The sequence below is a fragment of the Burkholderia sp. BCC1640 genome (genome assembly GCF_902833125.1).
Taxonomy (GTDB): Bacteria; Pseudomonadota; Gammaproteobacteria; order Burkholderiales; family Burkholderiaceae; genus Burkholderia; species Burkholderia diffusa.
In genome coordinates this window covers 170,220-218,569 of record NZ_CADFEF010000009.1, presented here as the reverse complement: position 1 = coordinate 218,569, position 48,350 = coordinate 170,220, and the positions used below count along the sequence as shown (strand labels likewise).

Sequence of the window (48,350 nt, the reverse complement as noted above, 5' to 3'; positions counted from 1 at the left end):
AGCCTGCGCATCATCGGCACGGTCGGCGAACCGATCAATCCGGAAGCGTGGATGTGGTACCACAAGCACGTCGGCCAGGAACGCTGCCCGATCGTCGACACGTGGTGGCAGACCGAAACCGGCGGGCACATGATCACGCCGCTGCCGGGCGCGACGCCAACGGTGCCGGGTTCGTGCACGCTGCCGCTGCCGGGCATCATGGCCGCGGTGGTCGACGAGACGGGGCAGGACGTACCGAACGGGCAAGGCGGCATTCTCGTCGTCAAGCGTCCGTGGCCGGCGATGATCCGCACGATCTGGGGCGACCCGGAGCGTTTCAAGAAGAGTTACTACCCGGAAGAACTCGGCGGCACGCTCTACCTCGCCGGCGACGGCACGGTGCGCGACAAGGACACCGGGTACTTCACGATCATGGGCCGCATCGACGACGTGCTGAACGTGTCGGGTCACCGGCTCGGCACGATGGAGATCGAGTCGGCGCTGGTTTCGCACGAGCTGGTTGCGGAAGCGGCGGTGGTCGGCCGCCCGGACGACACGACGGGCGAGGCGGTGGTCGCGTTCGTGGTGCTGAAGCGTTCGCGTCCGGAGGGCGAGGAAGCGGCGGCGCTCGCGAAGACGCTGCGCGACTGGGTCGGCAAGCAGATCGGACCGATCGCGAAGCCGAAGGACATCCGCTTCGGCGACAACCTGCCGAAGACGCGCTCGGGCAAGATCATGCGGCGCCTGTTGCGCTCGCTCGCCAAGGGCGAGGCGATCACGCAGGACACGTCCACGCTCGAGAATCCGGCGATCCTCGAGCAGCTCGCCGAAGTGCGCTGACCGCGCCTGTTGCGCGCACGAGCCCCTGCGCGGCAATCCCGATTGCCCGCGCAGGGGCTTTTTGCTAAATAACGGCATGACCGTTCCGTCCCGTCCGGCGCCCGCCGCGCCGCCGCCCGTTCCCGAGCCGCTCGCGCGTGCCCATGCGCGCTATTGGCGTTTCAACGTCGTGCTGATCGTGGTGCTGATGGCGATCGGCTTCACGGTGTCGTTCGTCGTGCCGTTCTTCGCGCCCGCGCTCGCGGGCATCCGCTTCGCCGGTTTCAGCCTGCCGTTCTATGTCGGCGCGCAGGGCGCGATTCTCGTGTATCTCGTGCTGATCGTCGTCTACATCGGCCTGATGCAGCGCGCGGACCGCGTGCTGCGGCGCGCGTACGACGAACATGCGGCGCAGGCGGGCAATGCGCACCATGCCGCTGATCCATGCTGACGCATCGACTGATTCGCGCGTACGCGCTTTACACGCTCGGCTTTCTCGGGTTCGTGCTGCTGCTGTGGCGGATCGAGCGCGCGACCGGTTCCGGCGTGTGGATCGGCTACGTGTTCCTGTTCGTGCCGATTGCCGTGTATGCGGTGATCGGGCTGCTGTCGCGCACGTCCGATCTCGTCGAATACTACGTGGCCGGGCGGCGCGTGCCGTCCGCGTTCAACGGGATGGCGACGGCGGCCGACTGGCTGTCGGCGGCGTCGTTCATCGGTCTCGCCGGCTCGCTCTACGCAACCGGCTACGATGCGCTCGCGTACGTGATGGGATGGACCGGCGGGTTCTGCCTCGTCGCGTTCCTGCTCGCGCCGTATGTTCGCAAGCTCGCGCGCTACACGATTCCCGATTTTCTCGGCACGCGCTTTTCGAGCACCGCCGTGCGCGCGCTCGCGGCCGGCGCCGCGATCCTGTGCTCGTTCGTCTACCTGGTCGCGCAGATTCAGGGGATCGGGCTGATCGCGACGCGCTTCATCGGCGTCGACTTCGCGATCGGGATCTTCTGCGGGCTCGCGGGCATTCTCGTGTGCTCGTTTCTCGGCGGGATGCGCGCGGTCACGTGGACGCAGGTCGCGCAGTACATCATCCTGATCAGCGCGATCCTGATTCCCGTGTCGCTGATCGCGATGAAGAACGGCCTCGGACCTGTGCCGCAGTTCAATTACGGCAAGCTGATGGAACGCGTGGCGGCGCGCGAGGCGCAACTGCGCGACGCGGCCGAGGAGCAGCAGGTGCGCGATGCGTATCGCCGGCAGGCCGCGGTCGTGCAGGCGCAGCTCGATTGCTTGCCCGCATCGTATGCGGACGCTCGCCGGCAACTCGTCGATCAGCTTGCGGACCTGCGGCGCCACAACGGGCCGCTGCGCGAGATCAATCAGCGCGAGCGCGAGCTGGCCGACTTCCCGCGCGACCCGACGGCGGCGCGCGTGACCTGGACCCAGGCGCGCGACGATCTGCTGGCACGTGCCGAGCCACCCGTGCCGATGCACGAGCCGTTTCCCGCAGCGAACGACGACGACCGCAAGCCGCGCGAGCGGAATTTCCTCGCGCTGCTGCTGTGCCTGTCGCTTGGCACTGCGAGCCTGCCGCATATCCTCACGCGCTACAACACGACGACGTCGGTCGCATCGGCCCGGCGTTCGGTCGGCTGGACGCTGTTCTTCATCGCGTTGTTTTACCTGAGCGTGCCGGTGCTCGCGGTGATGATCAAGTACGAGATTCTCACCAGCCTCGTCGGGCGGCCGATCGCCGAGCTGCCCGCGTGGGTCACGCAGTGGCACCACTTCGAACCGGACCTGATCAGCGTCGTCGAGGTGATTCGCGACGGCATCGTGCATTGGTCGGAGATCCAGATGCAGCCGGACATGGTCGTGCTGGCCGCGCCGGAGATCGCGGGGCTGCCGTATGTCGTATCGGGGCTGATCGCGGCCGGAGCGCTGGCCGCGGCGCTGTCGACCGCGGACGGGTTGCTGCTGACGATCGCGAATGCGTTGTCGCACGACGTCTATTACTGCATGGTCGCGCCGAATGCGTCGAGCCAGCGGCGCGTGACGATCTCGAAGGTCTTGCTGCTTGGTGTCGCGCTGTTCGCGTCGTATGTCGCGTCGCTCAATACGGGGAAGATTCTGTTTCTGGTCGGGGCGGCGTTTTCGCTTGCGGCGTCCAGTTTCTTTCCGGTGCTCGTGCTTGGGGTGTTCTGGAAGCGCACGACGACGCGCGGGGCGATCGCCGGGATGGTGACGGGGTTGGCGGTGTGCGTGTACTACATCGTGTCGACGTATCCGTACTTCACGCAGCTGACGGGGTTCGTTGGGCGGACGTGGTTCGGGATCGAGCCGATCAGTTCAGGCGTGTTCGGCGTGCCGGCGGGGTTCGCGGTGGCGATCGCGGTGAGTTTGCTTGATCGACAGCCGGATGAGTATACGAGGGCGTTGGTGGATTACATTCGGCATCCATGAGTGGCGGTGAGTGCGGTGGTGGCACCCTACGTCGGTGCGACATTCCCCGCGAGTGGGGCGTCCGGTACGTCGTCTATTTTGGGTCGTAACCCACCGCGGCGGCGTTTATCAAGGGAGTGGCGGGACGTCGCGGAAGTTTGCTATACTCTCGGTCTTCCCGGAGAGATGGATGAGTGGTTTAAGTCGCACGCCTGGAAAGCGTGTATAGGTTAATCGCCTATCGGGGGTTCGAATCCCCCTCTCTCCGCCAGAATTCAAATGCCCGCGCAAGCGGGCATTTTTGTTTCCGTGGCGGGTTTGTTACCGCACGGAATGCTTAGGCGGTCAGCGCCGAATCGATGATGGCATCTGCCGGCGGCGTGACGAGCAAGGCGGCTTGCGACAGCGGGTCGGCCAGCGTTACGACGAAGGCCGGTTGTGACGCCTTCAGGCAGTGCTGGGCGGCCACGGCGACCGCCGCTAGCGTGAGAACTGCCCCGCTGTGCCCGTTGGCCAGCCCGAGATGCAGATCATGTCCGCTCCTGTCTGCGGCGGGCCATGTCGCGCTAATTGCGCTGGCGATTTCATTGCGCTGGCGAGCGCTTTGGCTGACGTCGCTGACCAGCGCACAGTTTTTCATTTTTACATTCGCATCGTCAGCGAGTCTCCGCGCGTCGTCGAGGAGCCGCTCGATAGGCCGGTCGTTGTGCTTCGTGGCGAATGCGATGCGATGTATGCCCGGTGCGGGAGCCGATTCCCCATTTCCCGGCGGAGCGACCAGCAATGCACACGCGCCTTCGCCAGGGACGATTCCATCGACGTGGTCTCGGCCATACAGATTGCCCAGACGATCGAGGACATTCACGGCGCTTTCACTCAACCATGAATCGCAAGCCAGTACGATGTGCCGGTTCGGAAGCAGGTTGTGGTTGAGCGACCGGTTCAACTCATCGAGCACGGCCAGCGCCTCTGCCGGGTGCGTGACGATGTGCGTCCGTGCGACGGCCACCGTTGAATGCCAGCTTGCGCGGGCGGCATGGCCGTCGAGCCACGAGACGAGTATCGGCGCGACCTCTCGCCAGCGCGCGGGCAACAGCACGTGCAGTTCGACGGGCGGCACGGTATCCGCGGCGCTTCGCATTGCGCCACCGGCCGTGGCGTGGCGAGACAACAAATCGTCGAGCGCGTTGCCGGCCAACATCAGCGCGCGCCAGTGTTCGTCGTCCAGTTTTCCGGCAGATCCTGGGGGAAGCAGACTTTCGTCAAATTCGTCGAGCGAAATCGTGCTGTCCTCCCGCGCAAAGATGCGGCTTCCATCGGCTCGCTTCAATCGATCATGGAGATCGACCAGTGTGCCTCGGCGTGCGGCTGTCGCGACGTCGTCGATCGTGTGTCCGGCCGGGACGCGCAGGCTGCTGTCGAGCACGAAAAGGGTGGTGGCCGATTCGCCATCGTCGGCGAGGGGCGAGTTTGCCGCCGAGGCTGGCGGCTCGGACGCGCTCGACACAGGTGCACGCATGGTGCCGGTACGCAGGCCGACAAATGCGGTGATCACGAGCAACGGCAGGGCGATGCCGACCAGTACAAGATCGCGCGTACTGGGCGTCCTTCCGGCAAGCCGCCAGTAAAGCAGTGCGATGGCCCATACCGACAGGAATAGAACAACGACGCCGAATGCATAACGCACGGTAGGGCGCTGACTCATGCTTGAACCCCGTGTTTTGAACCCTTCCCTCCGCCGCGGGTTCGCGATCCATTCGCACGCTGGCCGCGGGGCCTGCTAAGCAACTGAACGATCGCGCCGGGCGACGTTGCCCGGAGCATATGACCCGGGTTGTCCGCAACCCACCATCCTGGGATCCAATCGTTCTGCGAATGGCAGACCATTTAAAATTAATTGCCGGGATTGAGGCGGGTGTGATTTATTTGGTAAAAATTACTGAACAAAAGATAACTGTACCTGATTTGGCTACATGATCCTTGTATTGTTGTAACATCGCAAGCAAACAAATCACGTTCCGGGAAAGTGGTGAGGGCCGCATGGACGTATTGAAGTCAATCACGACATTATTCAGCGCCAATCGCCTTTATTCTCTTGAAGGTCCAGGCGCGATCGCGTCGCTTCAAGTCGAGCGCTGGACCGGGCGGGAGCGGTTGTCCGCAAATTTCGTCTGGGATGTCTACGCGTTGGCAAGCGATCCCGCGCTCGACCTGGAAACGATGCTCGGGCAACGCGCCGCGGTACATACGGCGTTGACCGACGGCAGTATCGCGACCCGCAGTGGCCTCGTCGCGGAGGCTGAATGCATCGGTTTCGACGCGGGTTTGGCCCGCTACCGCCTGCAGTTGGTACCTTGGCTTGCCGCGCTCGAGCATGGGCGTGATCAGCGTACGTTCGTCAATCAATCGGTAGCCGATATTCTGGACCGGATATTCCGGGAATATGGCGAAATCGCGCGCTGGCGATATACCGCCGACGCAAACCAGCGAATTCAGGCGGTGGGGACTCGCGATTACGTCGTTCAATATCGCGCGCACAGCAATCTCGATTTTGTCCTGCACGTTCTGGCCGAGGCCGGGTTGGGTTTTTGCTTCGTCGAGGACGATGACGCGCCCGCCGGCCACACGATGATGGTTTTCGACGACAGCGCGCAATTGCCGGAAGACGATACGTCGACGCGTCGCGGTGGCGTGCCGCAGCGCATGAGCGGCGCGACCGTTGAACCGGATGATGCCATTCTCGGCATGGGGCAATCGCTCACGCTGATGGCCGATCGCGTGACACTGCTCAGCAGCGATTACCGCGGAAATCAATCGGTCACGAGTTCGGCGAGTCTAGGTAACGCCGATGGCGCACGGGAACTGTATGACGACGTCGGCCCCGAGGCGTTTGACGGCTTTCGCCAGGCCGACGATGCCGCGCGGCGGCAGGCGGATGCAATTTTTTCGCAGGCGCGATTCTGGACAGGCTACAGCACCGTTCGCACCGCGCGATGCGGTCGGAACGTACGCGTGGCCGGCGCGGCATGGCGTCAGCATTTGCGCGATGAAGGCGCGATACAGGATACGTTCCTGCTGACCGACGTCGCGCATGTCGGTGTCAACAATCTGCCCGAAACCGTGCTCGAGGCGCTCGAGCACCGGCTGGGGCCGCTGCGGTTACCTGACGTCGATGCGCGTACGCTGAAGCAGGCAGAAGCCGGGGGGTATGCGAATCGCTTCGAAGCCGTTCCGCGTGAACAGGTTTGGCGCCCTACGCTGGACGACGGGACCGGCCAGCGGTGGAATCCGGCACCGACAGCCATCGGGGCGCAGACCGCAATCGTCGTCGGTGCGCGGGGGGAAGCCGAGCCCGGTGCGAACGTTCCGGTCCATACGGACGGGCAGGGACGTATCCGGTTGCGGTTTCACTGGCAGGCCGAAGGCGACAAGGGTACGTACCCGACGCGCGCGATGCAGCGTCTTGCCAGTGACGGACATGGCTTGCAGCAGACTCCCCGCATCGGACAGGAAGTGCTCGTGCAGTTTCATCATGGGCTGATTCATCGCCCGATCGTCCTCGGCGGCCTGTTCAACGGGCAGGGAGAAGGCGGCGATAAGCCCACGCCGGGCGGCGCCGTTGCGCAGCCGGCCGACGCTTCCGTTTATGCGCAGGCGACCGATCTCGCGGCCAGCGGGCAAGGCAACGTGGCCGGCGGCAATAGTCCAATGTGGCATGGCGTGGGTGGCGGGGCGGACCGCCATGCGCATGCCGGCGCGCTGTCGGGCTTCAAGAGCCAGGGTTTCGACGGCCAGGGTGCAAACCAGCTCGTCACGGACGACAGCGATGGCATGGGCCGCTTGCAGATGAGCACCACGCATGCGGCAACGCAACTCAATCTTGGCCATTTGCGTTATCAGGCGGACAACTATCTCGGCAGCTTCCGTGGGCAAGGCTTTGAAGTGCGCACGGATGCGTATGGCGCGTTGCGCGCGACGCGAGGCGCATTGCTGACGAGCTATGCACTGCGCTCCGGTCAGCCGGCGGGGGAGGCGTCGGCGTTGCAGGCGCTTTTTTCGCAGCAGGCCGTGCTGGCGGAATCCCTCGACCGTGCGGCCGGGGAGCACGGCACCGTGCCACTCGCCGTGCAACGCGGTACGCGGCAGTCTGCCCGGTCGCGGCTCGACGCCGGGACTGCGCCGCTCAAGTCGCTGGAGCGAAGCCTGAAAACGACCGTCGGTCAGGACGGTTTTTCGCAGGCGCTCGGCGATGCGAAGGAACGGGCAGTCGGCAAACCGCTTCCGCATACGGGTGATGCCCTGGTGGGCGTCGCTGCGCAGGGCGGCCAGGGCATGCTGGCCGGACAGGGACTGCAATGGGCCGCGGGCGAAACGCTGACGCTCGGCAGCGGTGCCGACACGAACTTCGCGGTCAATCAGACGCTGCGGATTCACAGCGGACAGGGCGTCGGCTGGCTGGCCGGTGCGCGTGCCGCGAACGGCGCCGGCCTTACCGTGGTTTCAGGCCAGGACAACCTCGATCTGCAGGCGCAGCACGATGCGCTGGCGGTACGGGCGAAAGACGCCCTGAAGGTGGTATCGGCCAACGCGAATGTCGAACTGACGGGCAAGACGACCGTGAATCTGGCAGTCAGCGGCGGCGCGCACATTACGATCGAAGGTGGCAACGTCACGTTCGGGTGTCCCGGCAAGCTGGTCATTCACGCCGCACAGCATCAGTTCGCCGGAGCGACCGATTTTCCCCGGGAGCAAGGGAAGTGGGGCGATCTCGGGCAGTACAACGAGTACTATCATCTGCACGACGCCGCGACGGGCGAACCGTTGAAGAACCTGCCGTACCGCATGGTGGGAGAAGGCGGCGAAAAACTGGAGGGCATCAGTCGCGCGGGGGATGGACGGACGGCCACGTTTTCCACGCACTCGTCGTCGAAGCCGGTACGAGTCGAATACACGGGTAACGAGGACATCGACCATGGCTGGTGATCCCGTCGTCACGAAACCCGGCCCCAAGGTGCTGACGCAGACCAACAGCACGCAGAAGGAAATGCAGGACGGCCGTCCCACGCCGGTGGAGTTGGTGAAACTGGTGAAATACGACATCAACGTTCGCTCGTTTCATCCCAACAAAAAGTTCGAGCCACTGGGTTTCCGGTTTCACGGCGACAATCGCGGCTTTTCCCTGGAAGAGAGTTTTCATGCGATTTATCCGGCTCGCCGGGCCGGGCGCGTGACTTCTCGGGTATGGCAGGTCTTCAGCCTGGATTTCGCGCAGGGTTCGCTCGCCGCCTTCAAGCAGCGACTGACGGACTCGGTATTCACGGCGTCGAACACGTCGTCCGGTCCGACCGTGTTTTCGGATGGTCCGGAGCCTTACGTCGACCCGCTTTATCGGCCGGAAGGAAAAGCAACGGCGAATGCGTTTTCCCAGGAGCACGCCGGGGAGCAGGTCGCCGACATGAATTTCGTGTACGACGGGAAGAATTTCGCGTTCAGGGGTTCCCGTTTCTCGCTGCGCGAAGCAGGGCGCACGGTCGTTCCGTCGCTTGACGTGCACGGCCACCTCAATATCAAGATCGAGCGGGTGCGTAAATGGATGGATATCGTCATCCTGATCGATGGCGACGGATTTCCGAACTGCGAAGCCTTCATCGAGGACCCTGCAGGGAACAAGCTGTTTCTCGGTACCCATGTCCGGATCGGCACGCCGGCCACTCATCTGTTCGGCGACAATCGCCGGATCATGTTTGCTAACGTGATGCGGGTGGAATTGACGACCGAAGGCAATTTCGGCTCGCGGATGTGGCTTTTCGCCCAGGTACTCGGCGGCACACCCGATCGTCGGGACGACTACCCGGCGGAGCCGGACATCAAGGCGCCTGCCGGATCGCCGACCGTGCGGATGAGTGATGGCACCCAGTATCCGATGGGCGACATGCCGCCGCCAATCATCCTGCCCGGGATGGACCAGGTTGCATGGGCCGCGGATCCGATCACGAAGATCGGCGACGGCGTGAGCGGCGGCTTCGAGGTGCCGATGCATATTTCCGCCTATGAAGACGTCGGTCAGGTATGGCAGCGACTGCGAGACAGCGTGAAGAGCCCGCCCGTCACGCGTCATCTGACGGTGTCCGCGTGGAACGACTATCACCTGCATCGCGATCCGAACGAGGGCCGGTCGAAAGACGGCGAGGATCTGGATCCATCGTTATGGAAGAGGAAATAGTGTCGTCGAACAAGCCCGGACGCTTTTCGCGTGCCCGCTACGTATTGCTGGCCTTGTGTATCGCGGTTGCCGTTGCCGCCGCGTGGCCTGGATTTGGAAGAGGTTCCCGTATGCCGCTCATTTTTCTGATTCCGTCCGATTACGTCGGTCCCGTCGTCGCATTGTTCGACCAGAAGGACGGTATCGACCTGGTTCATGCCAGTGATGGTTATGAAGTCAGCGTGCCCGCGAACGGCATTGTCAAGGTGAAGGGGCACCCGACTTTCGAGCGGGGCGGCGGCTATCCGTACAGCAGCATCGTGTTCCTGCTGGTGGACCGGGACGGGCGCCGGCACCCGTTGCGGGAGGCGATCAATCCGTGGCAGGAGTACGACAAGGACGACAACGCGCACTGGCTGGTGGGGATACGTGATGCACAGGGCAATCTGCGCAAGATCCCGCTTTCGAACGCGGGCGGCTTCGTATTCGACGATTTTTCGGAAGCTGAGAAGAGCGAGAAGATGGTTTTGTGGCACGACACGTGCCAGGACCGCGTGTTCAGCCCCGACTACCCGGCTTATCAGGCCGGCGAAAAGACGGCACGGGAACTGAACATTCCACCGTGTGGGGAGTTCGTCGTCGGCTCGGTCAATCATGTCCGTGCGTGGCCGGAGTGGATGTTTTTACGCGGGAAGGGGAAGCAGGAGAAGCTGGGCATCCGGAATCCCGCGTATCGGTCCGTTCAGCAGTTGGTGGACGAGGCCAACGAACGCAACGCGAAGAAAAAGGCACTTGGCATCGAGTAGATCGGCGCCGGTCAATGCATTGACGCTCGGTCGGCAACCACGGCGAGCGAACGATTCGAACAAGCGGAATCCGCATGAGGGCAGGGGATTGAAATGGACGTCGTTGCGGCATTGAAGGGCTATTCACAAGCCACTCGCCACATCCAGATCGATACGGTCATGGCCGGAGCGTTCGCGGTCGAACGCTTCCACGGCCGCGAGGCAGTGAACGAATCGTTTCGCTTCGAAATCGATGTGCTATCGAGCGAACCCTTTCTCGATCTCGGTCCGCTGATCGGCAGTGCCGCGCGCCTGCGCCTTGCGACGGGGGCGGGCGAACGCAGTTGGAACGGCTACGTCACGCACGCGGCCTATGCCGATACAGACGGCGAGATCACGCGTTACCGGCTGACCTTGGAGTCGTGGCTCGCATTGCTGCATCTGCGTCGCAATTGCCTGTATTTCACTGATCTCGACCCGATGGGCATTTGCGATCGCGTGTTCGGCGACTATCCTGAAGCGCACTGGCGATACGACGTCAGCGATGCGCAGCGTACCTACGCGCTGCGTGGACAGTATCGCGAGACGGACTTTGCGTTCGTCCTGCGGCTGCTGTCGGAAGCCGGCCTTTCGTTTCACATCGAGCATGCTCAGGAAGCCAGTGGTTCGAAGCCGTCCGGCAATCATACGGTCGTGATCGCGGACCACCGCGCCGAACGGAAGAACGGCACGTCGATCGGCTATCAAATTCAGGACGTCGGCGATCCCGACGGCGTCATCACGCAATTCACGGAACGCCACCAGTGGGTGCCCGACAAGGTCGTCGCGACGAGCTGGAAGGCAAGCGAAGTGCAGGCGCTGGCGGGTCACGCCGCGGCTGCAGCGGATGCGGATGCCCCGGTTCTTCCGGTGCGCGAAGTGTTCGACGGCCAGCGGGCCGGCCGTTTCGATACGTCGGCGCAAGCGCAGCGCTATGCCGAACAGCGGCTCGACGCGCTGCGCCTGCCCAAGACGATTCACTACGGCGCAGGTACGGCGCGCATGCTGGAAGTCGGCAAGACCCACACGCTGACCGGCTATCTGAACCGCTCGCACACGTTCGTGCCGCTGTCGATCGAACATGAGGCGGTCAACAATCTCGGGGCCGAGATCGGCGAACTGCTGAAGCGCGGGGAACTGACGGCCGGGCACTATCGCAACCGCTTCGTCGCCGTGCCTGATGGCGTGCCGATCATTCCGCCGCTCGTCGAGCGTCCGCTCGTGCACGGCGTGCAGACCGCGATCGTGGTGGGTGAGCCGAGCGCAAGCGTCAGTAGCACACGCGATCATCAGGTGCGTATCCAGTTTCCCTGGATGCGCGGTACGACACCGCTGCCAGGCGGGCTGACCGATACCGCGAGCCGGTCGAATCCGGCCGGGCATGCGCCCGGCGATCACCGGTCTGGGGTGCTGGCGCGAATTGCCGAGCAGGCGGCCGGTCCGAATTTCGGGCATGTCTTTACGCCGCGTGTTGGCGCGGAAGTTGTCGTGGGTTTCGATTCGGGCAACATCGACCAACCGGTCGTGCTCGGACAGGTCTACGGCGGGCGCGTGAAGCCGCCTTTTGCGGCCGGCGATGGCAGTGGTGCCAATCATCCCGGCACGCTGACCGGTCTGCAGACTCAGACGCTGGACGGACAGCCGGGCAGCCGCTGGGTGATGGACGATGCGAGCGGCCAGTTGCGCCACGAACTCGGTAATTCGGTGGCCGATAGCCGCCTCGCGCAGGGCTATCTGATCGACCAGCAGGCATCGACACGTGGTGCGTATCGGGGAGAAGGCTTCGTGCTGTCCACGCAAGGCTGGGCGGTCGCGCGGGCCGGCGAAGGGATGCTGGTGTCCAGTACGGCCCGATCCAACGCCAGTTCCACGCAAATGGATCTGGCGGAAGGCGTCGGCCAGCTTGCGCGGGCCGTCGAGACGGCAAAGGGGCTCGACGCCGCAGCGACCGAGGCAAAGGCGGACGGCCTCGGTGGCAACCCGGCGCAGGCGGATTTCCTCAAGGCGATCGATCCGGCCCAGGACGGCAAATACACGGGGGCAGTAAATGGTCAGGCCGCGACCAAGCCCGTGGGCAAGCAGCGCAGCGGCGGCGATCCGGTCGAGCGGTTCGCCACCGCCGCCGTCGTATTCGATTCGCCGGCGAATCTCGTCCTGTCCACGCCGAATAGTGCGGTGGCCTATGCGGCGGAACACGTACACCTGACCGCGCAAGGCGATGCGCACGTCGCCGCCGATGCAACGGTGGCGGGCATTTCCGGCGACGCTGCGAGTTTCTACGCGGCGACGGGGGGCGTGAAGATCATTGCGAACCACGGCCCGGTGACAATGGAGGCACATACGTCCACGATGGAGATAGTGGCCGACCAGTCGGTCCAGGTTTCATCGGCCGAGGACCGCGTCGACGTACTGGCGAAGGACACCATCGTGCTGCAGCAAGGTCCGAACAGGATCACGCTCAGCGGCGCGGATATCACGGTCGAAACACCGGGGCAGTTTCAGGTGAAGTCCGGATCGCACGTATTCGTCGGCCCGCAAAGTGCGCCGCCGAACCTTTCGCCATTGCCGGATTCCCGCGAACGTGCGTTCGACGAAGGTTTCATCCTGAAGGATCGCGACAGTGGCAAGCCGGCCGCGTTTCGGCCGTACCGGATCACGTTGGCGAACGGCGATGTTCAGCATGGCGTGACGGATGAACTGGGACACACGCATGTGGTGAAGACCCTGGCTTCCGAAATTCTCAAGATCGACGTCGAGGGCTGACAGCGTGGCGGACGATTTCAAGACGGCGGGGCGTTCACCGACGACGCCCGTCGATAATAAAAAACGCAAGGAATTGCTGGTCGAAAGCGATCTGCTCGAGATCCAGATCAACAACACGCCGGGCGTCGACGACGACTACGTACAGGTGAAGTGCGACTCTCCGGGCTGTCGCCATCGTGTGCGGTGCCGGATCCGCACGCGCAAGGCTGGCTCGGGGAACGTGCAGGTCGTGCTGACGAATCCGGACGGGCGCCTACGTTTCGCGGACGAGACTGACAAGACGAAATCACTCGAGGTGCCCGGCGACGGCTCCTGGGCTGACTTCGAGATTTCCGGCGAACAGGGCAGCAAGGCGCTGAACGACGCTGTCATCGAGGCGCACGAGGCGACTGAAGACGGAAAGGTGCTGGCGAAGAAGAAGCTGACGGTGTTCTGGTTTGACGAGGCGAAGATCGACCTGACGGTCGGCGGGCCCTATGGGCTTGACGGGAAGACGATAACGGTGCCCGACGGATATGCGATCAAGCACTCGGCCCAGGCCCGGATTCGACCGGAGGGCGTGAATTGTGCTGCACCGCAAATTTCGGTTCTCAAGATCGGGGTCATGCAGAACGATCGTACGGTCGGACCCGGCGTCGAGACGATATGGGGCTCGCCGGAGATTTCGTGGGATCCGTGGATTGCGCCTGGCACTACCGTAATTGCGTCTGCCCAGTCGCGTGTTTCCAACATGTTGCCGGTCGTCGCCAACGACACTTCGCCGGCCAGCGCACCGCTGTATGACCAGCCGAAGGACCCGACGGCAAACCCCGACTCACTCAAACCGCCAATCGGTTGCAAAGGCGGTGCGCCAACGACGAGCTCCGACGCTCCTGCAGTCGATCTTAACGAGATCCATGATATTGCTGCAAAAACGGCTTCCGGCGCGGTCGTCGGGAGGATCACATATTCGCAATGGCGCAGGACGCTGATCCACGGAAAATTCCTCTGTTGGGTCGTTGTCTTCAATACGTCGACGAATGAGTTTTGCACGCTCCGACAGAGGGCCTGGACCGTGGAAATCGATACCGACAAGGGCGCCGGACAGCGAGCGACGGCGGAGGCAAGCGACTCGCCGGTCAGCATCCTGCCGGTGTTGTGGCCGATCGCCAACGAGATTGTCGGTGCGCCCGCCAATCGACACGTGGAACCCTTCGGCACCGAGACGGTGACGTTTCGGAAATAGCATGGCAGCGGTCCGGCACGGCGTCATATACGTGCCGGCACGTCGTACGGATTGACACGATATCGAGGTAAGGAAGATGGTGGCCAATGATCGGTTGTGGTTGTCTCCGGGGTCGGAAATGACTGATGTTTCATCCAGATCTGCCTGGAGGGCGCAATGATGCCAGTTGATGCAAACCCCTTCGACTTCAAGGCGGACTTCGCGCTGATCGCGCAGGCGCGTACGGTGCACGATACGGCGACGCTGAATCTGTCCGATTACTACACGGCGAACCGGGCGCCAAGCTGGGCCGTGGCGGAGTTGAGTCCGAAGAAAGGCAGCGGCGGTCTCGTATCGCCTGGCGTGATGGTTCAGGTCGGCGACAAAACCTTCGTACAGCCCGAAGAGGCGGGGGCGGTGGTTCAGATGAAAGGCGTGTGGCGGGCTGTTGCCAAGGCGGACGCGTCGGTGCCCGCCGGGCGCGACTACGCGTGGATTCAGCCGCAACGCGTACGCATGCGCAGTCTGTCGCCGGACGATTTTTACTCGCCATTCATTTCCGGCGGCACGGTCGTTTTCCAATGGGACGCGTCGGCGCCGGATGACGCGCGATTCGTCGCCACGCGGATGATCTTTCCCGCATGGCAGCAGGACGTTGCGGATGCAATCAAGTCGGCGCCGCAACTCGAAATGGAACTCGCGAAGATCGGCGGCGGCCGGGCGGCGCTCGATACGGTCGACCGGCTGCTGGCGTCCGGCAACGATGTGTCGTCGATTCTGGCATATCGGGCGCTGCTGCGCGTGTCCGACCCGGACTTCGTCGCCAAGCACGCTGAAACGGCGCTGAAGACGACCGACGTCAATAAGCTGTCGATCATTGCATATCTGACCCTTGCGGCGTCGCAAGAGAAGGACCGTGCACGGCTCCTCGAAGTATTGAAGTCGACGATCGACGAGACGACGGACGTGAACCGGCTGTTGGCCGTTGCCTACGGTGCGTTCGCCGTGTCGGTGTTCGATCGTCGCGATCGCGAGGCGGTGAGCGGGGCGCGGAATACCGTACGCCTGCTGCGGCAGCGTACGTCGGCACTGCACGTCGCGATGCAAGACAAGGCGCCGTGGTCGCAGATTTTCATGAAGATGGGACTGGATGACCAGTAACGGACACTTGGACTACGGCGTCGCGGCCTGCCGTGTGGCTGCGGCTTACGGACTGCACGTCGACAACGCTTTTGACGCGACGGCCAACCTCAAGGTGTAGAAACGATGGCAACGAGCAAGGACATCCTGCAGGCGCTGCTTGGCGGCTGGACACAGCATGAACGGTTCCTGCAACTGACGACGCCGCTCGGCAAGGATGTGCTGGTGGCCGAGTGTCTGGACGGTTGGGAGGCAATCGACGGCGGCGGTTTCCGCTTCCAGATCACGGCACTCTCCGACAACCCTGCATTGCCGATCGCCCGGCTGGTCGGCGGCCCGGTACTCGTCGAATGGCCGACCACGGACGGTGGCGGCCAGCGGCGCCCGTTCCATGCACACGTCGCCGCGGCCGAACTGATGGGCTACAACGCCGGCCTGGCGCGCATTCGTCTCGTGCTCGAGCCCTGGCTCGCGATGCTGCGGCAGCGCGTCGACAGCTACAACTTCAACGATGCCAGCGTCATCGACATCAGCGAGCAGATTTTCGGCTATTACACGCGCGGCGCGGTCGTGCCAGCGTGGCGATGGGCGTTGGCCGATAGCGAGCGCTACCTGCGGCGCAGCTTGACCGTGCAGGCCGGCGAGTCCGATTTCGAGTTCCTGTCGCGGCTATGGGCCGAAGAAGGGCTTTACTACTGGTTCGAACACGCCGGCGATGCGCAGGCAAAGACGCTCGGCGGCCATACGCTCGTACTGGCGGACTCCAACGAATGCTTCCTGCCACGCGAACCGGAGCGTGTGCCGTTTCATCAGACGGGCGAGAGCGACCCAGCCGGCGGCATTCGCCATTTTGCGCCGGCACGGCGCTGGCGTATCGGCCGCGTTTCGCGTGCAAGCTGGGATTACCGGCGTCTGTCGGCACGTCCTGTGGCGGCATATGCGAGCGGGGCCGTGGTGCCTGGTGAGGATCGCGATGTTGCCGGCCCCTACGCGTACCAGACTGCCGCAGTTGGCGAGCAGCGCAGTCAGCAGCACCTCGACGCGCAGCGAGTCGATGCGGCGACGGGCACGGGTACGGGGACACGGCGGGATTTGCGGCCGGGACTCCGGTTCACGGTCGGAGACCATCCGACCGTGAACGCTTCCGACGCGTTCATATGTCTGCGCGTGCAGCATCATGCTCGGGCCAATGTGGCCGCCGACATCCGCAGCGCGATCGAACAGCATTTGGGCTCCGTTCCCGCGATGTCCGACACGGGGAATGGCAGCCTTGGCCTCGATTTGGCGTGGGACGGGGATGGATCTGAAGAGGATTTGGCGGTGGAGGATGACGGGGTGTACCGGAACCGCTTTTTGGCCATTCCGGCCGATCGGACCTACCGGCCACTACTGGGACATGGTCATGGCAGCAGCTTGCATGCGGTCGCGATCGCACACGGCGCACAAAGTGCGATCGTGGTCGGCAGCGGCGACCCGGTCCATACGGAGCGGGACCACCGCATCCGCATCCAGCACCACGCGCAGCGTGGTGAGAATGCCGCGAGTCGCGAGCCGCATCCGCACGCAGCGAATGCGCCGGCGAATCGGAACGCCGGCACGTGGACCCGTATGTTGACGCCGGTGGCCGGAGCGAACTGGGGCGGCGTGACGATTCCGCGCGTTGGCCAGGAAGTATGGACGGAGCTTCTGGAAGGGCAGCCCGATCGCCCCGTTGCAGTTGCCGCGCTCTATAACGGACAGGGCAAAGTCGACGCGCAGCACAACGCATTGGTCGGCGGCCCGAGCCGAAGCACGAGCAATGCCGCGGCATGGTTCGCAGGCAACGATCATCCTGCGGTACTGACGGGTTTCAAGACGCAGGACCTCGGACAGAGCCAGACTGGCACTGGCGGCTATCGACAGTTCCTGCTCGATGACTCGGCGGGCCAGTCGCGTGCGCAGTTGTACACGACCGACCGGAACAGCGGGCTGACGCTCGGCCACATCAAGCACCAGCAGGACAACCGGCGTCTCGCTGATCGCGGTTATGGAATCGAGCTTGCTACCGACGCCTCGGGTGCGCTGCGTGGCGGCGCGGGTCTGTTGATCACGACGGCGACCGGCACGAATCAGATGGATGCACGCGCGCCGGGCCTGGACCTTGCCGAAGGAATGCAGCGCGTGCGGGATCTCGCCGAAGCGGCACAAAGCCAGGGGGCCGGCGTCGGTGCGTCGGGACGGGAGCCGCAGCCGGACCAGTTGGAGGCTGTCGCCGGGCTGAAGCAGAGCCGCGACGCGCTCGAGGCGACCCGCAGCGGCGGCGCGGCGACCGATGGCATCGGAGGCGGCGGCGGGAGTGCCGTCGCATGGAGTCACCCGCACCTCGTCGTGCACGGTGCCGACGGTATCGCGGCCGTTTCCGCGCGCAGCCATATCTGGGTGTCCGGCAAGGAGACGGTGCTGAGTGCGGGTCAGGACGTGCAGGTGACGGCCGAAGGCAAGACCAGCGTGATCGCGAATCATGGCATGTCGATTTATACCCAGGGCCATGCGGCGGTCGGTCGCTCGGTCGAGAACTCGGGCATTGCGCTGCATGCGGCGTCGGGCTCGGCGAGTCTGCAGGCGCAGAACGGCGGGACGTTGGCCGCCGCCGCACAGCGCGCGGTCACGCTTGCCAGCGTCGACGCCGACGCGATGGTGCAGGCGAAACAACGCCTGCTGCTGACGGCAGCCGATGCGTTTCTCAAGATGGAGGGCGGCAATATCGTGGTCGGCGGACCAGGGAAAGTCGAATTCAAGGCGAGCAGCCATGTCATGACCGGTCCGCAGAGCGCGTCGGGAGATGCGACGCTGGCCGGAAGCCGCGCGAAGGATTGTCCGCAGACGATGGGCGATATGATCGCGTCGAGCGCGGCCTGTGCGGATTTGTGATGCGGATCGATAGCGAATACCACGCGGTGCACGAACCAGCCGGATCGGAGCAAGCGCAACCGCAACCGCGACCATCGGTCGAGCAGTTGCACGAGCAATGCGCGGCGCTCGGGTTGTCGCATTGCCTGTTGCTGACCGGGCCGGCGATATTGCATCCGTTCAGCCACGAAGAAATCGATGTGCTGAAGACGCTCGGTGAGTCGGTCGTCGAGGTGCCGATATGTCCGGAGCGTTTGTCGCCCGACTACTGGCCGTCGGTGGTCGAACTCGATCTCGACCATCCGACTGCCGCCGAGATGTGCCGCCGCGTGCTCGAGCGGACGGTGGACGACTGGTCGCCGAACGCGCTGGCGGAAGGGCGTGGCCATCGCATTGGTGCTTTCCTGTTTACTGCCGAGCGCACGGATTCAGTCGTGCGGCATTTGTCGAACATCTTCGTACAGCAGCGTGCCGATGGTCAGGGGCAGCGATTGCTCGCGCTTGCCGACCCGGCCGCATTCGAAGGGATATGGCGAGTCTGCGACGCGGCGCAGCGGCGGGTTCTGCTGGGTCCGGTTGTGCTGTGGCGCACGCTGGGGCGCTGGGGCGAGTGGATTGACTGCCGTGCACCGGACGGAGATCGCACCGATGGCGAACGCGAACCGTTCCCGCATTTCGACGACGGCCAATGGACGAAGTTGTTCGATGTGCGCCCGATCAATCGAGCCTGGGCGCACTGGCGCGCGGGTGGGCAGGCGGTACAGCCGGACGATTTCGCGAAATTGCCCGAGATGCTGACGCGGGCACGCGCGTACGGATTGAGCGATCCGGAGGATCTCGAACTGTTTGCGATCCATACGATGGAATTCGGCGTGGATTTCGATCTGCATCCGCTTGTCCAGCGCGCGTTGCGCAATCGGCCTGCAGACGCGTATTACAGCCTGGCCGTCTCGGATCTGACCGAAGCCGACTGGGCGGCGATTCGTGAAACGCGGCCGACCGGGCGAGCAAGTCAATAAGAAGGAAAGAACATGTCGGAAACCGCCGATCGTTGTGCGGTCTGCCAGCTGCAGGGGCTGGCGGTGTATTTGCCGCGATACGCTGTCGTGCCGAAGGCATTTGCCGCGCCGGCTTTGGGCCCGTTCAGCGGCGCCGGTATCAAGGAGGTGTCGCTGACCGAGAGCAAGTATGCGCTTCGCCAGTTGCGTGAAGGATTCGTCTACTTCCTCTACGAGCGCGGCCCGCGCGGCAAATTCCATTGGGAGGTCTACGCCAGCGCGGCTGACGGCACGCTGACGAAACTGCTCGACCCGGCCGTCGCGAGAAGTGCAGAGGCGCCGAAAGCCTGCTCGCGCACCGGGCACAATGCACTGCGTGTGCAATACGTGGTCATCGAGAAGCCCAAGGAGTGCGGCAAGGTATGGGTCGCGTTCAGCGAGCGGCCGTGGAGCGACGCCACCATCAAGCGCTACGGCGCCGACAGCCCGGAGGCGGCGGAAGTGCGTCGGAATCGCATGCAGGCTATCGACCCGGCAGCGTGGGTAGCCGCCCCGAAACCTGGACCACACGTCGCGCCGCTCACTGCGGCGAACTTGCAGCACGTGATCGAATACGCGGGAGATGTCGCGGAAACACCGCTCGAAGTCAGCAGCCTGCCGTACGATTTTCGTCCGGAAATCAGTCGCGGCGCGACCGGCGCCTGTCGCGACAACGTGCTGAACCTATGCACGACCCGTTACCCATGGGCGGTGCGTCAGGGCATCTGGAACAAGGTCGCATCGGCACAGCTCGTCGAGGTTGCACAGGCGAGTTCGGTGTCGGATGGTGCGCCCTGTCAGCCGATGATGCTGGCGCTGTGGGACGCAGTGGGGATCGCGCACGAACTCAACGGATTTCGCAACGACGCGGTGTCGTGGCTCGATCGGTACGTTGTCGAACGTGCGCTTCAGATCACGGCACTGCGCGACATCGATACGGCGAAGGAGGCGCTCGAGAAGGGGGCGGTCGACAGCGAGTCACGTTTCCAGTCCGAGACCGGACAGGCGACGACCGCCGGACTGAAGGACAGTGCGGCGGCGCTGCGCAAACGTGCCGCCACGTTGCCCGAAGGCCCCGAACGCACGCGCTCGCTGCAGACGGCGGACGACTACGACTATCTCGCGAAGAACGGACTGGGCGGCCCGTACGTGGCACAGGTGCAGTCGTTCCGCTCCGACGCCGAGCGTCTGGCGTGGCGTCAGAAGACCGACGCGACGATTGCCGACATCAACCGAACGAAGCAGAAACGCCTGAAGGACGCGCATGACGACGCGTGGCCGCGTTATGAGGCCAAGCTCAAGCGCGCGGACATTGAGGCATTTCGCAAGAAGTACGCGGAAATACAGGACAAGGTGCAGGCGTTGCAGGAGGCGCGCACGGACGACATCGGTCACTGGCTGAAGGCGGGGCTTTGGCTGGCGACGCTCGGCGACTGTCACGACTCGGATTTTTTCGACGGCATTGCGTACGAGGTTGCGGTGGGCACGGCGATCTTCGGTCTGAATTCCTCGCCCAAGGGACGGCACCTCGTCGATTCGCTTGTCGCACTGCTGGACGCAACGAAGATCGAGAGCATCGTGTGGCGCGCGATTGCGATGAACCAGAAGGACGGGCGCGTGCAATTGACGCAGGCGTTGCAGAGCGCGCAAAGCGCCAAGGAGACGCCGCTGCAGGGCAACGTGGACAAGATCGCGTCGGTTGCCGCGAGCATCAAGACGGTCGTCGGCTATTACAAGAAGCTCGCCAGTCTTGCAGTGGAAAAGGACCAGAAGAACATCACGCCGGTCGGCAAGTTGATCAGGGCACTCGAGATCGATCAAATCGCAATGACCGCGGGCGATTCGATTTTCAGAAAATTCCGTGTCAACCAGGGCGCGGACTTTGTCGGGGAAAAGATCATCCAGACCATTTTCCTGCAGCGCGCGGGCATCAGCGATGTCGATACGCTGAATCTCGTCAGGAAGCAGGCCGAGCTGGAGGGATTGAGCCGCAAGGAGGTCTTGAACACGATGCGCGTCGCGCACGGGTTTATCCAGGGCGAAGAAGCGTTGGGCGGCATGGGCAAGGCGTCGCGGTCCCGCGCGCTTTCCGAGGCATGGAACCAGCTCAAGCTGACCGAGGAGGGTAATGCCCAACTACGCTCGGCGCGCGTGACCGTCGTCACCAGCCTTCTCGAGGCGGTGAATTTCTACAAGCTGATGGTGATGCCGCACGACGAAAACACCACGCTCAATCTGATCAGCTCGGGGGCCTCGCTATGCTCGGGTCTTGTTGATATCAGCATGGCGCCCTTCTACGCGACGCTACAGAAATCAACGAGATCGCAGGCGTGGAAACTGGTCGGCGGCGGGTTAGGCTCCGCAGGCGCCTTCATCGGTGCGTGGATGGACGGCAAGTCGGCTGCCGAAAGCCTGACGAAGAAGCAGAATACGGTGTTCTTCCTGACGACAATCAAGGTCGTGGCCGGCGCCGCGACGGGCACGGCGGTGTTCATCAGCGCCGTCGGCAAGTCAGGTCCGCTGTTGAAGCGGGTGGCCAGTCGCTACGGTACCCAGGTCATTGTCGGCGTGGTCGAGGGGCTGGCCGAACGCGCCGCGGCGTTTGCCGCCTTCCGTGCGGTGGGTATGCTGCTTGGTTGGGAGGCGACGGTTGTATTGCTCGTTGTGCAAGGGTTGATCTGGTATTTCACCCCCAACGTGCTGGAGGCTTGGTGTACCCGATGCGCATTTGGAACCGGGTTGGAGAAAGATTTCTTCATCGAGCGTGAAGTCCCGCGCTATACCGACCGGGATGTGAAGAAGCAGACCGAGGAATTCGGCAAGGCCCTGGCGGGCGTGCGATGACGAATTCTCCGTTCGATGGGAGGTGGGACATCGAGTGGGGACGCCAAGAGGACTCCACTGCCGGGTGTTTCGCGTGGCGCGATGTGTCGAGAAAACACTTGGACGAACACGGACGACAGGTATTTCAATATGCAGAATCAAATCGGACGGGCCACGCTTGTGCGCGGTCGGATGCAGAACCTGCGGCGTACGAAAACCACTCGCGACTTCATGCGTACCGAGGCCGATAAAGTGGCGACCGGCGTGGGGGCTGTGGGAATCGGCCTTTCGGGAATGACGGGTCTTGCAACCGGCATTGCCATTTCGGCGGGGAGCAGCAACGAAGAGGTGGATAAGGTGTCGTTCGATGTGGGCGACACGCATGTCGAAGGCTGGCTGTGGCGGTGTCCGTTCCGGGAGAACGACGAAGTCGAGGTCGTGGCCGAGCCGGCAGCGACCGGCGCGACATGTTTCGCGGTGCGCCGGGTCGATGACGGGCTGATCGCGGTCTACCCTCACTGTACGAGCGGAAAGCGAGCGTATATCCGCAAGTCGACCAAGATCTGTTTGACGATCTTGGCGTTCTGGGCGGCAGGCATGGCCTACGCGTTTTTTGTTGCGGCGCCCGAACAATCGATGTTCGACAAGTTTTTCTACACCGGCATATCTGTTCTCTTCGTTGCGTTGCTGCTGTCGTTTTTTGCGATTTCGGCCTACCGCAAGGACCGACCGTTCATCGCGATTTCGGAGCGCATGTTCGAGACGTTCGGGTGGGCTGACCCGGCCGTGATCGACCTGAAACGGACGTCGAAGGGGAAGAAGCGTGACGGCGACGGCCCCAGTTATGGACTACGGATCTTTCGCTACTGACGGGCGCAACGCGGTTCCAGTGCCCGCGTGGAGGAATGCGCGACGTATCGCCCACCGGCAACCGAGCGGTGCGGCAATCGTGCGGTCATTGATCGTCCGTCTGGTCCCACACTCCAAATCATGACGATCTCCGTGCTGCTTGCATTTGCCCTGATCCTGTCCGTCGGCGGCGTGCATTCGGTCCGCATGTGGAAAGCGCAAGGCCGTCGGCGCGGCTACAACCGCGGCCTCGTCGATTTCGTGCGCCCGTACGGCGGCGCGGTCTGACTGGCGGCAGCCCGGTGTGCGGAACACCGCGGGGCCGGGCCGGAAGCAGCGATGACGAATCCGTCCGACGAGCCGAAGCGGCTCGAGTTCGATACGGCGCCCGAGCGCACGCCCGGGCGTCTTGCGTTCGATGCGCCGCCCGGTGCGCCGGCCGCGCGCGTGCCCGAGCCGCAGGCGCTCGACTTCGGGCCGGCACCCGCGGCCAACAAAGGCGTGCGCGTGCCGCCCGCCGAAGCGGTCGGCCGCGCGCTGTTCGGCGAAGCGAACCACCCGCAGCTCGACGCGTGCTTCCGCGCCGCGCAGGCCAGCTTCCCGAATCTCTATCCCGACTACGCGCCGCGCATCGAGCGGCACATTCGCCGCACGGCCGCAGCGCTGAGCGAACGGCACGGTATGGCCACGTGCGTTGCGCCGCATGCGGCCGCTGCCGGGGCCATGCTGCGTTTCGCCGTTTCACGCACGGCACCGCGAGTCTGCTATCTTCCCGGGCATTCCATCGCTTTCCCGTCCCTCCATGACCGACCGCATCGTCGCCGCATTCGATTTCGACGGCACTATCACGACTACCGACAGCTTTCGCCATTTCGTCCGCTACGCGGTCGGCACGCCGCGATTCGCATGGGCCGGGCTGCGCGCGCTGCCGTGGATCGTCGCGATGAAGGCGGGCCTGTTGTCGCGCGGCGATGCGAAGGCGAAGTTCGCGTGGTTTGCGCTCGGGCCGATCCGCGAGGATTCGCTCGACGAATTGGCGCGCAACTTCGTCGACGGCTACCTGCCGAACCTCGTGCGCCCGGACATGCTGGAACGGGTGCGCGAGCATCAGGCGCGCGGGCATGAAGTCGTGCTGGTCAGCGCATCGCCGTCGCTGTATCTGGAGAAATGGGCGAAGACGGCCGGCATCGACACGGTGCTCGCGACGCGCCTCGCATTCGAGCGCGGCACGTTCACCGGACGGCTGAACGGCGAGAACTGCTGGGGCCCGCAGAAGGTCGTGCGCTTGCGCGGCTGGTGGGGCAACCGGCTGCCCGCGAAGCTCTTCGCCTACGGCGACAGCCGCGGCGACAAGGAAATGGCCGAACTCGCGAACTGGTCGTGGATCCGCGGGCAGGGCCCGATGCCGCCGATCGGCGATTGATGGCGCGCCGCCGGCGTTATGCGTCTGCCGGTGCCTGACGCACACCGCGCGCCGGACGATACGCGCCCCACCGATTCGCACGCCTGAACGTGCCGACGTCGTTGAAGCGCACGCCGACTTCACGCAGTGCCTGATGCGCGGTGCGCGCGGTGAGCTGCCGGATGTAGAACGGATCGCGCACCACGAAGTGATGGATCGCGTGCGTGCTGCCGAAGTTGAAGCAGAACAGCTGGAACGGCAGCATCCACCACGGATTCAGCACCTGCGTCTGCTGGATCACGTTGCGCGAATCGATGTCGCCGAAGTAATGCATGTTCGAGCTGACGAAATTGATGCAGAAGCTGCGCACGAAGTTCGGCCCGAGCCACACGACCGCGAGGAAATCGACGACGTCCATCACGCGCTCGACGACGGCCGGCACGGTCACCGCATAGCCGAGCGCATGCAGCGCGAACAGGCCGGCGTGATAGACGATGAACGCGTGCCACAGCGCGTAGTACAGGTGACCGATCGGCATGTAGGACGACACCTGCTCGATGCGCAGTTGCGCGCGTTCGGCCGCATCCTGCACCGGCTGCGCGGCCACGTACTGCTTGACCTTGCGGCGCATCGCATGCGGCCGCAGCACGACCGCGAGCATCCCGTCCGCAATCATCAGCAGCCGCTTCACGCCCCAGCGTTCGCCGTTGGTGATGCCGAATTCCTCGAGATCCGATTCGCCGCCCGACACCTTATGGTGATGCAGGTGCATGCGCCGGCGCGTCCACGGGTTGATCGTGCCCGGCCGCGTGAGCCAGCACAGCGCCATCATCAGGTGATAGGCCCACGGCGTCTTCTTGAAGTACATCAGGTGGATCAGGTCGTGCTCGAGCTCGTGGATCAGCGACGTGACGAACGCGGCGAGCGGCAGCGCGACGTACCACGCGATCGCACCGCGCGCATACAGCCAGGCGATCGCGAGCATCGCGCTCACCGACACGGCCATCACGGTCGCGCCGACGAGGTTCTGGTTGTCGAGCAGCGGAAAGCGCGCGCGGATCGCGTCGCTCGCGGCGTTGACCTCGCGGCGGACGTACGCGACCTTGTCGGCGTCGTGGCGAAAGACGGTTCGTGCAAATTGGCTCATCGACCGGAATCCGTGCGGAAAGAGGGGGGCGCAATGCCGATGTGACAAGCATAGGTGCGCGTCGTGGCGCATGCGAGGGCCGCCGGTGCCAATGATGGTGTCATTTCGGGCCACATGGACCCGCCCGCCGGCCCGCGATGCGGCGTCATGCGGCTAGAGTGCCGCCGTGGTGTCATTGCGGGCCAGCGACGCTACAATCCGCCGAAACCGCTCCGGAGTCCGCCGCATGGCCCTGTCCGTCCCGGATGCCGCGCGCCAGCTGAACAAGGCGACGGTATCGTCCGCGTATGCGCTGTTCATGCTGATGCTCGCCGAGGAGCGCGGCATCGACGGCGGCCGGATTCTCGCCGGGTCGGGCGTCGAGCGCGACCGGCTTGCCCGGCCCGACGCGCGCATCACGCCGCTGCAGCAGGCGGCGATCGTGTTCAACCTGCTAGAGGCGACGGACGATCCGTCGATCGCGATCGAGATCGGCCTGCGCAGCAGTCTCACGAAATCCGGGCTGATCGGCTTCGGGCTGATGAGCTGCGCGACGCTCGGCGAGGCGATCGCGCTCGGGATCCGCTATCTGCCGACGCGTGTGCCGTTTTTTTCGGTGCGACTCGCGCAGCTCGACGGGATCGTCGATATCGACGTGCTCGAGGCGTTTCCGCTCGGCCGGCTGCGCCAGTTCGCGGCGGAAAATTTCCTGGTCGAGACGGCGATCCTGTTCAACTCGCTGCTCGATCCCGCGCCGGGTCGCACGCTGCAGTCGCGCGCGGAGCTGCATTTCGAATGGCCCGAACCACCGTGGTTCGAGCGCTATCGCGCGCGGCTGCCGCGCTGTCATTTCGACGCGAGCGCGAACCGTATCCGCTGCCACGCCGCGCTGCTCGACGAGCCGATCGGCACCGCGAACGCGCAGACCGCGCAGATGATCGTCCAGCAATGCGAGGCCGAGCTCGCGCGGCTCGGCTATGCGGAAAGCATCGTCGAGCGCGTGCGCAACCTGCTGATCTGCGGCGACGCCGGTTATCCGTCGGTGGACGAAGTCGCGCGCGAGCTGCACGTGTCGGCGCGCACGCTGAAACGCAAGCTCGCGGAATTCGGCGCGACCTATTCGGCGCTGCTCGACGAGATCCGGCTGCGCGATGCGCTCCGGTTGCTCGAGGGCACGCGTCTGCCGGTCGACGAGATCGCGGCGCGGGTCGGCTATACCGACCGCGCCAATTTCACGCGTGCGTTCAAGCGCTGGACCGGCGTCGCGCCGAGCGAGCGGCGCTGACGGCGCGCAGGGCGGCGCGGGCCGGTGTCGGTCGTGCGCCCTGCATCGATCCATCGATCATTCGACCCGTCAGACGATCGCAACCCAGTTCGCGCCGCGACCGCCCGGCACGCGCGCATGCAACGACAGCGTGCCGTCGCCTGGCGCGATCGCGTAGACCGACACGTATTCCGACTGCTCGCCGCATGCGACGAGCCAGCGTCCCGACGGATCGATCGCGAAGCCGCGCGGCTGCGTTTCGGTGGCCGTCGCGTGCGCGGGTTCGAAGGTGCCGTCCGCATGGCGGCGATAGCAGAGCAACTGGCTCGACGTGCGTTCGCTGACATACGCGAAGCGCTCGTCGGGCGTCAGGTGGAGATCGGCGGCCCACACGGCGGGTTCGGTCGGCGCGGGCGGGCGCGCATGGCCTTGCGCGAGGTCGGCGACGGCCGGGTGACGCGCGCTGACCTGTGCGTCGCCGAGGCGGCCGCTGTCGACGTCGCGCGGGAAGGCCGCGAGCGTGGCCTGGAATTCGCTGACCGCGACGAGCGTGCGGCCGTCGCGCGCGAAGCGCAGGTGACGCGGGCCGAAGCCGCCCGGCACGCGCGTTTCGCCGTGCTCGACCGCGCGCAGGCCGCCGGCATTCTCGACCAGCGCGAACGTGAAGATCCGGTCCGAGCCGAGCGAGCTCACGTATGCGAACCGATTGTCCGGCGATACGACGACGGCATGCGCGTTCGCGATGCCGTCCGCGACCTGCAGCGGCTCGCCGTCGCCGTCGCGCACGCGCGCGGCGTCGTAGAGGCTCAGCGCGTTGCCGCCGTACGACGCGCCGAGCAGCCAGCGGCCGCTGCGATCGAGCGACAGGTACGCGAGGCTTGCGTCGATCGCGGTCGCGCCGATGCGGGCGAGCGCACCGGTGCCCGCCGCGACGCGGAACGCGACGATCGTCGGTTCTGCGCCGCGCGTCGCGACGTACAGCCGCGCGCGATCGGGCTGCACGGCGACCGGCATCGCGACGTCGCCGGCCGGGTAGCGGGCGAGCGGCGCGAGCGCGCCGTCGGATGTGAGCGAGAACGTGGCGAGGTCGCCGTCGACGGCATTCGAGACGACGACGGTCAGGCGGTCAGTGTTCGGCATGACGGAGCATGGTGGTGTTCGTGAAGGACTCGTCGGCCGGCAGGCCGCGCGGCGGATCGCTGCGCCGGTGCGTGCGGGCGAACAGCGCGGCGACCGCGGCGACGAGGGAGGCGATCGCAAGCGCATACAGGCCGCCCGTGATCGAACCCGTATGTTGCTTCAGATAGCCGAAGGCCGTTGGCGCGACGAAGCCGCCGAGGTTGCCGACAGAGTTGATCAGCGCGATCACGGCCGCGGCCACGCGTGTGTCGAGGTAGCCCTGCGGGATCGGCCAGAACAGCGACGCCGCGGCCTTGAAGCCAAGCGCGGCGAAGCAGATCGACGCGAACGACCAGACGGGATCGTGCGACGTCGACGCGAACAGCCCGCACGCTGCGAGCACGAGCGCGAACGACAGCCAGCGCTGCGGATGCTTCCACTTCGCGGACAGCACCGCGAAGCCGTACATCGCGCCGATCGCGATCATCCACGGAATCGTGTTGTAGAGGCCGACCTGGAAATCGGTGAGGCCGCCCATCTTGCGGATGATGGTCGGCAGCCAGAAGGTGGCCGCGTAGATCGTCAGCTGGATCGCGAAATACAGGAAGCAGAACAGCATGATCTGCGGGTCGCGCAGCAGCGTGGCGGCGGATACGTGCACTTTCGAGCGCACATCGCGGGTCGCGCGTTCTTCATCGAGCGCGTTCTGGAGCGCCGCGCGTTCGTCGGCGGTGAGCCACGTCGCGTCGCGGATGTGCGACTTCAGCAGCAGCCAGCTCGCGCCGCACAGCGCGACCGAGAACATCCCTTCGATCAGGAACATCCACTGCCAGCCTTGCAGGCCGAAGCCGTGGATCGACAGCAGCGCGCCGGTGACGGGCCCGGACAGCACCGACGCGAACGCGGAGCCGCCGAGGAAGATCGCCATCGCCTTGCCGCGCTCCTGCGGCGGCAGCCATTGCGACAGGTACAGCACGACGCCGGGGAAGAAGCCGGCCTCGGCCGCGCCGAGCAGGAAGCGCAGCACGTAGAACGACGTGTCGTTCCACACGAACGCCATCGCGGCGGCGACGATGCCCCACGTCGCCATGATCCGCGCGAGCCAGATGCGCGCGCCGTAGCGCTGCATCAGCAGGTTGGACGGCACTTCGAACAGCGCGTAGCCGACGAAGAACAGCCCGGCACCGAGCCCGTACGCGGCCGCGCCGATACCGATCGACGCTTCCAGGTGGCGATCGACGAAGCCGACGTTCACGCGGTCGATGTAGTTCGCGATGAACATGATTAGCACGAGCGGCAGCACGTGCCATTTCACTTTCGAGACGGCGGACGCGAGCGGGTCGCGGCCGGGCAGGGCAGGTGTGGTCAAGGGAGTCTCCGGTCGGGCGGCGGACGAGGGCGGCGGCCCGCGTCGGCGTCGGGTGGTGATCTAAGTAGTATGTCGTCGTATGACATGGTACGCCTGAGATTCTGCGATGGCGTCGCGGGTTTACCCGGAAAATGCGCAAATATTGGGCGATATCATGAGGATCTCATCAGCCCTCATCACATCCGATGACGTATGACATGGGTGGCGGCTAGACGAACGGCAACCGGCGCCGCTACGCCATCGACACGACGCTGTTCAGCAGCATTTTCACGAGCACGGCCTGGCGCGTGGCGCCCGTCTTCGCGAAGATGCCGCGCAGATGCGCGCGGGCGGTGTTCTTCGTGATGCCGGTGGCGGCGGCCGCTTCGTCGAGCGTCAGGCCGTCGACGAGCAGCAGCGCGATCTCGGTTTCCATTGGCGTTAGGCGAAACAGCCGGTGCAGCATGTCGCGCGAGGTCTGCGGCGACGACGCCGGATCGCGGACGAACACCGCGACGGCCGGCCGATGCTGGCGGTCCTCCGCGCCGCGATAGGGCGCGAGCGGGCGCAGCAGCACGTTCAACGGCATCGCGCCGCCGGGGCGCGACAGCGTGGTGGCCTCGATGCGCCCGAGCGCGCCCGTGCGGAAATGCTCGAGCGCGGCCTGCAGCGCCTTCTGCAGCCGGCGCTCGTCGAGCGGGCACGACGCGTGGAGCCGCTCTTGGCGCAGGCACAGTCCGTCCTGCTGCGCGATCAGCCGTTCGGCGATGCGGTTGTGCTTGATCACGCGGCCGTCCTCGTCGAGGATCGCGGTGCCGACGTCGAGCCGGTCGACGGTGCCCGCGTACAGCGCGCGCTCGGCGTCGAGCACGTCGAGCGCCGCATGCAGCTCGACCGCGCGCTGCAGGTGAGGCAGCAGCGTCGCGACCTGCGCGCGTTCGGCCGCGTCGAAATCGCGGGCGTGATGCGGGCGGCTCACGAAGAACGCGCACTCGACGCCGCGCTCGCCGCGCAGGTTCGCGCCGAGAATGAAGCGCAGGTCGAGCGGCTGCAGGTACTGCCGGTAGAAATCGTGCGCGCGCCAGCGGGCGGCGCCGAACAGCCCGTCGGCCGTGAACACCTGGCCGGGCGGCTGGTCGAGAAACGGGCACAGCGCATAGAACTGCTCGCTGTACGACGGTTCGCCGGGCAGCAGCGGGCCGTCGGCCGATGCGTTGATGATGAGCCCGCGCCGCGAGCCGCCGGGGTTGCGCAGCACGAGCGTCGTGAAGCGCGCGTCGAGCCGCACGCGGATCGCTTCGAGAAAGCCCGCCCACGGCGTCGCTTCGGACAGGCCCTGATAGACGAGCCCGAGCCACGCGCTGAGTTCGCGGGCCGTCCATGCCGCGTCGTCGAAACCGTCGTGCGCGGCCGTGTCGTCGGGCGCCAGCGCGATCCGCATGCTCGAGTTCTCCTGGGGCGGGGTGAATGCTTCCGACCCAGCATACCGGCCGGCCGGCGGCCCGCGTCATCCGAACGGAGTAGACGACGCGGGCCGTGCCCGTGCGACGCGGCCGGCGAGGGTCAAGCGACGCGCTCGCGCAGCAGGTACGCGACGATGCGGTCCGCCGCCGCTTGCGGCGACTCGGCCACCGTGTCGATGCGCAGTTCCGGCTGCGCGGGCGGCTCGTACGGCGAGTCGATGCCCGTGAAGTGTTTCAGTTCGCCCTTGCGCGCCTTCTTGTACAGCCCCTTCGGATCGCGTTCCTCGGCGACCGCGAGCGGCGTGTCGACGAACACTTCGACGAACTCGTCGGCACCGACCAGCGCGCGCGCCATGTCGCGTTCCGCGCGGAACGGCGAGATGAACGACACGAGCGTGATGAGCCCGGCGTCGAGCATCAGCCGCGCGACTTCGGCCACGCGCCGGATGTTCTCCACGCGATCGGCCTCGGTGAAGCCGAGATCGCGGTTGAGCCCGTGCCGCACGTTGTCGCCGTCGAGCAGGTACGTGTGCTTGCCGAGCGCATGCAGCCGCTGCTCGACGAGGTTCGCGATCGTCGACTTGCCCGCGCCGGACAGCCCGGTCAGCCATACGATGCGCGGTGTCTGCGACTTCTGCGTCGCGCGCGCGTCGCGGTCCACGTCGACGGCCTGCCAGTGCACGTTGTGCGCGCGGCGCAGCGCGAAGTGCAGCATCCCGGCGCCGACCGTGTCGTTGGTGAAGCGGTCGATCACGATGAAGCCGCCCGTGTGACGGTTCCGGTCGTACGGATCGAACGCGACGGGCCGGTCGAAGCTCAGGTTGCACACGCCGATCTCGTTCAGCGCGAGCGTGCGCGCGGCGAGATGCTCGCGCGTGCTCACGTCGATCTTGTACTTCGGCGTCGCGCAGGTCGCACCGACCGTCTGCGTGCCGAGCTTCACGAGATACGGCCGGCCGGGCAGCAGCGGTTCGTCGTGCATCCACACGAGCGTCGCCTCGAACTGATCGGCCACCTCCGGCGGCGCGTCGGCGCGCGCGATCATGTCGCCGCGGCTGACGTCGATTTCGTCGGCGAGCGTGAGCGTCACCGCTTCGCCGGCACGCGCGACGTCGGCTTCGCCCGCCGGCGTGATCACCGACGCGACGCGGCTTTCCCGGCCGGACGGCAGCACGCGCACGCGCTCGCCGACACGCACTTCGCCGGACGCGATGCTGCCGGCATAGCCGCGGAAGTTCAGATGCGGACGGTTGACCCATTGCACGGGCAGGCGGAACGGTTCGTCGCGCGTCACGCGCTCGACGAGCAGCAGCGTGTCGAGATGCTGCATCAGCGGCGGGCCCGCGTACCACGGCATCCGCGTGCTCGACGCGATCACGTTGTCGCCGCGCAGCGCGGACATCGGAATGCTGACGATCTCGTCGAGACCGAGTTCGGCCGCGAACGCGCGATAGTCGGCGTCGATGCGCTCGAACACCGCGCGGTCGTAGTCGACCAGATCCATCTTGTTGATCGCGAGCACCACGCGCCTGATGCCGATCAGCGCGACGAGATGGCTGTGGCGGCGCGTCTGCGTGAGCACGCCTTTGCGCGCGTCGATCAGGATCACCGCGAGGTCGGCGGTCGACGCGCCGGTGATCATGTTGCGCGTGTATTGCTCGTGGCCGGGCGTATCGGCGACGATGAACTTGCGTCGCGCGGTCGCGAAGAAGCGGTACGCGACGTCGATCGTGATGCCCTGTTCGCGCTCGGCCGACAGGCCGTCGACGAGCAGCGCGAAATCGAGGTCGCCGCCTTGCGTGCCGACTTTCTTCGAATCGGCTTCGAGCTGGGTCAGCTGGTCGTCGAACAGCATGTTCGATTCGTAGAGCAGGCGGCCGATCAGCGTGCTCTTGCCGTCGTCGACGCTGCCGCACGTGATGAAGCGCAGCAGGTCTTTCGTCCGGGCATCGTCGGCGTGCGGGACGGGAATCGGGTGCGCGAGCGCCTCGGGCGCGGTGAGAGCGTGTGCCATCAGAAATATCCCTCCTGTTTCTTCTTTTCCATCGAGCCGACCGAATCGCTGTCGATCAGGCGTCCCTGGCGCTCGGACGTGCGCGTGTCGCGCATCTCCTGCAGGATCTCGTCGAGCGAGCTCGCGTCGCTGTCGATCGCGCCCGTGAGCGGATAGCAGCCGAGTGTGCGAAAGCGCACCTTGCGCAACTGCGGCACTTCGCCATCGCGCAGCGGCAGGCGTTCGTCGTCGACCATGATCAGCGCGCCGTCGCGCTCGACCACCGGCCGCTCCTTCGCGTAGTAGAGCGGCACGATCGGAATGTCGTGCAGCCGGATGTATTGCCAGACGTCGAGCTCGGTCCAGTTGGAAATCGGAAACACGCGCAGGCTTTCGCCGCGGCGCTTGCGCGCGTTGTACAGCGACCAGAGTTCGGGCCGCTGGCGCTTCGGGTCCCAGCGGTGCTGCGCCGAGCGCAGCGACACGATGCGCTCCTTCGCGCGCGATTTCTCCTCGTCGCGGCGCGCGCCGCCGAACGCGGCGTCGAAGCCGTAGTGGTCGAGCGCCTGCTTGAGCCCTTGCGTCTTCCATACGTCGGTGTGCACGGCCGAGCCGTGCGTGAACGGATTGATGTCGTTCGCCACGCCGTCGGGGTTCACGTGCACGCGCAGGTCGAGGCCGAGACGCTCGGCGGTCGCGTCGCGAAACGCGATCATCTCGCGGAACTTCCACGTCGTATCGACGTGCAGCAGCGGAAAGGGCGGCTTCGCCGGGTAGAACGCCTTCATCGCGAGATGCAGCATGACCGAGCTGTCCTTGCCGATCGAATAGAGCATCACCGGGTTTTCGCTTTCCGCGACCACCTCGCGCATGATGTGGATGCTTTCGGCCTCCAGTCGCTCCAAGTGGGTCAACATCGTTCGTCTCCTTGTTGCATGCCGGCGCCGCGCGACATGTGCGGCGTTTCGTGCATGACGCCAACGGTATCGAGCGGCGGCGGTGCCGCTCTTCGTCCGGGTGGACTAAACCGCGGCACGGCGGCGCAGCGGATCTTTCCTTAGTCCACCCGGACGAAGTGGCGCGTGGAGCGCTCGCTTAAGGTGAGCGCTCGACCACCGGCGGAGACGACACATGACGGACGACACACGTGCCACGCAACTGCTTTCGGGCCAGACCTGGGCCGATTTCTGCGACACCCTGAAACGCAGCGGACAGCAGATCCTGCGCGCCGAGGCGCCGGGCGATCCGCTCACGCGCGCGGAAGGGTTCCGCTACCTGAGCCGGCTGTTGCGCATCGCGCTCGAAATGCACGTCGAGTTCGCGGACGGCGCATGGCCCGGCTTCTTCTCGCCGTCGCACGAGACCGCGAAGATCGGCGCCGACAATCCCGACAACCTGTACCAGTACGCGCGCCTCGACGGCCGCTGCGACTATCGCGTGACGGGGCGGCGCGGCACGGTCGCGTACCTGAGCTTCGGCACGCAGAAGGGCGGCTACGAGACGGACGGCAAGATGCTGCAGACCGGGTTTCTCGATGCGAAGCAGCTCGAGATCGCGCCGGACGGCAGCTTCGAGATCGTGCTGAGCGCGACGCCGCGCGCAGGCAACTGGGTACGCATGGAGCCGGATACGAACGCGCTGCTGGTGCGCCAGACCTTCCTCGACCGGCGCGCGGAGACGCCCGCGCAACTGAAGATCGAGCGCATCGGCGCGCACGAGCGCCCGGCGCCGCTCGACCCGCTCGTGCTGCAGGGCGGCCTCATGCGCGCCGCGCGGTTCGTCGAGCAGACGTCGAAGCTGTTCGCCGACTGGGCCGCGAGCTACGGGGCGCACGTGAACGCGCTGCCGCCCGCGGACCAGGCGCTGTGCCAGTCGGTCGGCGGCGATCCGAACATCTACTACTACCACTCGTGCTGGTCGCTGGCCGACGACGAGGCGCTCGTGATCGACGTCGACACGGTGCCCGACTGCGACTTCTGGAACGTGCAGCTCAACAACTACTGGATGGAGTCGCTCGACTACCGGCACTTCGACATCTGCGTGAACAAGCACGGCGCGCGCCTGAATGCCGACGGCGGCGTGACGGTGGTGGTCGCCGCGTCGCGGCCGGGCGACGCGAACTGGCTCGATACGGCCGGGCATCGCACCGGCACGATCTGCTGGCGCTGGGTCGGCGCCGCACGGCCGGTGCATCCGCGCACGCGCGTCGTCAAGCTCGCCGCGCTGAAGGAGGCCGCATGAACGCGCCGCTCGACCGGACCCGCACGCTGCTCGATGCCGACGGGCTGATCGCCGAGGCCGTGTCGCGCACGGGCGGCCTCGCCGCGTTCGGCGACGGCCCGTATCGCGAGGCGCTCGACGTGATGTGCGCATCGCTGATCGACGAGGCGCAGCTCTCCGCGCGCGGCGCGGAGATGATGCGCGAGAAGCTCGTCGGCCAGCTCGCGAACCGGCTCGTCGTCGAGGATTACTGCCGTCGTCATCCGGAGATCGCCGACATCGAGATCGACGATCCGCTCGTGATCGTCGGGCTGCCGCGCACCGGCACGACGCTGCTGCAGCGGCTGCTCGCGGTCGACCCGCGCTTTCATTCGGCCGCGTGGTGGGAAACGCGTTATCCGGCGCCGCTCGCTGGCGAGACGCTCGACGCGCCGACCGTGCGCGTCGCGCGCGCGCAGGCCGAGGTCGCGACGATGATCGACTGCATTCCGCAGATCCTGACGATCCATCCGCTCGACGCGATGCTCGCCGACGAGGAGTTCATGCTGATGGAGCATTCGTTCGTATGCGCGATGGATTCGTACGCGAACGTGCCGGGCTATACGGCGTGGCTCGCGAAGCAGGACCTGACGCCCGTCTATACGTATCTGAAGCGGATGCTGCAGTTCCTGCAGTGGCAGAAGGCGCGGCGCGGCGTCGCGCCGGCCGAGCGCTGGCTGCTGAAGACGCCGCAGCACCTGCATGCGCTCGACGTGCTGTGCCGCGTGTTTCCGCGCGCGCAGGTGGTGCTCACGCATCGCGATCCGGCGCAGACGATTCCGTCGATGGCGAGCATGGCACACACGCTGTGGCAGATGTACGCGGACGACCCCGATCCGCGCACGGTCGGCGCGCAGTGGAACGCGGGGATGGCGCGCGCGATCGGCGCGGCGATGGCGGCGCGCGACGCGCTGCCGCCCGAGCGGTTTCTCGACGTGCGTTTCGAGGACACCGTGTCGAATCCGCTCGGCGTCGCGCAAGCCGTGTACCGATTCGCCGGCATGCCGCTCGATGCACGGCAGCGCGCGGCGATGACGGACTGGATCGCGCGCAACGGCCGCGACAAGCGCGCCGCGCACGATTACTCGATCGCGCGCTTCGGCTTCACCGATGCGCAACTGGCGCACGACTTCGCCGCGTATCGCGCGCGGCACCTGCGGGCCGCCGGCTGACGGCGCACCCGCGAGACCAACGATAACCAGGAGACAACTCATGTTGCTGAAGGACAAGATCGTCGTGATTTCCGGAATCGGGCCGGGGCTCGGCGTGAAGCTCGCCATCGAGGCGGCACGCGAGGGTGCGCGCGGCGTGGTCGTCGCGGCACGCACGATGGAAAAGCTCGATGACGCGGAGGCGCGGATCCGCGCACTCGGCGCCGCGTGCGACGTGCTGAAGGTGCGAACCGACATCGCCGAGCGTGCGCAGTGCCGGCAGCTCGCGACGCAGGCGGTCGAGCGCTTCGGCCGGATCGACGCGCTGGTGAACAGCGCGTTCGTGCACGGCACGTTTCCGGAGGCGGTCGAGGAAGCCGATCTCGATGGCTGGCGCGCGGTTTTCGACACCAACGTGTTCGGCACGATGACGCTCACGCAGGAAATCGTCCCGCACATGAAGCGGCAGAAACGCGGCGCGATCGTGATGATCAACACGCAGGCAACCCGCAAGCCGTTTGCAGGGGAATCGGGCTACGCTATGTCGAAGGGCGCGCTCGCGGTTGCGGCAAAATACCTGGCACGCGAGCTCGGCGTGCACGGGATCCGCGCGAACAGCATCCACATGGGCTGGATGTGGGGCGTGCCGACGCAGACGTATTTCCGGCAGGCGGCAGCCGAGTACGGGATGACGGAGGAGGAGATCATCGCGCCGATCGCATCGAACATCGCGCTCGCGAAGTTGCCGACCGACGACGACTGCGCGCGCGCGGCGCTGTTCCTCGCGTCGGATTACGCGAATGCGGTGACCGGCGCGACGCTGGACGCGAACGGCGGCGACTTCATGCCCTGAGGACGGAGCGACGGATGATGCAGGAACGGCAACCCCGGCGGGGACGACATTTCTTCGCGTTCAACGGCGACGCGGACGGCCTGTGCGCGCTGCAGCAACTGCGGCTCGCGGAGGGCGAACGCGGCACGCTCGTGACCGGCGTGAAGCGCGACATCAGGCTGCTCGAGCGAATCGACGCGCGAGCCGGCGACCGCGTGACCGTGCTCGACGTGTCGCACGACCAGAACCGCGACGCCTGCGCGCGGCTGCTGCGCGACGGCGCGGCGGTCCGCTACTTCGACCATCACTTCGCGGGCGAGCTGCCGGGCGATCCGCGCTTCGACGCGTATATCGACACGGCCGCCGACGTCTGCACGAGCGCGCTCGTGAATCGCCATCTCGGCGGCCGCCATGTGCGCTGGGCGATCGTCGCGGCGTTCGGCGACGAACTGCCGGCGCTCGGCGACGCGCTTGCGCGCGAATACGCGCTCGACGAGGCCGAGCGCGGCACGCTCGCCGAACTCGGGCTCTACCTGAACTACAACGCATACGGCGACTGCGTCGACGATCTGCATTTCGATCCGGCCGTGCTGGCCGATGCGATGCTGCCGTGCGCGGATCCGCTCGACTTCGTGCGCGGCACGCCGGTGTTCGCCGCGCTGCGCGATGGCTATCGCGACGACATGGCGCGTGCATGCGCGCTCGCGCCGCTGCGCGACGTGCCGGGCGCGACGCTGATCAGGATGCCGGATCATCCGTGGGCGCGGCGCGCGACGGGGATGCTCGCGAACGAGCGGATGCGCAATGCACCGCATGCGGCGCTCGCGGTGCTGTCGCCGCGTGCGCGGGGCGGGCTCGTCGTCAGCGTGCGCGTGCCCGACGGCCGGCCGCTCGGCGCCGACGAATTCTGCCGCGGTTTCCCGACCGGCGGCGGACGCAAGCGCGCGGGCGGCATCAACCATCTGCCGGAAAGCGAGTTCGACGCGTTCGCCGAGCGTTTCGAGGCGGCCTTCCGTCTCGACTGAACGCGGGGGCCTGGACGCGCGCGCCGTGCAGCGATGCCACGGCGCGCGCGGACATCGGCCGTTCTCCGTCACGCGCTTTTGCGCCGACGTGACGCGTACAGCGCTTCCGCGCGCCGCTTCACGTCGCGCGCGCACTGGTCGAACCCCTGTTTCACCCAGCCGCCGTGCTCGCGCATGATCGTTTCCGCGTTGATGCCGAGAAACTGATCGGTCGTGAAGTAGCGGCAGCGTTCGGCGCCGTCGGCTGCGACGTACTGGTCGCGGCGCGCGGCGTCCTTGTTGTCGTCGGTCGGGCGCTGCTCCCACGACAGCAGACGCTCGGGCTCGCACGCGACGAGGATTTCGTTGACGGGAATCACCGTCTCCGTGCCCGGGATGCGCACCTGCATGTACACGAAGTCGCCGATCCGGCCGGTCGTTTCAAGGCCGACGCAGAAGGTGTTCCATTCGCCGTAGCGCGGGAAGTCGGTCAGCACTTCCCAGACGACGGCAGCAGGGGCGTCGATCGCGACGGTGATCGAGGTGACGAGATTGGCGGGTTTGGTCATGGCGGGTATCGGGTGAGATTGACGGTGAGGACGGGACCGCGGGCGCGCCCGGGCGGGCGCCGTGCCGCGCCGGCCCGGGCGGATGCGCCGCGCGATGCGCGTGGCCGACCGGCGGCTGGCGCGTGCCGCGCATCGCGGCGAACCCGACATCGAGCGTAGGCCGGCGCGTGCGGCGAAGAATCGTCGGAATGGACTAAGGCGTTTCACCGGGCTCGCGATCCGGCGGGGCGGCGTCGTCGGATCGCGACGCGTTTGCGCGCGCCGTCTGCGCGTCGGACATCGACATCGCGCGAGCGTGCCGCGACAATACCGGTCACTTTTCCGTTTCCTGCCCCGAGGTGCCCGTGCCAGTGAAGTCGTCCGTTGCTCCTGCCGTCGTGTGGTTCCGCGACGATCTGCGCGTGACCGACCAGCCCGCGCTGACGCGCGCGGTCGCGTCGGGCCGGCCGCTCGTGTGCGTGTACGTCGACGACACCGGCGAAAGCGCGGGGCGCGCGCTCGGCGGCGCGGCGCGCTGGTGGCTGCACGGGGCGCTCGCCGGACTCGACGCGGCGCTCGCGCGTCATGGCGGCCGCCTGCTGCTGCTGCGCGGCGATGCGCCGCGCGAGATCGAACGCGTCGTGCACGACACGGGCGCGGCGGCGGTGTACTGGAACCGCCGCTATGCGCTGCCGCAGCGCGATGCCGATGCGGCGTTGAAGGCGTCGCTGAAGGCGCGCGGCCTTGAGGTCGAGAGCAGCAACGGCAGCCTGCTGAACGAGCCGTGGGACGTGCTGACGGGCGCCGGCACGCCGTTCCAGGTGTTCACCGCATACTGGCGCGCGGTGCGGCGCGATCGCACGGTGGCGGCGCCGTTGCCGGAGCCCGAAAGGATCGCCTTTCACCCGTGGCCGGCCGGTGTGCGCGAACGTGCGCTGGCGCTCGACGCGCTCGCGATGCGTCCGGACGCGCCGGACTGGGCGAGCGGCCTGCGCGACGCATGGCCGGCACCCGACGAGGCCGGCGCGCATGCGCGGCTCGACGCGTTTTCGGTCGAGTCGCTGGCCGGCTATGCCGATACGCGCGACCGGCCCGACCGGCCGGCGACGAGCCGGCTGTCGCCGTTCCTGCGCTTCGGCAACGTGTCGCCGCGCCAGGTGTGGCATGCGGTGCAGGGGGCCGCGCAGGCGGGCGGCGCGGCCTGCGCGGCCGGCGCCGAGAAATTCCTGAGCGAGCTCGGCTGGCGCGAATTCAGCCACGTGCTGCTGTATCACTTCCCGGCGCTCGCGACCGACAACTTCCGCGCGCAGTTCGACGCGATGCCGTGGCGCGACGATCCCGCCGCGCTGCGCGCCTGGCAGCGCGGGCTGACCGGCTATCCGCTCGTCGACGCGGGGATGCGCGAGCTGTGGACGACCGGCTGGATGCACAACCGGGTGCGGATGGTCGTCGCATCGTTTCTCGTCAAGCATCTGCTGATCGACTGGCGGGCCGGCGAGCGCTGGTTTTACGACACGCTCGTCGACGCGGACGTCGCGAACAACCCGGCGAACTGGCAATGGGTCGCCGGCTGCGGCGCCGACGCCGCGCCGTATTTCCGCATCTTCAATCCGGTGACGCAGGGGCGGAAGTTCGATCCGCAGGGCGCCTACGTGCGCCGCTGGGTGCCGGAACTCGCGGGCCTCGACGCGGCGACGATCCATGCGCCGTGGGAGGCGTCGCCGGTGGAACTCGCGGCGGCCGGCGTGCGGCTCGGCGTCGATTATCCGGCGCCGATCGTCGATCACGACGGCGCGCGGCGGCGTGCGCTCGATGCGCTGGCCACGCTGCCGAAGCGTCACTAGACGTCGCGGGGCGCGGCCGGCACGCCCGTGCGCGCGGTGCGGCTTGCCATGTCAGTCGCAGAATGCCGCGTGCTCGAGCAGCGCAAGCGCGACGCCCGCATCGAAGTAGGCCGCGCCGCACCACGCGACGAACGCGAGCGCGCCGACGGCCAGCGCCGCGCGCATCACGCCCACGCGGCCTTGCCCGGCACCGGACGCGCGATGCGCGCGTCGTCGATCGGCAGGTGCAGCAGCGCGGCCAGCACGCCGAGCGCGATCGAGCCGATCCACAGCGGCAGATACGAATGCGTCGCGTCGTAGACGCGCGCGCCGAGCCATACACCGAAGAAGCTGCCGAGCTGGTGCCCGAAGAAGACGAAGCCGAACAGCGTCGCGATGTAGCGCACGCCGAACACCTGCGAAATCACGCCGTTGGTCAGCGGCACGGTGCCGAGCCACGTGAAGCCCATCACGGCCGCGAACACGTAGACGCTCGCGGGCGACAACGGCGCGGCGACGAACGCGGCCATCGCCAGCGCGCGGACGAGATACAGGACGGACAGCACATACTTGCGCCGCAGCAGGCCGCCGAGATGGCCGCATGCGTAGGTGCCGGCCACGTTGGTCAACGCGATCAGCGCGAGCGCGACGCTGGCATGGCGCGCCGGCAGGCCGTGATCGAGCAGGTAGGCGGGCAGGTGGGTCGCGATGAACGCGAGCTGGAACCCGCAGGCGAAGAACCCGGCGTTCAGCAGCCAGAAGCCGCGATGCGCGAACGCTTCGCGCACCGCCGCGCCGATCGACTGGTCGGGGCCGTCCGCGCGACTCGCGGCCTGCGCGGGCCGGTCGCGCACCAGCACGGCGAGCGGCGCGAGCAGCCCGGCGACGAGCGCGAGCGCGACGAAGGCATGCTGCCAGCCGATGCCGCCGATCAGCACCTGCGCGACCGGCACCATGCAGAACTGGCCGAGCCCGCCGATCGCGCCGGCGACACCGAGCGCCCAGCCGCGCCGGTCGGGCGGAAACAGCCGGCTCAGCGCGCCATAGATCGACGCGAAGGCCGACCCCGACAGCGCGATGCCGATCACGAATCCCGTGCCGACCGTGAACACGCCGGCCGACCCGGCGAACGCCATCGTGACGAGCCCGGCCGCATACAGCACCATGCCGGCGACGATCACGCGCACCGACCCGAAGCGGTCGGCGATCATCCCGGTGAACGGCTGCGCGATGCCCCAGATCAGGTTCTGCAGCGCGAGCGCGAGGCCGAACGCTTCGCGCGACCAGCCGTGGTCGAGCGTGACGGGAGCGAGGAACAGCCCCTGCACGTGGCGGATGCCGAGCGCGGCGCCCATCATGAGGCCGCCCGCGAGCACCGGCAGCCAGCGGCGCCGGGTGTCCTGTTCGATCGGGGTCATGCGGGTCTCCGGATGAATGCGTGCGGCACGACGCCGCGTTCGATCCGATTAGACGATCCGGTCGCGGCGCGCTCAAGCGATCATTCGGTCGCGTTCGCATGCGCGTGGGGAATGCGACGCGATTCGGACGCGATGCCGGCGGCGAAGGCCGTCCGTGCCGGATGCGTGGAGCCGCTGCGATGCATGCCGCCGGCGTGATACGCGGCCGATGCGGTGTAGTCGGGGCGTCCGTGCGTCGTCTGCGGCTGCGCGCATCCCGTGCGCGACGCCGCATCGGCATCGGCTCGATGCGGAAATTCGCTTGTAGCTTACCGCCGCGCCACGTCGTACGCGCGCATCGCCGCGTCGCATTCGGCCGCTTCCGCGAGAATCCAGTCGCGCACGTCGGCGACTTCGCGGCGCGGCGCCGGATCGTGCCGGAACAGCCAGTAGCCGTATGCATCCGACAACGCCTGCGAGTGCGGGCCGAGCACCGCGAGCCGGCCGTCCGCGAGCATCGGCGCGACGAGCGCGAGCCGCCCGAGCGCGACGCCCTGGCCGGCGATCGCGGCGTGGATCACCTGATCGTACTGGTTGAAGCGCAGCACGCCCTTCGGGCGCGCGTCGCCGAGCCCGGCCGCGTGCAGATGCGCGCGCCATTGCAGTGGCGTTTGCGGTGGCCCGTCGAATTCGAGCAGCACGTGGTCGGCGATCGCGGCCGCGTCGGTGACGGGCCGCGCGGCCAGCGCCGGGTGCGCGACCGGCACGACGACTTCGTCGAACAGGTGCAGCGCGCCGGCCGGCGCGCGCTCGCGCGGGCAGTAGCGGATTCCGAGGTCGATGCCTTCCGCGCGCAAATCGAGTACCTTGTCGTTCGCGGCCACGCGCAAGTCGACGTCGGGCAGGCGCGCCTGCAGGCGTCCGAGCCGCGGCAGCAACCACAGCGCGGTGACGCCGATGCTCGCGGTGATCGTGACGGGCTGGCGCTCGCGCGCGGCGGCGAGCGACGCGACGGTGTCCTGCAGGGTGAGCAGCGCCGCGTCGGCGGCGCGAAACAGCCGCTCGCCTTCCGGCGTGAACGCGATCTTGCGATAGCCGCGCTGCAGCAGCGCGACGCCGAGGTGCGCCTCGAGCGCGTGCACCTGGCGGCTGACCGCCGACTGCGTGACGCACAGGTCCTGCGCGGCGAGCGTGATGCTCATGCGGCGGCCGACGGCGACGAAGCCGCGCACGAGGTCCAGCGACGGGAGACGGACGAGCGGCGTTGACATGCGTAGGGCTCATGCGAACGGAGCAGCAAGATTGGTTGAGAACGCCGGGCGCGTCAAGTTCAATGGAGGCTGGGCGATCGGGCGGGCGCCGGGTGACGCGGCGCCGCACAGGAGACAGGATGACGATTTCGAACGAAGCAGCCGGGGCGGATCAGGCGGCCGGGCGCGCGGCGGGTGCGTTGCCGCCGGAGGCCGTGACGCTGACCGCGGCCGACGGTTACCAACTGCACGGCTACGTGTGGCGGCATCGCGGCGGCGCCGCCGCGCGGCCCGTGACGGTCGTCAATTGCGCGACGTCGGTGCGCTGCGACTATTACTTCCGCTTCGCGGCCTGGCTGTTCGCGCAGGGGCGTGACGTGCTCGTCTACGACTATCGCGGGATCGGCGGCTCGCGCCCCGCGCGGCTCGCGAAGCTGCGCGCGAACTGGCTCGACTGGGGGCGGCTCGATTGCGAGGCCGCGCTGCAGTATGCGCGCGACGCGTTTCCCGGCCAGCCGCTCGACGTGGTCGCGCACAGCATCGGCGGCTGCGTGCTCGGGCTGGCGGCGTCGAACGCGTACGTGCGTCACGCGGTGACCGTCGGCGCGCAGTATGCGTACTGGCGCGACTATCGGTCGGAAGAGCGGCGGCGCATGTGGTGGAAGTGGCACGTCGCGATGCCGGCGCTCGCGGCCGTGTTCGGCTACGTGCCCGCGAAGCGGCTTGGCTGGATGGAGGATACGCCGCGTGGCATCGCGCTGTCGTGGGTGCGTTCGCAGGCGCGCTTCGAGGATGCCTACACGCATGGCCCGCTCGCCGAAACCGCCGCGAGCCGCGCCGCGCTGCCGGCGCGCTTCGCGCGGCTGCCGGCGCCGATGCTCGCGATCGGCCTCGACGACGACGGGTTCGGCACGATCGACGCGATCGAGCGGCTGGTCGGCTACTACACGGGCAGCGACGTCACGCATCTGCGGATTGCGCCGCGCGACATCGGCGTCGACGCGATCGGTCACTTCGCGTTCTTCCACAGCCGTTTCACCGACACGCTCTGGCCCGTTGCGCTGTACTGGCTGCAACACGGCGCGTTGCCGGCCGATGCGCCGGGCCGCGTCCACGCGCGCCATCCGGCGCAGCGCGCGCGGCTGGCGGCGAGCGGCGCGCCGGGTGTCGTCGCGCACGGGTGACCGCGCACGCGCGTGCGACCCGGCCGTCGCGTTGATGCGGTGGCCTCGCCTGGTGCCGCTGCCGACGAACGCGGCCCGGCCGCGTCGGCCTCCGCACCGCGCGATCGATTAACATCGGACGTTTCATTCGACTGGCTGCCCCGTGCCGATGTCCATTCCGCCCGATTCCGAGATTCCCGCCGACCTGTCCCGCGCGTGGCGCATGCACCTGCTCGACGTGCCGCCGGCCGCGTCGCGGGCCGGCGTGCAGGTCGCGCGTATCGATTTCGACTGGCACGTGCCGCTCGCGTCGCCCGCCTATGCGGCGCTGAGCGATGCCGAGCGCGCGCGTGCCGGGCGCTACCTGCGGCATGAGGATGCGGTGCGCAGCGCCGCGACGCGCGCCGCGCTGCGCGATGTGCTCGGCGCGACGCTCGACGTGGCGCCGAAGGACATCTCGATCGTCGTCGACGAATCGGGACGGCCGTCGCTCGACCCCGCGCATCGCGCATCGCTGGATTTCAACGTGTCGCACGCGGGCGATCACGCGCTCATCGCGTGGACCGGGGCAGGCCGTGTCGGCGTCGATATCGAAAGCTGCAATCGGTCGACCGACTGGCGTGCGCTGACGCGCGAGGTGTGCGCGACCGCCGAGGCCGCGTATCTCGACGGCCTGCCGCTCGCCGCGCGTGCCGACGCGTTCATGCGCGTGTGGTCCGCGAAGGAAGCGTTGCTGAAGGCGCTCGGCACCGGCATCGTCGGCGGGCTGCGCGCGTTCGCGGTCGTGCCGCCGCGCGATGCCGCGACGCCCGCGACGACGATCGTCGATCCGGCCGCGCCCGCGGCCGGCGTGGCCGCGTTCGACGCGGGCTGGCTCGACGCGGCGCCCGGCTACGCGGCGTGCGTCGCGTGGACGCGCTGAACCCGTTTCAGCACGCGACGCTCACTCGAGCGGCACGTCGTTCGGCGCCGCGTAGCGCGCCTTGATCACGTCGCTCATCGGGAAGTCGAACGCGAGCCCTTTCGGCGGCACCGGCTTCATGAACCACTTGTCGTACAGCGCGTTGATCTCGCCGCTCTTCATCAGCTGCACGAGCACGCCGTCGACGAGCGCCTTGAACTGCGGATCGTCCTTGCGCAGCATGAACCCGTACGCTTCCGACGACTGCGGCGTGCCGACGATCGTCCAGTCGGCCGGCTTCGCCGCGAGCTGGCGCACGCCGGCGAGCAGCACGTCGTCCATCATGTAGGCGGCCGCGCGGCCCGATTCGAGCGTGAGGCGTCCTTCGCCGTAGTCCTTCGCGCTGATGATCTGCATGTTCATCTTCTTCTCCTCGTTCATCTTGCGCAGCAGGCGTTCGGACGTCGTGCCCTGGTTCGTCACGACCGTCTTGCCGGCGAGATCGGGGAAGTCGCGGATGCCCGAGCTCGTGCGCGTGAGCAGGCGCGTGGTCGCGACGAAGAAGGTGGTCGAGAACGCGACCTGCGCGTGACGCGCCGCGAGGTTGGTGGTCACCCCGCATTCGAGATCGACCGTGCCGTTCTGCACCAGCGGGATGCGGTTCTGCGACGTGACCGGGACGAAGCGCACCTGCAGGTCGGGCTTGCCGGTGCGCGCCTTCACGGCGGCGATCACGCGGTCGCACAGGTCCTGCGAGAAGCCGATCACCTTGCCGCTCGCGTCGACGTAGGAGAACGGCACCGACGTCTCGCGATGGCCGATCGAGATCAGGCCGCCTTGCCGGATCTTTTCGAGCGTGCCGGACAGCGGTTCCGCGGCGAGCGACGCGCCGCACGCGAGCGCGCATGCGGCGACGAGCAGGCTGCGGCCGAGGAGGGCGGTCAACCGGGGCGGGATGGTCATGGCAGGTCTCCGTGGACGGATCGTGGGAAAGCGTCGATTCGTATGTTGCCAAAGACAAAATAATTGCAACATATGTTAATTACGGGGTCTGTCGGGCAACGGCGGCGGGCCGCGCCGGACATCAGGGAAACTCCCGAGTCGAAATCGTGAAAAACGGGGTTGTCTAGACAAGTTGCGATGGCTACACTGCAATCCATCACGAACTTGTCTAGACAGGATTGCTCACATGATTACGTTGACCCCCGGCCACCTGACCCTTCCGCAACTGCGCAAGATCGCTCGCGAATCCGTGCAGCTCAAGCTTGACCCGGCGAGCTTCGCGAAGATCGACGCAGGCGCGAAAGCCGTCGCCGACATCGCGGCAAAGGGCGAGCCGGCATACGGCATCAACACGGGCTTCGGCCGCCTGGCCAGCACGCACATCCCGCACGACCAGCTCGAGCTGCTGCAGAAGAACCTGGTGCTGTCGCATGCGGTCGGCGTCGGCGAGCCGATGGCGCGCTCGTCGGTGCGCCTGCTGATGGCGCTGAAGCTGTCGAGCCTCGGCCGCGGCCACTCGGGCATCCGCCGCGAGGTGATGGACGCGCTGATCACGCTGTTCAACGCCGACGTGCTGCCGCTGATCCCGGTGAAGGGCTCGGTCGGCGCATCGGGCGACCTCGCGCCGCTCGCGCACATGTCGGCCGTGCTGCTGGGCGTCGGCGAAGTGTTCATCCGCGGCGAGCGCGCCAGCGCGCTCGACGGTCTGCGCGTCGCGGGCCTCGCGCCGCTGACGTTGCAGGCGAAGGAAGGCCTCGCGCTGCTGAACGGCACGCAGGCCTCGACGGCGCTGGCGCTCGACAACATGTTCGCGATCGAAGACCTGTACCGCACCGCGCTCGTCGCGGGTGCGCTGTCGGTCGATGCGGCCGCCGGCTCGGTGAAGCCGTTCGACGCCCGCATCCACGAACTGCGCGGCCATCAAGGCCAGATCGACGCGGCCGCGTCGTACCGCGACCTGCTCGAAGGCTCGCCGATCAACCAGTCGCACCGCGACTGCGACAAGGTGCAGGATCCGTACAGCCTGCGCTGCCAGCCGCAGGTGATGGGCGCGTGCCTGGACCAGATGCGCCACGCGGCCGACGTGCTGCTGGTCGAAGCGAACGCCGTGTCGGACAACCCGCTGATCTTCCCGGATACCGGCGAAGTGCTGTCGGGCGGCAACTTCCACGCCGAACCCGTCGCATTCGCGGCCGACAACCTCGCGCTCGCCGCATCGGAAATCGGCGCGCTGGCCGAGCGCCGCATCGCACTGCTGATCGACGCGACGCTGTCGGGCCTGCCCCCGTTCCTCGTGAAGGACGGCGGCGTGAACTCGGGCTTCATGATCGCCCACGTGACGGCAGCCGCCCTGGCATCGGAAAACAAGACGCTCGCGCACCCGGCGTCGGTCGACTCGCTGCCGACCTCGGCGAACCAGGAAGACCACGTGTCGATGGCGACGTTCGCCGCGCGCAAGCTCGCCGACATTGCGGACAACACGAAGCACATCCTCGCGATCGAACTGCTGGCCGCCGCCCAGGGCGTCGACCTGCGCGCGCCGCACCACACGAGCCCGAAGCTCGCGCCGGTGATGGAAACGATCCGCAGCAAGGTCGCGCACTACGAACTCGACCACTACTTCGCACCGGACATCGCCGTGATCGCGAAGCTCGTCGGCGAGCGTGCGTTCGCGAAGATCGCGCCGTTCTCGTTCGCATCGGAACAGTAAGCCCATGAGCGCGCCGGTCTACCAGGAGATCAAGGATTTCATCCTGGGCCGCATTCACGCCGGCGAGTGGGCGGAGGGCGATCAGGTGCCCTCCGAGAACGAACTGGCCCGTGAGTTCAAGGTCGCGCGCATGACCGTCAACCGCGCGTTGCGCGAGTTGACGGCCGAGCAGGTGCTGACGCGCATGAAGGGCGCCGGCACCTACGTCGCGCGGCCGAAGTACGAGTCGACGCTCGTCGCGATTCGCAGCATCTCGGAGGAAGTCGACGCGCGCGGGCATGCGTACCGCGCCAGCGTGCTCGGCCTCGAGACGATCCGCGCCGACGAGGCGCTCGCCGACGAGATGCAGATGACCGTGCGCGCGAAGCTGTTTTATTCGCAGGTGTTGCACTTCGAGAATGACGAACCCGTCCAGCTCGAAGAACGGTGGGTGAATCCGGCGGTCGCGCCGGATTATGCCGAGCAGGATTTCACGAACACGACGCCGAACCTGTATCTGATGCGCGCGGCACCGCTGCAGCGCGTCGAGTACCGGATCGAAGCGGCGGCCCCGGCGCCCGAGCGACGCGAGCAGCTGCGGATGGACGACGTCGAGCCGTGTCTGGTTTTACATCGGCGCACCTGGT

Annotated in this window: 36 protein-coding genes, 1 tRNA gene and 1 pseudogene (1 of these 38 only partly in view); 25 read left to right on the top strand and 13 right to left on the bottom strand. The window is 66.7% G+C overall.

Annotated elements, in window-relative coordinates; genetic code table 11:
* The 4 genes from HWX25_RS12925 to HWX25_RS12910 form a co-directional block, all read left to right on the top strand.
* Nucleotides 1–819, top strand: an 819-nt coding sequence (locus HWX25_RS12925) for an AMP-binding protein (protein ID WP_175908719.1), incomplete at its 5' end; no start/stop codon positions are given.
* 76 nt (nt 820–895) lie between these two features.
* Nucleotides 896–1,249 (top strand): DUF4212 domain-containing protein, encoded by a 354-nt coding sequence (locus tag HWX25_RS12920; RefSeq protein ID WP_175908718.1) that lies wholly within the window; start codon nt 896–898, stop codon nt 1,247–1,249.
* Complete coding sequence (locus HWX25_RS12915; RefSeq protein WP_175908717.1) at nt 1,243–3,258, top strand: sodium:solute symporter family protein; 2,016 nt, start codon at nt 1,243–1,245, stop codon at nt 3,256–3,258. The genes HWX25_RS12920 and HWX25_RS12915 overlap by 7 nt, the downstream gene beginning before the upstream one ends.
* 159 nt (nt 3,259–3,417) lie before the next feature.
* Nucleotides 3,418–3,508, top strand: a tRNA-Ser gene (locus tag HWX25_RS12910).
* A gap of 66 nt (nt 3,509–3,574) precedes the next feature.
* Here HWX25_RS12910 and HWX25_RS12905 read toward each other — a convergent pair.
* Complete coding sequence (locus tag HWX25_RS12905) at nt 3,575–4,942, bottom strand: hypothetical protein (protein WP_175908716.1); 1,368 nt, start codon at nt 4,940–4,942, stop codon at nt 3,575–3,577.
* 335 nt (nt 4,943–5,277) lie between these two features.
* On the opposite strand from HWX25_RS12905, the gene HWX25_RS12900 reads away from it, so the two are divergent.
* The 10 genes and pseudogenes from HWX25_RS12900 to HWX25_RS12855 all read left to right on the top strand — a co-directional run bounded on the left by HWX25_RS12900 (nt 5,278) and on the right by HWX25_RS12855 (nt 22,989).
* Nucleotides 5,278–8,220, top strand: coding sequence for a type VI secretion system Vgr family protein (locus HWX25_RS12900; protein WP_175908715.1), 2,943 nt, complete (start codon nt 5,278–5,280; stop codon nt 8,218–8,220).
* Complete coding sequence (locus tag HWX25_RS12895; protein ID WP_059689165.1) at nt 8,210–9,460, top strand: hypothetical protein; 1,251 nt, start codon at nt 8,210–8,212, stop codon at nt 9,458–9,460. Before HWX25_RS12900 ends, HWX25_RS12895 begins: the two co-directional genes overlap by 11 nt.
* Entirely contained in the window at nt 9,445–10,245 is an 801-nt protein-coding gene (locus HWX25_RS12890; RefSeq protein WP_244135198.1) for a hypothetical protein, read from the top strand. Before HWX25_RS12895 ends, HWX25_RS12890 begins: the two co-directional genes overlap by 16 nt.
* A gap of 93 nt (nt 10,246–10,338) precedes the next feature.
* A pseudogene (gene tssI, locus HWX25_RS12885) lies at nt 10,339–12,972 on the top strand (type VI secretion system tip protein TssI/VgrG); the annotation flags it as partial.
* A 58-nt stretch (nt 12,973–13,030) separates the two neighbouring features.
* Entirely contained in the window at nt 13,031–14,251 is a 1,221-nt protein-coding gene (locus tag HWX25_RS12880; RefSeq protein ID WP_175908713.1) for a hypothetical protein, read from the top strand.
* A gap of 345 nt (nt 14,252–14,596) precedes the next feature.
* On the top strand, nt 14,597–15,391 hold the full coding sequence (locus HWX25_RS12875) for a hypothetical protein (RefSeq protein WP_175908712.1): 795 nt from the start codon (nt 14,597–14,599) through the stop codon (nt 15,389–15,391).
* A 105-nt stretch (nt 15,392–15,496) separates the two neighbouring features.
* Nucleotides 15,497–18,280: a type VI secretion system Vgr family protein gene (vgrG, locus tag HWX25_RS12870; RefSeq protein ID WP_175908711.1), complete on the top strand. Its 2,784-nt coding sequence runs from the start codon at nt 15,497–15,499 to the stop codon at nt 18,278–18,280.
* A 128-nt stretch (nt 18,281–18,408) separates the two neighbouring features.
* Nucleotides 18,409–19,278: a DUF4123 domain-containing protein gene (locus HWX25_RS12865; RefSeq protein WP_244135199.1), complete on the top strand. Its 870-nt coding sequence runs from the start codon at nt 18,409–18,411 to the stop codon at nt 19,276–19,278.
* 12 nt (nt 19,279–19,290) lie between these two features.
* Nucleotides 19,291–22,140, top strand: a complete 2,850-nt coding sequence (locus HWX25_RS12860; RefSeq protein ID WP_175908709.1) for a T6SS effector BTH_I2691 family protein — start codon at nt 19,291–19,293, stop codon at nt 22,138–22,140.
* A 129-nt stretch (nt 22,141–22,269) separates the two neighbouring features.
* Complete coding sequence (locus tag HWX25_RS12855) at nt 22,270–22,989, top strand: putative type VI secretion system effector (RefSeq protein WP_175908708.1); 720 nt, start codon at nt 22,270–22,272, stop codon at nt 22,987–22,989.
* Here the strand turns inward: HWX25_RS12855 and HWX25_RS12850 are convergent.
* Nucleotides 22,969–23,673, bottom strand: a complete 705-nt coding sequence (locus HWX25_RS12850) for a hypothetical protein (protein ID WP_175908707.1) — start codon at nt 23,671–23,673, stop codon at nt 22,969–22,971. The two genes, HWX25_RS12855 and HWX25_RS12850, sit on opposite strands and share 21 nt — an antisense overlap.
* 97 nt (nt 23,674–23,770) lie before the next feature.
* Between HWX25_RS12850 and HWX25_RS12845 the strand changes: the two genes are divergently transcribed.
* Entirely contained in the window at nt 23,771–24,391 is a 621-nt protein-coding gene (locus HWX25_RS12845; protein WP_175908706.1) for an HAD family hydrolase, read from the top strand.
* 16 nt (nt 24,392–24,407) lie between these two features.
* Here the strand turns inward: HWX25_RS12845 and HWX25_RS12840 are convergent, their stop codons facing one another.
* Complete coding sequence (locus HWX25_RS12840; RefSeq protein ID WP_175908705.1) at nt 24,408–25,517, bottom strand: fatty acid desaturase; 1,110 nt, start codon at nt 25,515–25,517, stop codon at nt 24,408–24,410.
* 226 nt (nt 25,518–25,743) lie between these two features.
* Between HWX25_RS12840 and HWX25_RS12835 the strand changes: the two genes are divergently transcribed.
* A complete protein-coding gene (locus HWX25_RS12835) occupies nt 25,744–26,781 on the top strand; it encodes an AraC family transcriptional regulator (protein WP_175908704.1) in 1,038 nt (345 codons plus the stop codon).
* A gap of 69 nt (nt 26,782–26,850) precedes the next feature.
* On the opposite strand, the gene HWX25_RS12830 is transcribed toward HWX25_RS12835, so the two are convergent.
* From HWX25_RS12830 to cysD, 5 genes are all read right to left on the bottom strand, one after another.
* Nucleotides 26,851–27,900, bottom strand: a complete 1,050-nt coding sequence (locus tag HWX25_RS12830; RefSeq protein ID WP_175908703.1) for a beta-propeller fold lactonase family protein — start codon at nt 27,898–27,900, stop codon at nt 26,851–26,853.
* Complete coding sequence (locus HWX25_RS12825) at nt 27,887–29,248, bottom strand: MFS transporter (protein ID WP_059535716.1); 1,362 nt, start codon at nt 29,246–29,248, stop codon at nt 27,887–27,889. Before HWX25_RS12825 ends, HWX25_RS12830 begins: the two co-directional genes overlap by 14 nt.
* A gap of 232 nt (nt 29,249–29,480) precedes the next feature.
* Nucleotides 29,481–30,668 (bottom strand): helix-turn-helix transcriptional regulator, encoded by a 1,188-nt coding sequence (locus tag HWX25_RS12820; protein WP_175908702.1) that lies wholly within the window; start codon nt 30,666–30,668, stop codon nt 29,481–29,483.
* 122 nt (nt 30,669–30,790) lie between these two features.
* Nucleotides 30,791–32,704: a sulfate adenylyltransferase subunit CysN gene (gene cysN, locus HWX25_RS12815; RefSeq protein ID WP_175908701.1), complete on the bottom strand. Its 1,914-nt coding sequence runs from the start codon at nt 32,702–32,704 to the stop codon at nt 30,791–30,793.
* On the bottom strand, nt 32,704–33,600 hold the full coding sequence (gene cysD / locus HWX25_RS12810; RefSeq protein ID WP_175908700.1) for a sulfate adenylyltransferase subunit CysD: 897 nt from the start codon (nt 33,598–33,600) through the stop codon (nt 32,704–32,706). Before cysD ends, cysN begins: the two co-directional genes overlap by 1 nt.
* A 214-nt stretch (nt 33,601–33,814) precedes the next feature.
* On the opposite strand from cysD, the gene HWX25_RS12805 reads away from it, so the two are divergent.
* The 4 genes from HWX25_RS12805 to HWX25_RS12790 are packed head-to-tail and all read left to right on the top strand — an operon-like array spanning nt 33,815 to nt 37,950.
* Nucleotides 33,815–34,924: a DUF1214 domain-containing protein gene (locus HWX25_RS12805; protein WP_059817910.1), complete on the top strand. Its 1,110-nt coding sequence runs from the start codon at nt 33,815–33,817 to the stop codon at nt 34,922–34,924.
* Nucleotides 34,921–36,114 carry a sulfotransferase gene (locus HWX25_RS12800; protein WP_175908699.1) on the top strand — a complete coding sequence of 398 codons (1,194 nt, stop codon included), beginning with the start codon at nt 34,921–34,923 and terminating at the stop codon, nt 36,112–36,114. Before HWX25_RS12805 ends, HWX25_RS12800 begins: the two co-directional genes overlap by 4 nt.
* Before the next feature lie 40 nt (nt 36,115–36,154).
* Entirely contained in the window at nt 36,155–36,946 is a 792-nt protein-coding gene (locus HWX25_RS12795) for an SDR family oxidoreductase (RefSeq protein WP_175908698.1), read from the top strand.
* A gap of 17 nt (nt 36,947–36,963) precedes the next feature.
* Nucleotides 36,964–37,950 (top strand): acetyltransferase, encoded by a 987-nt coding sequence (locus HWX25_RS12790; protein ID WP_175908726.1) that lies wholly within the window; start codon nt 36,964–36,966, stop codon nt 37,948–37,950.
* Nucleotides 37,951–38,018: 68 nt separating this feature from the next.
* Here the strand turns inward: HWX25_RS12790 and HWX25_RS12785 are convergent, their stop codons facing one another.
* On the bottom strand, nt 38,019–38,498 hold the full coding sequence (locus HWX25_RS12785; protein WP_059817904.1) for an SRPBCC domain-containing protein: 480 nt from the start codon (nt 38,496–38,498) through the stop codon (nt 38,019–38,021).
* Nucleotides 38,499–38,842: 344 nt separating this feature from the next.
* Between HWX25_RS12785 and HWX25_RS12780 the strand changes: the two genes are divergently transcribed.
* The gene (locus HWX25_RS12780; RefSeq protein WP_175908697.1) at nt 38,843–40,321 is read left to right on the top strand and encodes a deoxyribodipyrimidine photo-lyase; all 1,479 of its coding nucleotides are present in this window, start codon (nt 38,843–38,845) and stop codon (nt 40,319–40,321) included.
* Nucleotides 40,322–40,372: 51 nt separating this feature from the next.
* On the opposite strand, the gene HWX25_RS33720 is transcribed toward HWX25_RS12780, so the two are convergent.
* The 3 genes from HWX25_RS33720 to HWX25_RS12770 form a co-directional block, all read right to left on the bottom strand.
* The gene (locus tag HWX25_RS33720) at nt 40,373–40,495 is read right to left on the bottom strand and encodes a hypothetical protein (RefSeq protein WP_059817902.1); all 123 of its coding nucleotides are present in this window, start codon (nt 40,493–40,495) and stop codon (nt 40,373–40,375) included.
* On the bottom strand, nt 40,486–41,718 hold the full coding sequence (locus tag HWX25_RS12775; protein WP_244138766.1) for an MFS transporter: 1,233 nt from the start codon (nt 41,716–41,718) through the stop codon (nt 40,486–40,488). The genes HWX25_RS33720 and HWX25_RS12775 overlap by 10 nt, the downstream gene beginning before the upstream one ends.
* 308 nt (nt 41,719–42,026) lie before the next feature.
* Complete coding sequence (locus HWX25_RS12770; RefSeq protein WP_175908696.1) at nt 42,027–42,968, bottom strand: LysR substrate-binding domain-containing protein; 942 nt, start codon at nt 42,966–42,968, stop codon at nt 42,027–42,029.
* A gap of 119 nt (nt 42,969–43,087) precedes the next feature.
* Between HWX25_RS12770 and HWX25_RS12765 the strand changes: the two genes are divergently transcribed.
* A complete protein-coding gene (locus HWX25_RS12765) occupies nt 43,088–44,131 on the top strand; it encodes an alpha/beta fold hydrolase (protein ID WP_175908695.1) in 1,044 nt (347 codons plus the stop codon).
* Between the two features lie 148 nt (nt 44,132–44,279).
* A complete protein-coding gene (locus HWX25_RS12760; protein ID WP_175908694.1) occupies nt 44,280–45,032 on the top strand; it encodes a 4'-phosphopantetheinyl transferase superfamily protein in 753 nt (250 codons plus the stop codon).
* 21 nt (nt 45,033–45,053) lie between these two features.
* On the opposite strand, the gene HWX25_RS12755 is transcribed toward HWX25_RS12760, so the two are convergent.
* Entirely contained in the window at nt 45,054–45,974 is a 921-nt protein-coding gene (locus HWX25_RS12755) for a glutamate/aspartate ABC transporter substrate-binding protein (RefSeq protein ID WP_059817892.1), read from the bottom strand.
* A gap of 226 nt (nt 45,975–46,200) precedes the next feature.
* On the opposite strand from HWX25_RS12755, the gene hutH reads away from it, so the two are divergent.
* Both hutH and hutC read left to right on the top strand, forming a co-directional pair.
* On the top strand, nt 46,201–47,724 hold the full coding sequence (hutH, locus tag HWX25_RS12750) for a histidine ammonia-lyase (RefSeq protein WP_059701623.1): 1,524 nt from the start codon (nt 46,201–46,203) through the stop codon (nt 47,722–47,724).
* Between the two features lie 4 nt (nt 47,725–47,728).
* A protein-coding gene (gene hutC / locus HWX25_RS12745; protein ID WP_059599060.1) for a histidine utilization repressor crosses the window boundary here: on the top strand, nt 47,729–48,350 show its 5' portion. It continues 74 nt past the right edge of the window; 622 of the gene's 696 nt are visible here — the first part of the coding sequence; the start codon lies at nt 47,729–47,731; its stop codon lies off the right edge, out of view.

Excerpts from the sequence above, each read along its gene's own strand:
- HWX25_RS12760 (WP_175908694.1), top strand. The coding sequence starts at position 44,280 with ATGTCCATTCCGCCCGATTCCGAGATTCCCGCCGACCTGTCCCGCGCG.
- HWX25_RS12905 (WP_175908716.1), bottom strand. The coding sequence starts at position 4,942 with ATGAGTCAGCGCCCTACCGTGCGTTATGCATTCGGCGTCGTTGTTCTA.
- HWX25_RS12915 (WP_175908717.1), top strand. The coding sequence starts at position 1,243 with ATGCTGACGCATCGACTGATTCGCGCGTACGCGCTTTACACGCTCGGC.
- HWX25_RS12790 (WP_175908726.1), top strand. The coding sequence starts at position 36,964 with ATGCAGGAACGGCAACCCCGGCGGGGACGACATTTCTTCGCGTTCAAC.
- HWX25_RS12755 (WP_059817892.1), bottom strand. The coding sequence starts at position 45,974 with ATGACCATCCCGCCCCGGTTGACCGCCCTCCTCGGCCGCAGCCTGCTC.
- HWX25_RS12920 (WP_175908718.1), top strand. The coding sequence starts at position 896 with ATGACCGTTCCGTCCCGTCCGGCGCCCGCCGCGCCGCCGCCCGTTCCC.
- HWX25_RS12785 (WP_059817904.1), bottom strand. The coding sequence starts at position 38,498 with ATGACCAAACCCGCCAATCTCGTCACCTCGATCACCGTCGCGATCGAC.
- HWX25_RS12770 (WP_175908696.1), bottom strand. The coding sequence starts at position 42,968 with ATGTCAACGCCGCTCGTCCGTCTCCCGTCGCTGGACCTCGTGCGCGGC.
- HWX25_RS12900 (WP_175908715.1), top strand. The coding sequence starts at position 5,278 with ATGGACGTATTGAAGTCAATCACGACATTATTCAGCGCCAATCGCCTT.
- HWX25_RS12875 (WP_175908712.1), top strand. The coding sequence starts at position 14,597 with ATGGTTCAGGTCGGCGACAAAACCTTCGTACAGCCCGAAGAGGCGGGG.
- HWX25_RS12765 (WP_175908695.1), top strand. The coding sequence starts at position 43,088 with ATGACGATTTCGAACGAAGCAGCCGGGGCGGATCAGGCGGCCGGGCGC.
- vgrG (WP_175908711.1), top strand. The coding sequence starts at position 15,497 with ATGGCAACGAGCAAGGACATCCTGCAGGCGCTGCTTGGCGGCTGGACA.
- HWX25_RS12820 (WP_175908702.1), bottom strand. The coding sequence starts at position 30,668 with ATGCGGATCGCGCTGGCGCCCGACGACACGGCCGCGCACGACGGTTTC.
- HWX25_RS12855 (WP_175908708.1), top strand. The coding sequence starts at position 22,270 with ATGCAGAATCAAATCGGACGGGCCACGCTTGTGCGCGGTCGGATGCAG.
- HWX25_RS12895 (WP_059689165.1), top strand. The coding sequence starts at position 8,210 with ATGGCTGGTGATCCCGTCGTCACGAAACCCGGCCCCAAGGTGCTGACG.
- HWX25_RS12800 (WP_175908699.1), top strand. The coding sequence starts at position 34,921 with ATGAACGCGCCGCTCGACCGGACCCGCACGCTGCTCGATGCCGACGGG.
- HWX25_RS12850 (WP_175908707.1), bottom strand. The coding sequence starts at position 23,673 with ATGCGGCGCAACGCACGTGGCCATACCGTGCCGTTCGCTCAGCGCTGC.
- cysN (WP_175908701.1), bottom strand. The coding sequence starts at position 32,704 with ATGGCACACGCTCTCACCGCGCCCGAGGCGCTCGCGCACCCGATTCCC.
- HWX25_RS12795 (WP_175908698.1), top strand. The coding sequence starts at position 36,155 with ATGTTGCTGAAGGACAAGATCGTCGTGATTTCCGGAATCGGGCCGGGG.
- HWX25_RS12860 (WP_175908709.1), top strand. The coding sequence starts at position 19,291 with ATGTCGGAAACCGCCGATCGTTGTGCGGTCTGCCAGCTGCAGGGGCTG.
- HWX25_RS12830 (WP_175908703.1), bottom strand. The coding sequence starts at position 27,900 with ATGCCGAACACTGACCGCCTGACCGTCGTCGTCTCGAATGCCGTCGAC.
- HWX25_RS12775 (WP_244138766.1), bottom strand. The coding sequence starts at position 41,718 with ATGACCCCGATCGAACAGGACACCCGGCGCCGCTGGCTGCCGGTGCTC.
- HWX25_RS12840 (WP_175908705.1), bottom strand. The coding sequence starts at position 25,517 with ATGAGCCAATTTGCACGAACCGTCTTTCGCCACGACGCCGACAAGGTC.
- HWX25_RS12890 (WP_244135198.1), top strand. The coding sequence starts at position 9,445 with ATGGAAGAGGAAATAGTGTCGTCGAACAAGCCCGGACGCTTTTCGCGT.
- cysD (WP_175908700.1), bottom strand. The coding sequence starts at position 33,600 with ATGTTGACCCACTTGGAGCGACTGGAGGCCGAAAGCATCCACATCATG.
- hutH (WP_059701623.1), top strand. The coding sequence starts at position 46,201 with ATGATTACGTTGACCCCCGGCCACCTGACCCTTCCGCAACTGCGCAAG.
- HWX25_RS12835 (WP_175908704.1), top strand. The coding sequence starts at position 25,744 with ATGGCCCTGTCCGTCCCGGATGCCGCGCGCCAGCTGAACAAGGCGACG.
- HWX25_RS12845 (WP_175908706.1), top strand. The coding sequence starts at position 23,771 with ATGACCGACCGCATCGTCGCCGCATTCGATTTCGACGGCACTATCACG.
- HWX25_RS12805 (WP_059817910.1), top strand. The coding sequence starts at position 33,815 with ATGACGGACGACACACGTGCCACGCAACTGCTTTCGGGCCAGACCTGG.